Raw genomic sequence first — 57671 nt, forward strand, 5'->3', positions numbered from 1 at the left:
AAGGTAATTAATAAAAAAAGAAGATACTAAACATGACGAAAAAATAGAGGAGAAGGATTATGATTAAAAAAAGAAAATGAAAGAGGACCAAAGTCCAATAATTAAAGTTTTACAAACTTTTTGTGTCCCAAATATTGACCTAGATCCAATTAAATAATCCTCTCTTTACAGGCTGCTTTCTAAGACTAGCTGCTGCACCTTTGGATCCCAACTTAGTCCCATACAGTATGGGTAGAATTTACTATTATACTTTTTTATCCTTTTATTTTATCTTTCTTTGCTCTTTTAATACTCCTAGCTCTTTACAAAGCTTTTTCCACCAACAACTTCTTTTATAACTTGTTATTTAAATTTTTGTTTATACTTGTAAAGTGAACCACTAAAATATAAATATTTTAAATATGAAGAATGCTATTTGTGGATATAAATAACAAAAATGAATAACAGGAAGTAAAAAGCATATAAATATAAATATTTATATTTATAGAGGTGATAAAGAAATGTCAGTTTTAATAACAGGGGGGCTAGGTTATATAGGTAGTCATACGGCTATAGAATTATTACAGTCTGGGAAAGAAATTGTAGTAATAGATAATCTTTGTAATAGTAAAGAAATAGTTAAAGATAAAATTATTTGTATTACAAAAAAGGATTTTAAATTTTATAATATAAATTTATTAAATGGAAATGCTGTAGAAAAAGTTTTTAAAGAAAATAACATAAAATCAGTTATACATTTTGCAGCTTTAAAAGCAGTAGGTGAATCTGTGAAAAATCCTTTAGAATACTATGATAATAATATTATAAGCACTTTAGTTATACTAAAACTTATGAAAAGGTACGGAATTAAAGATATAGTATTTAGTTCATCAGCTGCTGTATACGGTAATGCTGAATCTATGCCAATAAAGGAAAATCAATCTTTATCGGTGAACAATCCTTATGGGAGAACTAAATTAATAATAGAATATATATTAAAAGACTTATATAAATCAGATAATACATGGAATATAGCACTACTTAGATACTTTAATCCAATTGGAGCTCATGAAAGTGGACTTATAGGAGAGGATCCTAATGGTATACCAAACAACCTTTTACCTTATATAAGCAAAGTTGCAATGGGTCAATTAAAGGAAGTTAGTGTATATGGCAATGATTATCCCACTATTGATGGAACCGGAGTAAGAGATTATATTCATGTAGTAGATATAGCGAAGGGGCATATAAAGGCTTTAGAAAAATTAGATAATAAATTAGGCTTAGTTATATACAATTTAGGAACAGGAAAAGGGGTAAGTGTATTACAAATAATAGAGTTATTTAAAAAAGTAACGAACAAAGATATACCTTATAAAATAGTAGGAAGAAGAGAGGGGGATGTAGCTCAGTGTTATGCAGATCCAACTAAGGCACAAAAAGAATTAGGGTGGCAAGCAGAAAAAAATATTAATCAGATGTGTAAGGATGCTTGGAATTGGCAACGTAAAAATCCTAATGGATATAATTAAAAGTACTTTATATTAATTAAGCTATCTAAAATAGAAAATCTCTACTTAAGATAGCTTATTTTATTTCCTTAATAAGTTGTTTAATTTTGGTTTAATATCTCTACCAGCCTTCTCACTAATCATAGTTTTAACGGTACTTCCATTATTAGTAGTTAAAGATAATATAGATTTGGTAGCATTCTTTCCAGGCAGTATTTCAAACCTTTTTATATCTTTATACATTATTAATGTATTTTTAAAAAGGACACTGTCATTAAAGAAGTATACATAGAAATTAAGTAAATAGTTTATAGGCATTGCAAGACATACAAAGATAAATAACATTATATTCAGGTAAGTTACATATTCTTGTAGAATTATAATTATAAGAAATAGAATACAAAGCAATCCTAAAATTATACTATAAGGAGACAAACATTTTAGCCTGAACTTTAATTGGTTTTTTTTCTTATGTATGCTTCTATAATATTTTCTATATAATGAGAAACAAAGGCCCGCAAATAGTAGTGTTTCAATTAGTAAAACTACTAAATTTGTATTTAAGTCCATAATAAATCCCCCTCTTGAAATATTTATTAACATTGTAGCATATTACTATAAAAATAGTCTGTTTTTGTATAGAAGATAAGATGTAGAAAAATAAAATTTGTTAAAAATAAAAGTATGAAAATACAGAAGAAGATATCTTCTTCTATTTTTTTGATCTATCCTGCTAAAATTTTTGTTGAAACACTATGTAAAATTATTGACTGTGTAATTTAAAAATGATAGAATAAACAAAACTGCCCTAGGCACATGTGTTAGCAATGGAGCTACTTAATTTCTGCTTAAACGAGGGATTAATAGCTTTTTTTTTATGAAATGGCGTAAATAGAGGAGGTGTTAGGTTGATAAAGCTTGAAAAGGTAAATAAGTTTTTCGGAAAAAATCAAGTATTAAAAAACATCAATTTAACTGTTAAAGAAGGCGAAAAGGTTGTTGTTATTGGGCCTAGTGGTTCTGGTAAAAGCACATTAATAAGATGTATGAACTTATTAGAAAAACCTACTGATGGAAGTGTAATAGTAAATGATGTAGAAATCACTAAAAAAGGAGCACCAATAAGTAAGGTTAGAGAAGAAATAGCAATGGTATTTCAATCATTTAATCTCTACCCACACATGACGGTGTTAGAAAATCTTACCCTGGCACCAATAAAAATTCAAAAAGTTCCTAAAAAACAAGCCATAGAGTCAGCAATGAAATATTTAAAAACTGTTGGTTTGGAAGATAAGGTGTCAGCTTATCCGGCTCAATTATCTGGAGGTCAGCAGCAAAGAGTTGCTATTGCTAGAGCACTAAATATGCATCCGAAAATAATGTTATTTGATGAGCCAACATCTGCACTAGATCCAGAGATGATACAAGAAGTTCTGGATGTTATTATAGGATTATCTAAAGAAAATATAACAATGGTTGTTGTAACACATGAAATGGGTTTCGCAAGACAAGCAGCAGATAGAGTGATTTTCATGGCAGATGGAGAAATTATTGAAGAAGGTAACCCGGAACATTTCTTTGTTAACCCAACTAATGAAAGAACAAAAAGTTTTTTAAGTAAAATTGTAAGATAAAATTATTAGGAGGTTATTATTATGAAAATTAAAAAATTGACAGCAGCTTTAACTGCAGCACTAGTATTAGGAACAACCTTAATATTTGTGGGATGTTCTAGTAATAAGGATGCTACAACTACTGGAATTCAACAAATAAAAGATGCCGGTGTTTTTAAGGTAGGAGTTAAGGTTGATGTTCCTAAATATGGTTTAAAAAACACAGAAACTGGAGAAGTTGAAGGCTTAGAAGTGGATATAGCTAAGGCTGTTGCTAAGGAAATATTCGGAGACGAGAGTAAGATAGAAACTGCAGCAGTTACTGCAAAAACTAGAGGACCATTGCTTGATAATGGTGAGATAGATGCAGTTATAGCTACATTTACAATTACTGAGGAAAGAAAGGAAAGTTATAATTTCTCAGACCCATATTTTACAGATGGTGTAGGATTACTTGTTAAGAAGAGCTTGGGTATTAAAGAATTCAAGGAACTTGATGGTAAGACTATAGGTGTATCTCAAAGTTCAACTACTAAGAGTGCTTTAGAGGAAGTAGCAAAAGAAGAAGGTATAACTCTTAAGTTTAGTGAATTTGGAAGTTATCCAGAGTTAAGTGCAGCATTAGATTCAGGTAGAATTGACTGTTTCTCAGTAGATGCATCAATATTAAACGGGTATTTAGATGATTCAAAAGAAATTTTAGATTTTAGAACTAATCCTCAAGAATATGGAATTGTAACAAAGAAATCCAACGAAGACCTTGCAGAATTAGTGAATAAAGTAGTAGCAGATATGAAATCTTCTGGAGAATTAGATGAATTAATTGCTAAGTGGGAGATCAAATAATGTCAAGCCCCTTTAGTTTATTCAAATGGGAGGCCGTATTTACAGATTGGAAAATCTTTGGAGGAGGCCTTCTTGTAACAGTTAAAGTTGGAATTCTTGCACTTATAGTAGCGATAATAATAGGAATTGTTGTTGGAGTTCTTTCAACATCAAAACTTAAATTCTTTAAGGCTATTGGAAGAGTCTATGTAGAATTAATTCAAAATACACCATTGGTTATTCAAGTATTTATCTTATTTAATGCATTGCCTTATTTAGGTATAGTATTAAACGTGGTTTCAATAGGTGTATTAGCACTTGGAGTATATCATGGGGCTTATGTTGCTGAAGTTATTAGGGCGGGCATAGGATCTGTTTCTAAAGGTCAAATGGAAGCAGGATTATCTCAAGGATTTACTTTTACTGAGTGTATGAGATATATAATATTACCTCAAGCTTTCAAAATAGTATTACCACCTTTAGCAAATCAAGGAGTTGCTCTTTTAAAGAATACTTCTGTACTTGCAATGATAGCAGGCGGAGATTTGATGTATAGTTCAGATTCTTGGTCAAGTTCTAATATGTACTATGGACCAGCATATCTAACAACAGGTTTGCTATACTTTATGTTATGTTTCCCATTAGCAACCTTAGCTAAAAAACTCGAAGAAAAGAAATCTTTTGGTAATAAAGGCAAGGAAAGTGAATCAGAAGAGAAAATCTTAGGGGAAAAGGCAGAGGGGGTTATTTAAATTATGGGATCAATAATTAATAGTGTTAATATTAAATTTTTGTTAGATGGGCTAAAGGTAACAATGACAATAGCTATAGCTACAATAATACTTAGTATTGTTATTGGGACAATTCTAGGTGTACTTAGACGAAATAAAGGTATTTTTGGTGCAGTAGCAGCCGTATATATTGAAATATTCAGGAATACACCATTAATTCTTTGGATTCTATTTTGTAGATTCTTGATACCTATAGAACCTATGTATTCAGGAATTCTATCGATGACTTTATTTACTACAGCTGTAATGGCAGAAATAATTAGAGGTGGATTAAATTCAGTACCTGCTGGTCAATTTGAGGCAGGTAAATCACAAGGGTTTTCTACAATTCAAATCCTTATACACATTATATTGCCTCAAGCATTTAGAAATATGGTGCCAGCAATTCTTTCTCAGGTTGTAACTACTATAAAAGATACTTCATTCTTATGGATAGTTGGAATTGAAGATCTTACTGGAAAAGGTATGATTCTTATGGGAAGTTTTGTATCATCAGATCAAATATTTGCAATGTATGGATTACTAGCAATAATTTATTTTACTATAAATTTTGCATTATCATTTATTGTAAGATCACAACATGGGAAATTAGCTTTAATGTATTAGAAATGAAAAAGGCTGTTAGAAAATAGAAAGTGATTTCTATTTTACAACAGCCTCTTTTTTCGTTCTAAGTTTTCATTTTAAATTCATTAGAACATTTTTTACAAGTAACTATAATAGACTTCTGACCTCTAGGTAATCTTAGCTTTTGTTTACATTTAGGGCATTTAACAATTTTATATTGTTTTTTATATTTTCTTTTTTGATCCCATTTAGACTTCATTTGTCTAAATAATATTGGATAAGATTCTAAACTTGCCTTGGGTAATGGATAAGGAAGCCTTTTCCCAAATCTTCCTAGTATTTTATTTATTATGGAAGTAAATTTAGTTAATTCAGTATTTCGTTTATAGGTATTTTTTGATAGTGCTCTAAAAATAACAATAATCATAAGTAAATAACTAATATATCTACTATACTCACCAAAGTTAAAAAACATACCTAGCACTAAAAGGAAAATTGATAAAATATCAAAGCCATAAGTTCCGGATAGAAAATTCATTTAATCACCTCATATCTATAGAATATCTTACCATACAATTGTATCAAAATGATGGCAATAAAAAAAATTAAGTAGAAAGTTTTGTGAAATTCATTTTATTGACTTATACTAACTTTATAGATAACATTAAGGAGAAATAATAAATCTTGGAGGTAATAATGGGTAGAAACCAAAGTAATGGGAAATTCAACTATAATAATATACAAAAAAAAGATAAGAATTTTATGTATGATAATTTTAAGAACAGCAATGGTTATAATTGTGATTTTGAAGAGTGCAATTTTGATTTTGTAAGTTTTAGAGGAGCACATTTTAAAAAATGTAGTTTCTATAATAGTTCATTTATAGGAGCAGAATTTGTTGGAGCAAACTTAAAAGGAAGTAAGTTTAAAAAATGTAAGTTTGAAAATACTGTATTTAATTCTGTGAATCTTGATGGAGTCGATTTTAGAGAGGCTGAATTCAATAATGTAATCTTTTTAGAAAGTGATATATCAGCGGCTATAAATATTGAAGCTGATGACATTGGCATTAGAGTTTTTAATGAAGTTCCAGAAATCATAATTAGTGATGAATTAAGGAATACAGTTGAAGGTTTGAAAGAAAATAAATATATTAAAGATGCTAGAATTTTTGATACTAAAAATGGAAGTATAAATATATTGACCGTAATGATTTTGTTAGAGAATTTTAATGAGGAAAGACTTATTAGAGGACTAAATACTTTAAAAGTAGAAATAACAAGAGAATTTCATACACTAAGTTACATAATAAGGCTATTAGAAAAAATGTTTTAAAAATAGCTGGAATTTTAATAAAGCAGATTATAAATAAGAAGTTATTCTATAGTATAAAAAAATATTATAGAATACTTCTTATTTTTTTTATTAATTAAATTAATAATTCTTTACAATGATAACGATTATTGATACAATAGCTAAAGATTCACTAGTGATAATCAATATCAAGTATAATTAAAAAACAGGAGGAATATCTGTGAAAAAAATAAAAAATTTAATAGCAATAACGATAGTTGCTGCATCGGTATTAGCATTGGTAGCATGCACAGGACAAGATGGAGAAAAGTCGAATGATATAAAAGTAAGAATGGTTTCAACAGTAAAGGGAGATGTAGAGATACCTGCAAATCCTAAAAGAATAGTTGATATTTCAGGTTCTAGCGAAGAATTAGTAATTCTAGGATTAGTACCAGTAGCTACTGCAAATGTAGATTCGTATCAAACAGATAGAGTTGCAAGTTATATAGAAGACAAGCTTAAAGATTCAGTGGTTGTTGGGCATTCAATGATGGATACTATGGATATAGAAGGAATTTTAGCTGCTAATCCGGATTTAATTATAATGAGCGAAAGACAATCAAAGATATATGAGCAATTAAAAGACATAGCTCCAGTAGTTATGATGAAAGATTACGCAAATGATTGGAGAGCCAAATTAACAGATGTTTCCACATTACTTGAAAAAGAAGAAATAGCAGCTGATTGGTTAAAAAATTATGATGAAAAAGCTAAAAATCTTGGGCAAGAAATCTTAGATAAGACAGGTCAACAAACTTATCTTACAGTACTTGCATATTCCGGAAGTTTCATGATATTTAGTAACGCTGGTATAGGAACAATAGTAAATGATGATATGGGATTAGCTAGGCCAGAAAATTTACCACCACAAGATGGAATTACATTGCCAACTGTTTCTATGGAAGGGTTATCTACAATTGATGCAGATCACATAATTGTTATTGGAACAGGTACTGATAAGGCAGACTTAGAAAAAAGCTCAGTTTGGGCGAATCTAAGAGCTGTTAAAGAAGGAAACAGTACTTTCTTAAATTCTAGTCCTTACTTTAGTCAATCCTATAATCCTATAGGAAAAGAATTGTTATTAGAATCTATTAGAGATAATTTTATAAAATAGTTAATTATAATAGATTAGAGAGATTCTCTAATCTATTAGTTTATAATTTAGAAGGAGTAAAAATGGGCGATAAAAGAGGCAATGGAAGAGCGTATTTATTAATCTTGATAGGGATTGCAGCACTAGTTATAGGAGTGGGATTATCTATTTCATATGGTGCAAAGAATATAAATATTTTAACAATAATACAGAGTGTATTTTATAAATTAGAAGATGTAGACTCTTTAATTATTAGAGACATTAGAATTCCAAGGGCTATTGCAGGAGTATTAGTCGGTGGATTTTTAGCTGTTTCAGGAGCAATAATGCAGGGGATAACAAGAAATCCTATAGCCGAGCCTTCTGTAATGGGAATTACTCAAGGTTCAACATTTGCAATAGCAGTAGCATTTGTAATTCAAGAAGTTAGTCCGAATCTTGAAATAGGAAGTTTTGGTAGAATGGTATTTGCATTTTTAGGGGCAAGTATCAGTGGAATTTTAGTATATATTATTAGTTCAAGGTCTGGAAAAAAAGTTGATCCAATAAAACTTGTCTTAGCGGGGACAGCTCTAGGTACGCTATTAATTTCATTAGCACTAGGAATTTCTATGTATTTTAATCTGTCTCAACAATTAAGTTTCTGGATATTTGGAGGTTTAGTATCCGCATCATGGGAAGGAGTTTTTCTTCTTATAGTGGTGGGACTAATTGGGGTGACTGCAGCTATGATAATGGCACCTAAAATCACTATTTTAAGTCTTGGAGAAGATGTAGCAATAGGACTAGGTGAAAATACTAATAGAGTACGAGCGATATCAATATTAATAGTAATAATTTTAACTGGTGCTTCTGTAGCTGTGGCAGGAAACATTATATTCTTAGGGCTTATAATACCACAAATAGTAAAAGCTATAGTTGGAGTAGACTATAAAGTAATAATACCAAGTTCTTTTGTTTTAGGAGCTGTTTTACTAATATATAGTGATATAGTGGCAAGAACTATTAATCTTCCTTATGAGACACCCATCGGATCATTGACTGCATTACTGGGTGTTCCTATGTTTATATATCTTGTAAGAAGGGAAGTGCGATAGAGGTGAAAAATAACAATAATAATAGGTTTCTGTGGGTTTTAAGCATTTCAATTTTATTGATTTTTTTAGTATTACTTATTAGTTTAAATCTTGGATCATTTAAAATAGCACCTTTGGATGTTATAAAGACTTTAACTGGTCAAGGAACGAGTAATTTTAGAATGGTGATAATTAATTTAAGACTTCCTAGAATATTGATTGCTATTCTTATAGGAACTGCATTGGCTACTGCTGGAGTAATACTTCAAGGAGTAACAAGGAATGATTTAGCTGACTCAGGTATACTGGGTATAAATTCAGGAGCAGCTCTTTTTGTAGTAGTATACATATATTTAATTAATGGCAATGTTTATGAGGGCATTAGCAATATAACAATTTTCACCATGCCAATAGTTGCCTTGTGTGGAGCGGCCTTTGGAGCATTTCTTATTTATGCTTTATCTTGGAATAAGGGGATAAACTCCTCTAGATTGATTTTAATAGGTATAGGAATAAATATTGCATTTACTTCCTTACTTACAGTTTTTCAATTGAAATTTTCTACTCAAGAATTTAATAGAGTTATGGCATGGACCCAAGGTAGCATTTGGGGGGTTGGATGGAAGTATGTATATGCTATAGCACCTTTCATAATTTTGATTATCATACTTGTAGTGCGTAAATCAAAGTATTTAGATGTATTAACTTTGGGAGATGAGATCTCTAAAGGACTTGGGATAGAGGTAGAAAAAGAAAGAAGAAAATTAATCATATTTGCTGTTATTTTAGCTGGAGTATCAACATCCGTTGCTGGAAGTATTTCTTTTTTGGGATTAGTATCGCCACATATAGCTAGAAAGTTAGTAGGACCAACTCATGTGAAACTTATACCTATATCAGCGGTGATTGGAGTTTTGATTTTATTAATTGGTGATACAATTGCTAGAAATATATTAGCGCCAATGGAAATTCCTGTAGGAATAGTTATTTCTATAATAGGAGTACCATATTTTATTTATTTAATGTTAAAGGAGAATTAAGATGAATTGTATAGTTACTGAGGAATTAAATATAGGATATGGAAACATTGAAATAGTTAAAAACTTAAATTTAAATATCCCAAAGGGAAAAATTACATCATTAATAGGTGCAAATGGATGTGGAAAATCTACTATACTTAAAACCATTGCTAGAATATTGAAGCCTACTAGTGGGACTATCTATATAAATGGCAAGGCAATTGAAAAACAACACTCAAAAGACTTAGCAAAGATAATGGCTGTCCTTCCTCAAAATCCAGAAGCTCCAAAAGGATTAAAGGTAGAAGAACTTATTGCATATGGAAGATTTCCACATCAAAAAGGATTTGGTGGATTAAAGCAAGAGGATAAAGATATAATAAACTGGGCTTTAGAAAAAACAGGAATTTTAGAATTTAGGAATAGATATGTTGAAACTTTATCTGGAGGTCAAAGGCAGAGAGCTTGGATAGCTATGGCATTAGCTCAAGAAACAGATATTCTTTTGCTAGATGAACCTACTACATATTTAGATTTGGCGTACCAATTAGAAATATTACAATTACTACAAGAAATCAATCAATCTCATAAAATAACTATATTGATGATTATACATGAGATAAATAATGCGGCTAGATTTTCAGATTATATGATTGGAGTAAAAAAAGGAGAGATTATATGTGCTGGGACTGCAAAGGAAGTAATGACAAATACAAATCTTAAAGAAATATTTAATATAGATGCAGAAATTATGGAGAATCCAAGAGATGGTAAGCCTGTTTGCCTAACTTATGATATTATTTCTAATTGATATTAAAATAAGAAATAAAAAAAGGAGTGTATCAAAAAAATTCAATACACTCTTTAAATAATTCTAATATAGCTGTTTAAGATTAAATAGCAAATTGATCAACTTTATATTCTATTTCTGTCATTGCAATAGGATTAAGTATTGATTCAAGTTTATCTTCAGTAAATATACCATCCTTTAAAACAATATTTCTAATAGTTTCACCAGTTGATAATGCTTTTTTGGCAATTTCAGCTGCTTTTTTATAGCCTATATAAGGACAAAGAGCAGTAGCGGTTCCAACACTTTGATCTAAAAGTTCCTTACATCTTTCAGAATTTGCAGTAATACCTATTATGCAGTTATCTACAAAGGTTTTAGTTACACATTCTAAGGTTTCAATAGATTCAAAGAGATTATAAAACAATACTGGTTCAAAGGCATTTAGCTCTAATTGACCGGCTTCAGCAGCCATAGTTATAGTAAAATCATTTCCGATTATGTTAAAAGCAACTTGGGAAACCACTTCAGGAATGACTGGGTTTATTTTGCCAGGCATCATAGATGAACCGTTTTGCATACTAGGTAAGTTTATTTCCCCTAAACCTGTCTTTGGCCCACTAGATAATAAACGTAAATCATTTGCTATTTTAGATAAATTAACTGCACAACTCTTAAGTGCACCTGAAACAGTAACAAACCCATCAGTGTTTTGAGTGGCATCTATAAGATCTTCAGCTTGAGATACCTTTGTACCAATCACATCTTGAAGATTTTTAGTAATGTTATATAGATATTGAGGACTTACATTTATAGAAGTTCCTATAGCGGTAGCTCCTAAGTTTAAAGTTCTCATTTCCTTCTCGGAAACATTTAAGCGATTAATATCGCGTTTAATTACTGAGGCATAAGCATGGAAGGATTGACCAAGTCTTATTGGAACTGCATCTTGTAGTTGAGTTCGTCCCATTTTAATTACACCGTCAAATTCCTCCGATTTAATTATAAGTGCATTATATAATCTATTTAATTGAAAAATTGCTTTAGGCAATAATTTTATTACTGCAAGTTTCCCCGCTGTTGGAAATACATCATTAGTAGATTGGGCCATATTGACATGATCATTTGGATTAACTATATTGTAATCACCTTTAACTCCACCAAGAATTTCTATGGCACGATTAGCAATCACTTCATTAGCATTCATATTAGCAGAAGTTCCTGCTCCTCCTTGAATGGGATCAACAATAAATTCATCGTGCAACTTCCCTGAAATAATTTCGTCACATGCTACTATTATTGAATCGGCTATTTCATTATCTAAAAGTCTAGCATTTCTATTAGTAATAGCAGCAGCCTTCTTAATTTCTGCAAGACTTATTATTAATTTGGAATTCATTTTTTTACTTGTTATATGGAAATTGTTATTTGCACGCAAGGACTGAACTCCATAATAAGCTCCAGATGGCACCTTCATACTTCCTATTGAATCAAATTCTATTCTTGTATTCATATCCAAATCCCCCAATTAATTATTATTGTTATTTAATATAACTGAGAATAGCATTTATAAAAAACAAAGTAAATGATTTGTAAATAACAACGAATAAAGAAATTAAAACACCGGAGAAGACTTAATAAAAAAAACTATAAAGAGGGATGTCTTTATTTTATAAACTTTAGTAAATTAATTAAAAGCTGGATATACTAGAATGAAAATTAACATGATTGCTAATATTATAAATAAAGTGAAGCGAAATACTAAGAATATTAAGTTTGTTAAAATAATTATTGTTGAGTAATTAACAATATAGATATTATATTTGGCTAAATAACTTGAATTATATTGAATATGACAGTAAAATATAAAGTATAGTGCAATGGTGCATATAAAAAGGTCAAACTTTTTTATATGTGCCTTTTTATTTTGTAAAAATGAGGAGTATATTATGGATAAAATTGATTTAAATCTTATAAAATTATTAGAAGAAAATGCTCGATACCCGTTAAAAAAACTTGCAGAAGAAGTATTCTTATCATCACCTGCAGTCTCAGCTCGGATAGAAAAATTGGAGAGAACAGGAGTGATTATAGGATATAGTGCTAAAGTTAATCAGTTGGAACTTGGTTATAATATTACTGCATTTATTAATTTAGCTATGTCACCAAAACAAAAAACTGAGTTTTATCCATTTATTGCTGATTGTCCTAATGTCCTTGAGTGTAATTGTGTAACAGGTAATTATTCAATGCTTATAAAAGTAGCATATCGAACTACCGTGGAGCTTGATACTTTTATTGGTCATTTGCAAAAGTTTGGCAACACTGAAACGCAGATTGTTTTTTCTACACCCGTGGATCCTAGGGGTATTCAAATTCAGATTAATGAATAAGTCTATAGAAATTAAAAAATCAGCCTATTTCGGCTGATTTTCAAGGCATAATTAAAATCCTTTATGTTTAGCTTCTAGGCCACTTTCGTTAATTCCCGGCTTTTCACGAGTAGTATTAAAACTATTTTTTGTGTATTGTCCTTGAGATTTGGTGCCATTCTTTAAATAATTTTTTTTATCATATTCTCTGTGGTTTTGACTATCCATAAACAGCATCTCCTTTCTTTTTGGTACATACATAGTATGCCAACAATTTATATAATAATTCAAATAAAAAATGGTATGAAACCTAAAATTTTCATACCATTTTTAAAAACTCTATTTACTAAATAGAATCTTGAATAGCCATTAAGCCTTCGCCGAATCGTTGAAAGTGAACGACTTCTCTTTCTCTTAAAAATTTCAAAATTTCTTTTATGTCATAATCATCTGTTAAATTTATTAAATGTTCATAGGTTGCTCTAGCTTTTTGTTCTGCAGCCATATCTTCGGTAATATCAGCTACTGGATCGCCTTTTGCTTGTATATAAGTTGCTGTCCATGGATTTCCAGATGCATCATTATAAAACAATGCTTTTCCATGATCTACATAACTGGCACCAAGTCCTACAGCCACAAGTTCTTCTAAGGACGCATTTTCAACAATTTGATGAACCATTGTTCCAATCATCTCAACGTGCGCAAGTTCCTCAGTTCCAATATCGGTCAACAATGCTTTTGATTTGCCTGTAGGCATTGTAAAACGTTGATTTAAATATCTAAGGGCTGCTCCTAATTCTCCGTCTGGGCCACCATATTGCGATATAAGAAATTTAGCCATCTTTAAATCTTTTGATTTTAGATTGATTGGATATTGCAGAGTTTTTACGTAAGTCCACATACTTAATTCTTCCTCCTGATTTTTCTTTGCCAAGGCCATGGATCGTGTGTCCAAGACTCAGGATTACTATTATCGGATGAACCGAAATTTGTAAGTTGTCCATATTTTTCTTCATATATACACATTGATTCGGACAGTTTCATAGATATTTCTTTATAGTCACGTTTGGCATTTTCACATTCTGGAAAATTATCTAGGTATAGATTAAGGTCCAGAGCGTAAAATTGATATTTCATTATACTTTCCATTAAGTCTTTTTTATCCATTTATATATCACCTCTTAGCATTTAGATTTTGTTTTTTCATAATAGGGCATAGATAGATCTTTGAATATTGTACCTTTTTCAAAGGCATCGTTAATTGTATATAAGTTTTCATAAACTTGAAGTAGTACATATGCTCTAGCATAGTCCATTTCTTTACCTAAATATTCAATATCTTTACGCATTTTGTTTATCCTTTCATTATTCTTTTGCTCATTGCTATATTATGAGAAATATCTAAGAAATGTGAAGAATTAAGAAGAAAATTACTCTTATGAAGGAAAGTGAAGGAAAGTGAATTAAAAGCGTTGACATGTGAATTAATTTGAAGTATATTGATTGTAAGGGAGTGATGTAAATGTTAACAGAGGAAAGACAGAGGCTAATATTAAATAAATTAGAAAAAGAATCTGTGCTGTATGTTAACGATTTAGTTACATATTTAGATACATCAGAATCAACAATAAGAAGAGATTTAAATACACTAAATAAAAATGGGTCCCTTAATAAGGTTCATGGTGGCGCTACGTCAATAAAAGAAAAACTTATAAATACTATTGAAGAGAAAGTTCAAAATAGACAAGCTCTAAATATTGAAGAAAAAATTATTATAGCAAAATATGCAGCTAGGTTAATCAAACCAAATGATATGGTTTATTTGGATGCTGGAACAACAACAGAATTGATGATTGACTTTATAACAGAAAAAAAAGCAATTTTTGTAACTAATGGAATAGTCCATGCTAAGAAGCTGATAGAAAAAGGGTTCAAAACATACATCTTAGGTGGGGAACTTAAAATTATTACTGAAGCGATAGTTGGAGTAGAAGCTATAAATAGTCTTAGAAAATATAATTTTGCAAAAGGTTTTTTTGGTGCTAATGGAATCCATAAAGAAAGAGGTTATACAACACCTGATATTAGTGAAGCAATGGTAAAGGAAGAGGCTTTAAACAGAAGTAAGGAAGCATATATCATTTGCGATAAATCTAAGTTTGATGAAATAAGTTCTATAACTTTTGGGGATATTAATAGTGCTACAATAATTACTACATTATTAGAAGATAAATCCTATAGAGAATTTACTAAAATAAAGGAAGTGATCAAATAATGATTTATACAATTACCTTTAACCCAGCACTAGATTACGTAGTAAAAGTTGAAAATTTTAATTTAGGTCATGTTAATAGAAGTGTTGGAGAAAAAGTATATCCTGGAGGCAAGGGAATTAATGTTTCTATTGTACTAAATAATTTGGACGTAGAAAATAAAGCTCTTGGTTATATAGCGGGATTTACAGGAGTTGAAATAGAAAGAAGTGTTAGGGCACTAGGATGTTTAACTGATTTTATCCATCTTGAAAATGGTATGTCTAGAATAAATGTAAAAATAAAGACAGATAAAGAGTCAGAAATTAATGGTGGTGGACCGGATATAACTGAAACAGATTTAAAGGGTCTTTACAATAAACTAGATGCATTATGTGAGGACGATATATTGGTTTTGGCAGGAAGTATACCAAAATCATTACCAGAGGATATTTATGAAAGCATAATGAAAAGACTTGATGGTCGAGGCATTAGATTTATTGTAGATACAACAGGGAAATTACTATTAAATGTACTAAAATATAAACCGTTTTTAATAAAGCCAAATCACCACGAGCTTGGGGAAGTATTCAATGTCGAAATTAAAACCCAAGAAGAAATTATTTTATATTCTAAAAAGCTTATTGAAATGGGTGCTGAAAATGTTATTATTTCCATGGCTGGAGATGGTGCTATACTTGTAGAATCTAATGGGGGTGTAACAATAAGCGGTGTTCCAAAGGGAATTGTTAAAAATTCTGTTGGAGCAGGAGATTCTATGGTAGCGGGATTTATAGCTGGGTATTTAAATAATAAGGATATTAGAGAAGGATTTAAAATGGGGGTTGCAACAGGAAGTGCCAGTGCATTTTCTGATGGGTTAGCAACAAAAGAAAAAGTTTATTCTTTATTAAAAGAAATAAAATAATGGGAGGTAGATTATAATGAAAATTACTGATTTATTAAAAATTAGTGGGATTGATCTCAACACAAAAGTTAGTACAAAGGATGAAGCTATAACTAAACTTGTAGATTTAATGGATAGCTTAGGAAATTTAAATGATAAAGAAGCATATAAAAAAGCTGTTTTAGAAAGAGAGAGCTTAAGTACTACAGGTATTGGAGATCAAATAGCAATACCTCATGCAAAAACAAAAGCAGTTAAAGCAGCAGGACTTTCAGCTATGGTAATTAGAGATGGAATTGATTTTGATTCTTTAGATGGAGAATCTGTTAAGTTATTTTTTATGATAGCAGCTCCAGATGGAGAAAACAACCTACACCTAGAAGTATTGGCTAGATTAGCAACTATGCTAATGGATGCTAATTTCAAGAATCAGTTAATTAATGCAAAAAGTAAAGAAGAATTTTTAGCACTTATTGATAAAAATGAAAATATTAAGGTTAATAAGGAGAATGATAAAATGAAAGCAGGAAGTTATAGAATCTTAGCCGTAACAGCTTGTCCAACAGGAATTGCTCATACTTATATGGCAGCTGAAAGTCTTGAAAATAAAGCAAATGAAATGGGAGTATCTATAAAAGTTGAGACTAATGGAGCAGGTGGAGCCAAAAATGTTTTAACTAAGCAAGAAATAAAAGATGCTGAATGTATAATTATAGCAGCAGATAAAAATGTATCTATGGAAAGATTTAATGGTAAAAAGGTTATTCAAACTAAGGTTTCAAATGGTATACACAAATCTGAAGAACTTATAAATAAAGCTATTAGTGGAAATGTACCTGTCTATAACCATGGATCTAAAAGTTCAGATTCAGATGATAGCTTAGACGAAAAAGAAGGTATAGGAAGACAAATATATAAACATTTAATGAATGGTGTTTCTCATATGTTACCATTTGTTATTGGTGGAGGTATATTAATTGCAATAGCATTCTTACTTGATGATTACAGCATTGACCCATCAAAATTTGGTAGTAATTTACCAATAGCAGCATTCTTCAAAACTATAGGAGGAACTGCATTTGACTTTATGTTACCTATATTAGCAGGATATATCGCTATGAGTATAGCTGATAGACCAGGCTTAGCACTTGGTTTTGTTGGTGGAGCACTTGCAAAGGCCGGTACAACGTATGCAAGCGCATTTGACTCTTCTATATCAGTAGTAAGTGGAGGCTTCTTAGGGGCATTATTTGCAGGGTTTCTTGCTGGTTATATAGTTTTAGGCTTAAAGAAAGTATTTAGTGGGTTACCAAAAGCCTTTGAAGGAATAAAACCAATATTGTTATATCCAGTATTTGAACTATTATTAGTATGTCTTGTAATGGTATTTATAAATCCATTCTTTGGATCAATAACTACAGCAATTACAGCTGGTCTTAATTCAATGGGAGGAACTAGTAGAATTCTTCTTGGAATAGTTGTTGCAGGTATGATGGCAATAGATATGGGTGGTCCATTTAATAAGGCAGCTTATTTATTCGGAACAGCATCTTTAGCTAGTGGAAATTATGGCAGCAGTAATGGCTGGTGGTATGGTACCACCACTTGCAATAGCAATTTGTACAACATTCTTTAAGAAGAAGTTTACTAAAAGTGAAAGAGAAGCAGGAATAACAAACTATATTATGGGGTTATCCTTTATAACAGAAGGAGCAATACCATTTGCCGCAGCAGATCCACTAAGAGTTATACCAGCATGTATAGCAGGATCTGCAAGAGCAGGAGCAATATCAATGGCATTTGAATCTACATTAAGAGCACCTCACGGTGGAATATTCGTACTACCGGTTATAGGAAGTCCACTTGGATTCTTCATAGCACTAGTTGCAGGTTCTCTTGTTGGAATGGCAGTTCTAGCACTGTTAAAGAAAAACAAAGCATAAAATATATTTAAAGAAAAATAAATCATAAAAGCTGTCTCAAAATATTAATATATTTTGAGACAGCTTAAATTTTTTTTCAGAGGAGGTAAGAAGTGAATCTAGAGTAAATTTCACTATAGATAGGAATAGCACTAGATAAAAAAAAGAAAAACGGTTATAATTTATATATATAAAATTCAAACTGGAAAAGGTGGAATTGTAATGAAGTGTCCCTTCTGTTCCTTTGAAGAGAGTAAGGTAGTTGATTCAAGATCAACTGATGATAATAATACTATTAGACGACGAAGAGAATGTTTAGCCTGTGGAAAGAGATATACTACATATGAAAAGATAGAAGATATACCTATTCTTGTTATTAAAAAGGACTCAACTAGAGAACATTTTAATAAGGATAAGATAGTAAATGGTTTGATTATTGCATGTCAAAAAAGGCCTGTATCCAGACAGCAAATTGAAGATATAGCAGAATATATCGAGAAAATTATTTCTAATAAAATGTTAACTGAAGTTAAAAGTGATTATATTGGTGAAATGATAATGGATAAATTAAAGGGTGTTGATGAAGTTTCCTATGTTAGGTTTGCATCTGTTTATAGACAATTTAAAGACATAAATACTTTCTTAGAGGAAATTAAAGGCTTAATGACAAGTAAAAGATAAACTTTAGAGCAACTGATATATTCAGGGGCTTTTTTTGCTTTAAATTCAGGTTAAAGTTAAGTTAATTATAATGTATTAAAATAGATAATTAGATTATATAATGTTAAACTAATCCTAGTATGGTAAGGAGGAATAATGATAAAATTAAAGGCTAATTCCTTAAATAGATATAAAGATTATTTAGTAATGGACAATAATGAAATAAAGGTTGTGTTCTCAACAGCAGAGGAAGAGAAGAATTTTAATAGGAATACAGACGAGGGATGCAAAGAGTTGAATAATTTGAAAAGAGAATTTAACGTAGATAATGTAGTATATTTAAAACAAATTCACTCTGATAAAGTTGTGGTTTTTAATGGGGAAAAAGAAAATGAAGTTATTGAAACAGAGGGAGATGCATTAATTACAAATGTTGGGAATTCGATAATTGGAGTGTTTACAGCTGATTGTGTTCCAATAATTTTAGTGGATAGAAATAAAGGCGTAATTGCAGCAATTCATTCTGGATGGAAAGGAACATATAAATCAATTACAAAAAAGACTATAGATAAACTTATAAAAGAGTACAAAGTAGATCATAAGGATATAAAGGCTTATATTGGGCCTCATATTAGAAAGTGTTGTTATGAAGTATCAGAAGAATTAAAAAATAATTTTATTAAAGAAAAGAACATAAGTGAAGATAAATTGTTTCTAGGTAGAAACTTAAATATGGAAGAATGTATTTTGAATGATCTTAGAGAACATGGAGTTATTGAGGAGAATATTAATTCAGTTCAATTGTGCACTCATTGTTCAAAAGAAATCAAATTGCATTCCTATAGATCTTCAAAGGGAGCGTATGGAAGGTTATTTTCATTTGCAATATTGAAATAGGGGGAATAAAAATGGCTGAGGAAAAAGTGTTAATAGTTGATGATGAAGAACATATTGTAGAGTTACTAAAATTTAATTTAACTAATGCTGGATATAAGGTTATTACAGCAAATAATGGGTTGGATGCATTGAAGCTTGCAAAGGAAAATAAACCGGATTTGTTGCTTCTTGATTTGATGTTACCTGGAATGGATGGTCTTGATGTTTGTAAGGAAATAAAAAGAAATAAGGAAAGTTCAAATACATCCATAATTATGCTCACAGCAAAGGGTGAAGAGTTCGATAAAATATTAGGATTAGAGTTAGGTGCGGATGATTACATTACAAAGCCTTTTTCTATAAGAGAATTACTTGCCAGGGTAAAGGCTGTTCTAAGAAGAGCTGGAAGCAGAGAAGAGGGGCTTGATGAAGTTTTCGAAAGTGGAAGACTTAAGATTAATTTTGAGAGACATGAGGTTTTTATTGAGGATGTTAAAGTAGATTTAACATTAAAAGAGTTTGAACTTCTTCAAATTTTAATTAAGAATAAGGGGAAAATACTTCAAAGGGAAACCTTATTAGATAAGATATGGGGATATGAATATATTGGTGAAACAAGGACAGTTGATGTCCATATAAGATATATAAGAAAGAAAATAGAAGAGGATGATAAAAATCCTAGATTTATTGAAACAATTAGAGGCGTGGGGTATAGGTTTAACCCATTGCAAAGCAATGAGAAGTAAGATACTAACTTCGGTTATAATAACAGTATTATTTGCTTTAATTAGTGCCACATGTCTATTTGTTGTAATATCAAATATTCAAGAGATTAATAGAACAAAAGATTCTTTAAAAAACCTGAATAATTATGCAATAAAACTAAATATAAAAGATGAAAAACTAATAGAAGATTATCAAATTAATAATGTTAAAGTAAGGTGTACTCTAATTGATAGTAATGGAACTGTATTATATGATAGTACAGGAAAAAACTTGGAGAATCATTTAAATAGAATAGAAGTACAAGATGCTATAAATAATGGTGAAGGTTCTTCAGTTAGATTAAGCGATACTACAAGAGAAAAACTGATATATTATGCTACTAAGCTGGATAATGGGCAAATTTTAAGAACATCAATACCTTTTAAAACAATAGTTTTTTTCAAGGGGGATAATATAATTTATTGGTTTATTATAATATTAATAGTTTTTAGCTTTTCAATTTTTTTAGCAATGAAATTAGTAAGAGCTATTATAGAACCTTTAAAGGATTTAGAAAATGTTACAGCTAGAATTGCAAATGGGGATATGCATATTAGAGTAAAGGAAAAGTCTAAAGGAGAAATTGGATCCTTAGGAAGAACTTTTAATAATATGGCAGATCAGCTTCAAAATCAAATCAATCAAGTTATAGATAAGCAAAATAGATTAGAGTCGATATTAAGTTCTATGGAAAGTGGAGTTATAGCTGTAGATAGAAGAAATAGGGTAATTATTATTAATCCCTATGCAAAAAGAATATTTGGAATAAGAAAAGACATAACAGGAGAACTGATTTCTGATTATATAAAAGATTACGATGTAAACAAATTTTTAAATAATGAAGATGATATAGAAGGAGAAATCAAGCTTTTACATCCAATTGAAAGAGAATTAAAAGTGAAAAAGGCCTCTATTATATATGATTTAGAGAAGATAGGAAAAGTAATTGCAGTACAAGATATTTCAGAGATTAAAAGGCTTGAAAATATGAGAAGTCAGTTTGTAACAAATGTATCCCATGAACTTAAAACGCCTCTTACATCAATAAAGGGTTTTGCAGAAACTTTAAAATATGTTGAAGATGAGGAAACTAGACAAAAGTTCTTGGATATTATTAATAAAGAATCGGAAAGATTAAGTAGACTAATAAATGATATATTGGTTCTCTCGAAAATAGAAAGTGATGCTTTTGGAGAGGAAGAAGAGTTTCTGCCTAATGTTATAATTGAAGATGTGTTAAATATGGTTAAAGCTTTGGCAGAAACAAAGGATATTTCTTTGGAGGTCGATCAAGATAATCAGCAATTATTATATGGTGACCGAGATAAATTTCTACAACTTGTCTTAAACTTAGTTGAAAATGGAATTAAATATTCTAATTCAGGATCAAAGGTCAAGGTAAGCAGTTATTCGGAGAAGGGGATTTATATATTACAGGTTAATGATACCGGAATAGGAATTCCTAAAGCTGATTTGCCTAGAATATTTGAAAGATTTTATAGAGTGGATAAAGCACGAAAAAGTGGCGGAACAGGATTAGGTTTGGCAATAGTTAAACATATAGTTAAAACATTTAATGGAGAAATGATTATAGATAGTACGGTGGGGGTTGGGAGTACCTTTACTGTCAAGTTAGAGCATTTATAAAAAGTGATAAATAACTCTTTTTAAATAGGCCAATGTTAATTTTTTTTAACATTAATCTAATGTTAGTTAACATTAAAGTAATACTGAGTTAACTTTTAGGTTATATTATAAAAGTGTAAGATAAATACATGAAAAAAATGAAAAAAATAAATTTTTGGAGGCAAACTATGAAAAAAAGAAATTTAAAACTTATTGTTGGAATGCTAGTCGTTACTATGGTTGGAGGGGCTTTTGTAGGATGTGGATCAAAGGAAAGTACTGGTGAGGAACAATTAATTAATATAAGTGGTTCATCAGCAATATTTCCACTAATGGAAAAATCAATTGAAGGATTTAATGCAAAAAATCCAGATTATACAATAAATGCTCAAGCAGGTGGATCAGGCACAGGATTAACTCAAGTCCTTGAAGGTACAGTAAATATTGGTAACTCAGATATATTCGCTGAAGAGAAACTAGATGAAGCGAAAGCAAAGGAATTAGTAGATCATCAAGTTGTTGCTCAAGGATTTGCAGTAGCAGTTAGTAAAAATCTAGGAGTTACAAATTTAACAAAGGATCAAATAGGAAAGATTTTTTCAGGACAAGTAAAGAATTGGAATGAAGTTGGTGGACCTGATAAAGAAATTCTTGTAATCCATAGACCTGCATCTTCAGGTACAAGAGCAACTTTCGTTAAAACTGTTTTAGGTGGAGATAAGGCTTTAGAAAATGATGCAATTGGGGCAACTCAAGATGCAAATGGATCAGTAAAAACAGCAATGGAACAAAATGATGGAGCAATTAGTTATTTAGGACTTGCATATCTTCAAGGGGATGCAAAAGATACTCTTACGGGCGTTGCAATAGATGGTGTAACTCCAGAAAAAGCAAACATTACTACTGGTAAGTATGTATTCTGGTCTTGGGGACATATGTACACTAAGGGAGAAGCTACAGGATTATCTAAAACCTTTATTGATTATGTATTAAGCTCGGATAATGTTGAAGCTGTTGAAGAATTAGGATTTATTTCAGGAAGTGAAATGAAAGTAAAATAATTTGATGTTAAGGAATGATATTATATGGAGAAGAGAAGTTTTAAAGAGCGATTACTAAATGACTATTTAGGAAAAATATTTGCAACTGCATGTGGCCTATTAATAATAGTTATTACAGGATCAATCATAATATTTATAGCTCAAAAAGGTACGCAGACCTTTATAAAAGGAAACTTCGATATAATGGAATTTCTATTCTCAAACAACTGGAAACCAAGTGAAAGCCAGCCCTCTTTTGGGGCTCTGGCTTTTATTGTAGGTTCAACAGTAATATCAATGGGGGCGGTAATTATTAGTGCCCCTGTTGCTATTGCTTTGGGAATATTTGTTAATGTTATATCTAAGAAGTTAGGACAAAAAATAATAAAACCTGCCCTTGAAATTTTAGTTGGTATTCCTTCAGTTGTTTATGGCTGGGTTGGGGTATCGGTTTTAGTCCCTTTAATAAAGGAAAATGTAGGGGGAATAGGCTACTCCGTTTTAGCAGGAATTTTAGTGTTATCTTTGATGATACTACCAACAATAGCTACATTGTCAATAGATGCTATAAAGACTATTCCTATTGAACATATAGAAGCATCCTACGGATTAGGTGCCACTAGATGGCAAACTATTAAAAATGTAATTATCCCAGGAGCAAAAAATGGAATTTTAACAGGCGTAGTGCTAGGAATAGCAAGAGCTTTTGGAGAAGCACTAGCAGTTCAAATGGTAATTGGAAATACTGTTAAATTAGTTGATAGTATATTAGCTCCTACGGCAACTATAACCAGTATTATAACTATGGATATGGCAAATACTATTGGAGGAACACCTTGGAATGATGCTCTTTGGACATTAGCATTAATACTTTTAATAATTTCCTTCCTATTTATAGTGATAATTAGAAAGATAGAAAAAAGGAGTGAAATTTAATGAGCCCAAAAAAAGCGGATAAATTGGCAACAATAACTATATACATAATGAGCTTCTTTGTGGTTATTATTTTAGGAGCGTTTCTTATATATGTTATTGCCAAAGGGATGAATATGATAAAACCAAGTTTTATATTTGGAACTCCTAAATCAACTTCAGCAGGAGGTGGAATTGGGCCTCAATTATTTAACTCCTTTTATATGCTATTAGTTTCTCTAATTATTACAGTTCCAATAGGAATAGGAGCTGGAATATATCTAGCTGAGTATGCAAAAGAAGGATTTGTAGTAAGATATATAAGAATTTCTCTAGAAACAATGGCTTCTCTTCCTTCAATAGTAATAGGAATGTTTGGAATGTTAGTCTTTGTTAATATGGCAGGCTGGGGATACTCAATTATATCAGGAGCCTTATCTGTAAGTATTTTAAACATCCCTTCAATGACAAGAATCTCAGAGAATGCAATAAAAATAGCTAGCTTAAGGGTTAAGGAAGCCTCTTTAGGGCTTGGGGCTAGTAAATGGCAAACAATAGCTCGACTTACTTTGCCAACTGCTATGAGTGAGATATTAACAGGTATAATTCTTGCCTCAGGTAGGATATTTGGAGAAGCAGCAGCGTTTTTATATACAGCGGGACTTAGTTCTGGTAATTTAAACTTTGATACTATAAGTTTAACAGGTAAGGTATCTGCCTTTTCTCTATTTAAACCAGCTGAAACCTTAGCTGTTCATATATGGAAAGTAAACTCTGAAGGTGTAGTTCCAGATGCAGCAGCAATTGCAAATGGTACTGCAGCAGTTTTAATCATTGCAGTATTAATGTTTAATCTAATAGCAAGGTTAATTGGAAATAGGGTGTTAAAGTCGTATAGTGGGAATTAGGAGGTAGAGTAATGTCTATTATAGAAACAAAAAATTTGAACCTTTATTATGGAACAAATCAAGCGCTTAAAAATATAAATTTAGAAATAAATGAACATGAAGTTACAGCTCTAATAGGTCCATCGGGCTGTGGTAAGTCAACCTTTTTAAGAACTTTAAATAGACTTAATGACTTAATTGAGAGTGTAAGGGTCGAGGGAGAAGTGTTATTTGAAGGGCAGAATATATATGATAACTATGATGATATAGCGTTAAGAAAAAGAGTAGGTATGGTATTTCAAAAGCCTAATCCGTTTCCAATGTCAATTTATGACAATATTTGTTATGGTCCTAAAATTCATGGGATTAAGGATAAAAGAGTTTTAGACCAAATAGTGGAGACTAGTTTAAAGGGAGCGGCACTATGGGAAGAAACTAAAGATAGATTGAAAAAAAGTGCCCTTGGACTTTCTGGAGGACAGCAACAAAGATTGTGTATTGCAAGAACTTTAGCAACATCACCAGAAATAATTTTAATGGATGAACCAACTTCGGCTTTAGATCCTATTTCTACTAGTAAAGTTGAAGAATTAATGCATGAATTAAAAAAGAAGTATACAGTTATAATAGTTACACATAATATGCAACAAGCAGGTAGAATTGCAGATAAAACTGCTTTCTTCTTAAATGGAGAAGTAATTGAATTTGGCGATACTGAAAATATATTTTTTAAGCCTAGGGATAAAAGAACAGAAGACTATATTACAGGCAGATTTGGATAAGGAGGTATTTAAATGACTAGAATTTCTCAAAAAGAAAGAATAAAAGAAATTAATAAGAATCTGATATTAATGGCGAATTTAGTTGAAAAGCAGATATATGGATGTATGGTCGTTTTAAAGAAACATGATGTGAAAATGGCAGAAGATATAATTAATGGTGATGATGAGGTTGATGAACTTCAACAAACTATTGAAGAAGAATGCATTAAGTTTATAGCAACGGAACAGCCTTTAGCTAAGGATCTTCGAAACGTATTTACTGCTATTAAAATAGTAACTGATTTCGAGAGGATGGCTGACTATGCAGTTGATATTTGTAAAATAGTTAAAAAAAATAAGTCTCCAGATTCTTCAATATTAGATGAAGCCTTACCTCTATGGGACATGGAAGAGATGGTTAGAAAGATGATAAATCTTTCAATTAATGCTTTTATAGAAAGAGATGTAGAAAAGGCATATGAAATATGTAAGATGGATGACAAAGTAGATGAGTTATATAAAAGAATTTTCAAGGCTATTATAAAAAATATTGTAAACAATGAAGGTAATAGCGAGGAAACAGCACAATTATTATTTGTAGCTAAGTATCTAGAGAGAATTGGAGATAGAGTTACTAATATATGTGAAGGTACAATCTTTGTTAAAACAGGAACTTATGTTGATTTAAATGAATAGCTTTAAAAGGGAGTTTTGGTTATTCCAAGGCTCTTTTTTTATTGCTAAGCATTGGATAACCTGCATTAGCAATTGACTAAAATATATTATTAATGTAATATAGCATAAGGTAGATGACTTTTGAAAAAAAGGGAGATAGTTTGAAAAATCAATCTTTTTTAGAATATACTATTCGATATAGTATATTTGAGGACTTTATATATCAATCAATTTTAATTATTAAGGAGGATGTCTAATGGCAAAACCGATAGTTGCAATGGTTGGAAGACCTAATGTAGGAAAATCAACATTGTTTAATAAAATAGCTGGGAAAAGAATATCAATAGTTCAAGATACTCCAGGAGTTACAAGAGATAGAATTTATGCTGACGCGGATTGGCTTAGTTATAACTTTACTATGATAGATACAGGTGGTATTGAACCTGATAGTGATGATTTGATAGTTAAGCAAATGAGAAGACAGGCACAAATAGCTATAGAAACTGCAGATGTTATTGTTTTTATTGTTGATGGAAAAGAAGGTATAACTCCTGCTGATGCAGAAGTTGCTAATATGCTTAGAAAAAGCAAAAAGCCAATTGTTTTAGTTGTAAATAAGGTAGATTCTTTAAAGGATGAAAATAATGCCTGGGAATTCTACAAATTGGGGATGGGAGATCCAATAACAATATCAGCAACACAAGCCTTAGGACTTGGAGATATGCTTGATAAAGTAGTTGGAATGTTCGATAAAGCACTTTTTGAACAAGATGATGATGAATATATTAGGATAGCTGTAGTTGGAAAACCTAATGTTGGAAAGTCTTCTTTAATAAATAAGCTTTTAGGAGAAGAGAGAGTAATAGTATCTAACATACCTGGTACTACTAGAGATGCAATAGATAGTAACTTAAATAATGAATTAGGAAAATTTATACTTGTAGATACTGCTGGAATTAGAAGGAAAAGTAAGGTTAAGGCAGAAATTGAAAGATATAGTGTAATAAGAACATTAACAGCTATAGAAAGAGCTGATGTTTCTATTTTAATGATAGATGCAACAGAAGGAATCACAGATCAAGATGAGAAAATAATTGGATATGCCCATGAAATGAAGAAAGCAATTATGATTGTTGTAAATAAATGGGATCTTGTTGAAAAAGATGATAATACTATGGCAAAATTCAAGATTGATTTCCAACAAAGTCTTAAATTCTTATCATATGCCGAATACTTATTTATATCAGCATTAACTGGACAAAGAACTCATAAGGTTCTAGAACTTGCTAAAAAATGTTATGATAATTATAGTAAGAGAATTTCTACAGGTATATTAAATGAAGTATTAGATAAGGCTGTTCTAATGAAAGAGCCACCAATAGTTGGATTAAGAAGAATGAAGATTTATTATGCAACTCAAGTAGCAAATAGACCACCTAAATTTATTTTCTTTATAAATGATAATAATACAAGACATTTCTCTTATGAAAGATATTTAGAAAACCAGATAAGAGATAGTTTTGATTTTAAAGGTACTGGTATACAAATTGAGTACAGAGAGAGGAAGGATAAGTAATGAGCAAAGTAGCCTTTATTGGAGGAGGAAGCTTTGGAACCGCACTTGCTATTCTTTTAGCAAAAAAAGGTGATGAAGTTTCAGTATACGATAGAGATGAAAGTGTCGTTAATGACATTAATGATAATAGAACAAATAATAAGTATATAAAGGGCTTGATTATTCCAAATGGAGTTCAGGCATATTCTGATTTAGATGAGGCTATTATTTCTGCTGATTATATAGTATTTGCTATACCTTCACATGTAATAAGGACTATGGCAAAGTCTCTTAGTGGACGTATAAAACCTGATGTGCCAATAATATCCATTGCAAAGGGGATAGACCCTGAAACTGATGAGAGATTATCTGTTGTAATTCAAAGAGAGTTACCTAATCCAGTTGTTATTCTTTCTGGGCCAAGTCATGCAGAGGAAGTAGCTGCAAATATTCCAACTACATTAGTAGTTACCTCTAGAAATATGGAATGTGCAAAAGAGGTCCAAGATTTATTTATGACTACTGATTTTAGAGTTTATACAAACGAGGACATAATTGGAGTTGAAATAGGTGGAGCTGTTAAGAATATAATTGCTCTAGCAGCTGGAATTGTTGATGGCATGGGTTATGGAGATAATACAAAAGCTGCTCTTATGACAAGGGGAATGAAAGAAATTTCAAGGATTGGAATAGCTCTTGGCGGGAAAGCTGAAACATTTTATGGATTAACAGGCATGGGGGATCTAATAGTTACATGTACCTCTATGCATTCTAGAAATAGAAGAGCTGGGATACTTATAGGTGAAGGCAAAAGCTTGGAGGAAACTCTGAAGGAAGTCGGAATGGTTGTAGAAGGCGTCAAGGCCTGTAAAGCCTTTTATGAGTTGAAGGAGAAAATAGGAGTTTCTATGCCTATAACAGACGTATTATATAAGGCACTATTTTTAGATAAAAATCCTAAAGAATGCGTTAGAGAATTAATGGAAAGAAATAAAAAGAGTGAAACATAATAAATTAAAAGTAAGTTAAAGTGTAGAAGAAATTCTATGCTTTTTTTTATTTATAGAAAGCATTTTTATACACACTGCAAGCATAGTATATAAAAGATGATATATATATTTTCTCATAATTTATTTTTAAATTTAGTATATATTATTAGGCATTAGAATATATATATATTGTAAAAAATATTTAGGAGGTAATAACTTGGATAACTTCAACATATACAAGGACATAGCTGAAAGAACACAAGGGGACATATATGTAGGTGTGGTTGGACCTGTAAGGACGGGAAAATCTACCTTTATTAAGAGATTTATGGACTTGATGGTTATACCGAAAATTGAGAATAATTTTAAAAAAGAAAGAGCTAAAGATGAGCTACCTCAAAGTGGGTCTGGCAAAAACATTCATACTACTGAGCCAAAATTTGTGCCAAATGAAGCTGTTGAGATAAGTCTTGATGAAGAAATTAGATTTAAAGTCCGTATGGTAGATTGCGTTGGATATATTGTTAAAGCCGCATTAGGATATCTCGATGGTGAAGAAGCAAAAATGGTCCATACTCCATGGTTTGATTACGAAATTCCATTTGAAGATGCTGCAGAGATAGGAACAAGAAAGGTAATTCAAGATCATTCGACTATTGGTTTAGTTGTAACTACAGATGGAAGTATTACTGGGATTGAGAGAGAGGAATATTTAGATGCTGAGGATAGAGTAATATCTGAACTTAAATCTATTAACAAACCTTTTATAGTTGTTTTGAATAGCTCTAAACCAAATGCACCTGAGACTAAGGTTTTACAAATGGAAATGGAGGAAAAGTATAAGGTTACAGTTCAAGTTCTTGATGTATTTAACATGAATGAGGACGACATTGAAGAGATATTCAAGCAGGTACTTAAAGAATTTCCAGTTAAAGAGATTAATATTGATATGCCAGAGTGGCTTGAAAAACTTGAACCAACTCACTGGCTAAAGAAGGATTTCTTCAACATAATTAAGGATATGAGTAAAGACATATCAAAGGTTAAAGATATAAAGGCATCCCTAAATTGTATGAAGAGTGATGAGTACTTAGGAACTTCTCTATTAATAGAAATGGATCTTGGAATTGGAACGGGTAGAATACTATTAAAACCACAGGATGGTATTTTCTATAAAGTTTTAAGTGAAATTTGTGATTTAGATGTAGTATCGGAAAGTGATTTATTATCCTTAATTAAAGAATTAAACTATGCTAAGAAAGAATATGATAAGGTGAAAGATGCCTTAGAGGAAGTTAAGAAGTCTGGTTATGGGTTGGTAGCACCTGAGCTAAGCGAAATGATATTTGAAGAACCAGAAATTGTTAAACAAGGCAATAAATTTGGAGTTAAGCTTAAAGCAAGTGCACCATCTTTACATTTTATAAAAGCTGACATTAAGACCGAAATAAGTCCTATAATGGGATCTGAAAAAGAATCAGAAGAACTTGTTAAGGCTCTTTTAGACCAATTTGACACTGATCCTGCTAGCCTTTGGCAAAGCAATATGTTTGGAAAATCTTTAGAGGTTCTAGTTAAGGAAGGATTACAGAATAAGTTATATAGAATGCCTGAAGATGTACAAGTGAAAATACAGAAAACTCTCCAGAAAATAATTAATGAGGGTAATGGCGGATTAATCTGTATAATATTATAAAAACAAACCCCTATAAGATTTATGAATCTTATAGGGGCTTTTTTAGTTTACTTTATAAATCCAACCTTCTGGTCCTTCAATATCTCCAAATTGAATACCAACTAAAGTTTCGTAAAGCTTTTTAGTTATTGGACCAACTTCAGTCTCACTATGGAATACGTGAAGTTTATCTTTGTATTCAATTCCTCCAATTGGAGTAATTACAGCTGCAGTACCACATGCACCAGCTTCTTTGAATCTATCAAGATCATCCAATAATACATCTTCTTCAACAGTTTCAAGATGTAAATAATCCTTTGCTAATTCTAGTAAAGAATATTTAGTTATGCTTGGTAGTATTGATGAAGAAATTGGTGTAACAAATTTATTGTCTTTTGTTATTCCAAAAAAGTTAGCAGCACCTGCTTCATCAATTTTTGTATGAGTTGATGGATCTAAGAATATACAATCTGCAAAACCTCTATCTGAAGCAATTTTATGAGCCTGAAGTGAAGCTGCATAATTGCCCCCTGCCTTTTGTTGACCAGTTCCATATGGAGCTGCTCTGTCATAGTCTGAAATCATAAAGTTAACAGGAGTTAAGCCTCCTTTAAAATATGGACCCACAGGAAGACAGAATACACTAAAGATATATTCAGGAGCTGGTTTAACACCAATATTATCGCCAACACCAATAATGAATGGTCTGATATACAATGTTCCTCCTGTGCCATAAGGAGGAACAAATCTTTCGTTTGCTTTTACTACCTGCATACAAGCATCTATAAACTTGTCGTTAGGAATTTCTGGCATTAAAAGTTTATCGCAAGAATCATTCATTCTTGAAGCATTTCTATTTGGCCTAAATAATTGAATAGTTCCATCCTTAGTTCTATAGGCCTTTAAACCTTCGAAACATTGTTGACCATAATGTAGAGCTGTAGAAGATTCACTTATAGTTATCATATTGTCTTTTGTTAGAGTGCCTTCATTCCAATTGCCATCTTTCCAAGTTGATATGTAACGATAGTCAGTTTTGATATAATCAAAGCCAAGTTCATCCCAGTTAATTTTTTCGTTTTTATTCATGGGTATATCTCCTCTCTAATAAGAATTTATATAACTTATATTTTACCACTTTATCTCTATAGGTAAATAGGTTAAGTTGAAAAATGTATATGTATACGTTGTTATTTGATATAAAGGTAAATTTTATCAATAAGTTGGAATATAATATAGTGAAAGAATTATATATATATATACACTTCTATTCAAGATAATGTTACTTCTTAAATGAGATGCAAAAAAATATAAGGCATGGTGATGTGATTGTGGGAAGTTATTACAAAGCTTACAAGAAAATAGGTCAGATAAATACTTCTTTAGCAGAAAAGTTGGGCTTTTCATTTGATGGGAACGTGTACGCTTCACCTGGGGTAATAAGTCATATAAGAAAGCGCCATGGAAAACAACTTACCAAACGGGTTAAGTGCAATATGCTAGAAACTATGGAAAAAATAATTCAAGATCCTGATTATATTGGTATAAATAAAAGAAGGGGACAGGGGGGAGCTTTAGAATTTATTAAGAAAGTTGATAGTACTTTGTTATTAGGTTTAGAGGTGGATTTGGAGAAGAAATATATTTATGTTGCCACTATGTATCCTATAACAAAGGGCAAAATAGATAATAGAATTTTTAGTGGAAGATTAGTAAGTTTCGAAGACTTATGGAAAATTGAATAAAAGCTTGAATTTTCTAGAGAATAGAACTATAATAAAGAAAACAATATGTTTTTGAGGTGAGAAAAGGTTCCTCATGCGCTGCTTTGCAGTAAATAGAGATGCAGGATACGCCGACCTGCCAAAAACAAAGATTTCAAGATAACTTTTGGGAGAAATCCAAAGGTTATTTTTAGTTTCGTAATGAAAACATTATAATATACTCTAAAATATAGTTATTGTAAAGATTTTATTAACAAAGCGTTGACTCTATAATATAAATCAACTATTATAACTAAGGAGATGAAGGGAGGTAAGACATGGTTAAAAGTATGACTAGCTTTGGAAGAGCTCAAAGTGAAGACGGAAATTCGCATTTATTTTCTATAGAGATGAAAAGTGTGAACAATAGATATTTAGATATAAATGTAAGATTACCTAAGTTTATGATTGCCTTAGAAGAGGAAATTAGAAAGATAATTAATAAAAGATTAAATAGAGGAAAAGTAGATGTATTTATAAATTATAAAAATTATGGTGAAAATAGTGCAATGCCTATTCTTAATATGGCTCTTGCAAAGAAATATTATAACTGTCTTAAAGAACTGTCAAATACTCTTGGTATTACAGATGATATTACGGTTTCAAAAATAGCTGAATTCCCAGAAGTGATAACTCTTGAAGTTCAGGAAGAAAATTTGAAAGAAGTTTTAGGAGAATTGGGACCTTTATTAGATTTAGCTCTTGACTCTATGTTGGATATGAGAGTCCATGAGGGAGAAAAACTTAAAGAGGATATACTTTTTAAGTTGAGAGACATTGAAGAAAAAGTGAACAAGATAGAAGCTCTTGCAGATGAAATTCCAAAGCAATATAAGGCACGACTTGAAGAAAGATTAAAAGAACTTAAAAAGGGAATAATATTAGATGAAGAACGATTAGCTATGGAAGTCGCGATTTTAGCAGATAAGGCAGCTGTGGATGAGGAAATTACTAGGTTACATAGTCATTTAGATCAAATGAGAAAAACATTAAATATTAATGAGCCTATTGGTAGAAAACTCGACTTTATAGTTCAAGAAATGAATAGAGAAACAAATACTATCGGTTCAAAATCAAATGATATGGATATGACGAATGCAGTCATTAACATAAAGAACTTAATTGAAAAAATAAGAGAGCAAGTTCAAAATATTGAGTAAATGGAGGAAGAAACAATGAGTATTAAGCTAATTAATATTGGGTTTGGTAATATAATTTCCGCTAACAGATTAATTGCTATTGTAAGTCCAGAATCAGCGCCTATAAAAAGAATAATTCAAGAAGCAAGAGATAGAGGCATGCTAATTGATGCTACCTATGGCCGAAGAACAAGAGCAGTTATTGTAACAGACTCTGATCATGTTATTTTATCAGCAGTTCAGCCGGAGACAGTAGCACATAGATTGTCTAATAAGGAAGAAGCTTCGGATGAAGTAGATGACTAAAAGTAATAAAAAAGGCGTATTAATAGTTATATCTGGTCCCTCAGGAGCTGGAAAAGGAACTATATGCAAAGAACTTCTAGATAAACGTGATGATTTATACCTTTCGGTTTCAGCAACTACAAGAGCACCTAGAAAGGAAGAAATTCATGGAGTTAATTATTATTTTTTAACAAAGGAAGAATTTGAATGTAAGGTTTCGGAGAATGACTTTCTCGAGTGGGCTGAAGTCTATGGCAATTATTATGGAACACCAAAATCAAATGTAGATAAAATGCTTAATACAGGGAAGAATGTAATATTAGAAATTGATATTCAAGGTGCACTCAAGATTAAAGAAAATTCAGAAGATGGTGTCTTCATATTTATACTTCCACCATCGATGGAAGAATTAAAGAAAAGAATTACAAATCGACAAAGTGAGACTCAAGAATCATTGATGAGAAGATTTTCTTCGGCTTATCAAGAAATAAATTATATTTCAAAGTATAATTACGGTATAATAAATGATACGGTAGAAAATGCAGTGCAAAAAATAGAAAACATTATATGTGCTGAAAGATGTAGAGTAGATAGAATTAAAGACGATATATTAGAATCTAAGGAGGGCTTCATTCATGAATAATACTATGATTAATCCATCGATAATGGACTTGTTGGAAAAGGTTGAGGATAGATATTCTCTTGTTATGGTTACATCAAAAAGAGCTAGACAAATTATAAATGGTTCAGAACCACTTGTTAAGGTTGATTCAAAAAAGGCATTAACAATCGCCATTCACGAGGTTAATGAAGATGCTGTTACCTATGAAAGTGGAAAAGAAGATGCAAAATAATTATGAAAAAAAATAAATGTGTTGTAGTAGGAGTTACTGGTGGAATTGCAGTTTACAAAGCACTTGATGTTGTAAGTTTATTAAGAAAAAACAATGTTGATGTTAGAGTAATAATGACTAAATCTGCTACAGAGTTTATAGCACCAGTAACATTTCAAGCAATAAGCCAAAATCTTGTTGCAACAGATATGTTTAGTGAACCTAAGGCTTGGGAGATTCAGCATATCAGCTTGGCAAAGATAGCAGATGTTTTTTTAGTTGCACCTGCTACAGCTAATATAATTGGAAAAGTAGCAAATGGCATAGCTGATGATCTACTATCTACAACAATTATGGCAACTAAGGCTAAAGTAATTTTTGCTCCTGCTATGAATACGAATATGTACAATAATCCTATTGTTCAAGAAAATATATCAAAGCTTAAAAGTTTAGGCTATGAATTTATGGATCCGGACAGTGGAAGACTTGCTTGTGGGGATGAAGGCTCGGGTAAATTACCACAGCCTAATGATATTTTACAAAAGGTAATGTGTGAGCTTTACGATAAGAAGGATTTAATGGGTAAGAAAGTTATAGTTACTGCAGGACCTACAAGAACAGATGTTGATCCTGTTAGATTTATTTCTAATAGATCCACTGGTAAAATGGGTTATGCAATAGCTACAGAAGCAAGAGACAGAGGTGCTAAAGTTTTATTAATATCAGGTCCTACGAATGAAGAAAAGCCTTATGGAGTTGAGGTTATTGACGTGATAACTAATCAGGAAATGTTAGACGTAATCCTCAAAGAATATGATGATGCAGATATAGTTATTAAAGCAGCAGCAGTTGCTGATTATAAAGCTAAGGAGTATAGTTGTCAAAAGATAAAAAAGGGTGATAAGGACTTGGAGATCGAGTTAATTCGGGACAATGATATCCTTATGACATTAGGACAAAAGAAAAAAAATCAAATTCTAGTTGGTTTCGCTGCTGAAAGTCAAAATGTAATTGAAAATGCTAACGGAAAGCTCAAGAAAAAAAATCTTGATTATATTTTAGCTAATGATATTACATTAAAAGATACTGGATTTGCTTCAACAGACAATAAAGTAACTATTATTACAAGAAGAGGACAAGAAATATCTTTACATAAAATGAGCAAAAGAGAAGTTGCTAGAAATTTATTTGAGGTTATTTTAGAAAAGCGCTGATTGCGCTTTTTCTTATTATTGATGTCTTTTAGAGGAGAGAGGTTTATGATAGATTTATATGCTGAAATAATCATTAATAGTGATGCAATAGAAATAGATAGACCTTTCACCTATAAGGTTAAACAAGATCAGGAAGAAATTATTCAAATTGGACATAGAGTTAAAGTGCCATTTGGTAGGGGAAATAGACTCGTTGAAGGATTTGTATTAGGGCTTAAATGTGAGGGCATAGAGAACATAAAAGGCATTAAAAGCATAATGGATATACAAGATCAAGATCCTATTTTAACTAGAGATGATTTAAAGCTTATAGATTTTTTAAGGGATACTTATTTATGTAAATATATAGATGCAATAAGAACTATAATACCTGTCGGCCTAATGAGTGGTCTTACTAATAAAAAAAAGATAGTTCTACATTTTAATAAAGAGTTAGATTGCGGGTATGATAAGAAAGAGAACTATGTAAAACTAATATCATATATAAAAGAGAATGATGGTGAACTAACAAAAAGCGATCTTACTAAAAGCAATTTATTTACAGTATATACTATAAACAAAGCTATTAAAGAAGGCTTTTTAAAAGCATGTGAAAAGATAGTGTATAGATATAATACTAGAATTTATGATGAAGATGTTAAAAACAATTTAAATGAAGAACAACTTGGAGCATTTAATCAAATATTAAATTCCCAAAGTAAGGGGTTTGTACTAAAAGGAGTAACAGGTTCGGGTAAGACCGAGGTGTATATGAATTTGGTTTCAAAGGTGCTGATGGAAGGAAAATCAGCAATTATGTTGGTTCCGGAAATTGCACTTACACCTCAGATGATTGAAAGATTTAAAGGGAGATTTGGAAAGAATGTAGCATTGTTTCACAGTAAGTTGTCTCCTGGAGAAAGATATGATGAATGGTTTAGAATAAAAAAAGGAGAAGCCTCCTTAGTAGTAGGTGCACGTAGTGCGATTTTTTTACCTCTTAATAATTTAGGTCTTATAATTGTAGATGAAGAGCATGAAAACACCTATAAATCTGAACATAATCCTAAATATAGTACTAAAGAAGTGGCTAAATTCTTAAGCAACTTAAAGGGCTGTAAATATATTTTAGGGTCAGCTACACCTTCGATAGAAACATATTTTGAAGCGCAAAATGGAGAATTAGAATTAATAGAAATAAAAAATAGGGTTAGGAATAGACCTTTGCCTGTAATGGAAATAGTAGATATGAGGGAAGAACTTAAATGTGGTAATCTGTCTATATTAAGTAGGAAACTTTATCATTCTATTGATGAGACCTTAAAAAAAAGAGAGCAAATTATAATCTTTTTAAATAGAAGGGGTTTTTCAACATTTGTGTCCTGCAGAAGCTGCGGATACGTATTCAAATGTCCAGAATGTGATATCTCTATGACTTATCATAAAAATGGATATTTAGTATGCCATTTTTGTGGGAGGTCACAGAAAGAGGAAAAGATATGTCCGAAATGTGGAAGTAAATACGTTAAATTTTTTGGAGCTGGTACAGAAAAAGCACAGGTAGAGATTAAAAAGTATTTCCCCAGCGCTAGGATTTTAAGGATGGATGTGGATACAACTAGAGCAAAGGATTCACATGAAAAGATTTATAATTCATTTAAAAATGGAGAAGCAGATATACTTATAGGAACACAAATGGTATCTAAAGGCTTAGATTTTAAAAATGTCACATTAGTAGGGATTTTAGCAGCAGATATTTCATTAAATATCCCTGATTATAGGTCCAGAGAGAGAACATACCAAATAATTACTCAAGTAGCTGGAAGAGCAGGACGAGGAGACAAGAATGGAAAGGTAGTAGTTCAAACCTATACTCCTAATAATGTAAGTTTAAAGTATGCTATGGAAAATAATTATGATGATCTTTATAAAGAAGAAATTAAAATTAGAAGTATTATGAAATATCCTCCTTTTAGCACAATTTTTTTAATAGGAGCTCAAAGTAAAAATGAAGATACTTTAAAAGAATTTATGAGGACACTTTCAGGACAATTGAGTAAACTACTAGTAGATGAGAAAGAATTGGAATTGCTTGGTCCAAACCCTTGTATCATTACAAAAATAAAAGATAATTATAGATGGCAAATTATAATAAAGGGATTTTTGGAATTGGAACTTAAAAAAAATATTAAAGATATACTTTATCAATTAACTAAAAATGTTTATAATGAAATAAGAGTTAGTATGGATATAAATCCAAATAATATGTCATAGGGGGATTAATAAGTGGCAATTAGAAATATTAGAGTCGATGGAGACGAAATTTTAAGGAAGAAATCAAAGAAAATCGAAAAAATAGATAGAAGACTTTTAATCTTAATTGATGATATGGCTGAGACAATGTATGCGTCAGATGGTGTAGGTCTTGCTGCATGCCAAGTTGGAATCTTAAAAAGATTGTTTATAATAGATATATACGATGGTAATGGATTAAGAGTATTTATAAATGCTGAGATTCTAGAAACTAGAGGTACTCAATTTGGAGAAGAAGGCTGCTTAAGTGTTCCAGGAGTAAATGAGGATGTAGAAAGACCTAATTATGTGAAGGTCAAGGCTCTTAATGAAAAGGGGCATGAATTTATTTTTGAGGGAGAAGAACTTTTAGCTAGAGCTATTTGTCATGAAAACGACCATTTAAATGGAGTATTATTTACAGATTACCTATAAAAGAATTAGGAGGGATATTTATGGATATAGTTTTTATGGGAACTCCTGATTTTGCAGTTCCATCATTAAAAGAACTTATTGAAAAATATAATGTAAAAGCTGTTTTTACACAACCAGATAGACCTAAGGGTAGGGGCAAAAAACTTGCCCTATCCCCAGTTAAAGAGGTTGCGTTAGAATATAACATAGAAGTCTTTCAACCTATTAAACTTAGGGATGAAAGAGATATGATAGAAGCTTTGAAACAAATGAAACCTGATTTTATTATAGTTGTTGCCTTTGGTCAAATTTTAACAAAAGAGGTATTAGATATTCCAAGGTATGGTTGTATAAACCTTCATGGGTCAATTTTGCCTATGTATAGAGGGGCTGCACCTATTAACTGGGCTGTTATTAAAGGAGAAAAAACTTCTGGAAATACTACTATGTTAATGGATGAAGGCTTAGATACAGGAGATATTCTTCTTAGGGATAAGGTTGAAGTTTCTAAGGAAATTACTGCTGGAGAACTTTACGATATATTAAAAGAAAGAGGAACTGACCTTTTAATGAAGACAATAGATTTAATGGCTAAAGGTGAGATTACTCCGGAAAAGCAGGGAGAGGAAACTTTTTATGCTAAAATGCTAGATAAAAAGATAGCAATAATAGATTGGAAAGAAACAGCAGATAATATTCATAATTTAATAAGAGGATTAAATCCCTGGCCTGTTGCTTATACTGAATATAAGGGACAACAAATGAAAATATATGAAACCAAAGTCCTGGATGAAGATTCTAACAAAGAATCAGGTACAATTATTGATGTAACTAAAGAAGGAATGAAGGTTGCCTGCAAGACAGGAGTACTTCTTATTAAGAAAATACAGTTTCCTAATGGTAAACCCCTTACAATAGAACAATATATTAATGGACATAAGGTAGATAAAAATGACATACTAGGATAGGATGGAAGAGATGATTAATGTATAATGGATATTTTTCGTATTACTTTGATCCAACATTTTTAATACTTATTCCTGCAATTATAGTTGGAATTTGGGCCCAATCTAAGGTTAAGAAGACTTATGAAAAATACAGTAAGGTTAATACAAGAAATGGATATACTGGAGAAGAGATAGCTAGGATGATGTTAAATGAAGCTGGTTTATTTGATGTGCCTATTGAGGTAGTTAATACAAAGCTTGGAGATCATTATGATCCTACAAGAAGGATCCTTAGATTATCAGGAGATGTATATTCAGGAAAAACAATTGCAGCGGCTGGAATTGCAGCTCACGAGGTGGGTCACGCAATTCAACATAAGGAAAGTTATAGTCCGTTAGCCTTTAGAAATTCAATTTTCCCAGTTGTTAATATTAGTTCCTCATTATCCTGGGTGATATTATTCGCTGGATTAATATTTTCAATACAGCCTTTAGTATATTTTGGTATAGCACTATTTTCAATAGTTGTTATATTTCAACTTGTTACCCTTCCAGTAGAGTTTAACGCTTCAACAAGAGCGCTGAATATATTAAAGGGTAGAAATATATTATATGAAGATGAAACAAATGACGCAGCTAAGGTACTAGATGCAGCAGCAATGACATATGTTGCAGCAACATTAATGGCAATTTCTCAGCTTGTTAGATTAATTGCTATATCAAAACGAAATGATTGAAGAGGTATTTATTATGAATGGTAGAAGTATTGCAGTAAAAGTTTTAGATAGAATAACAAACGAAGGGGCTTATTCAAATATAATTCTTTCAAAGGAATTAAACAATTCTGATTTATCAGATAAAGATAAGGCACTATGCACCGAAATAGTTTATGGAACATTACGACGATTAAAATCTTTAGATATGATTATAGGTTCATTTGTAAGAGATATGAAGATAATGGATAAAACAATTCTTAATATCTTAAGAATTGCAATTTATCAAATGCAGTATCTTGATAAGGTTCCGTCATATGCTGCGTGTAATGAAGCAGTGGAAATAGCAAAAACAGTATCTGATAAAGATTCTAAGTTAGTTAATGGAATATTGAGAAATTATGTTAAAAAGGATGGCAAATTAGAAATACAATTTAGAAATAAAATAGATGAAGTAGCTTATCAACTATCATTTGAGCCATGGATGATTAAACTACTAATTAACCAATATAAGGAGAAAGAAGCTATAAAAATCCTTCATGGACTAAATGAAACTCCGACTGTTACAGTTAGAGTTAATAACCTTAAGGCTGACTATGAAGATGTTTATAACAGACTAGAAGAAAAAGATTATTGCGTAGAAGAAGGGTTTATATGTCCGGAAGCTATATCAATAAAAGGTGGTCATGGTATAGATAGTAACCAAGAATTCATAGATGGAAATATAACAGTTCAAGATGAGAGCGCAATGCTTGTTGCACCATTACTTGAAATAGAAAAAGGGCAAATAGTCTTTGATTTATGTTCAGCACCAGGTGGAAAGGCTACGCATATAGCTGAGTTGTTAGAAAATACAGGCGAAGTATTAGCTTTTGATATACATCCTCAAAAGCTTGATTTAATAAAAGAAAATTGTGATAGATTAGGATTAACTAATATAAAGCTTGAAGAGATGGATGCAACTAAGTTAAATCCTAAGTTAGCTTTAATGGCTGATAGGGTACTAATTGATGTTCCTTGTTCTGGTTTAGGAATAATAAGAAAAAAACCTGAAATAAAGTGGACTAAAAAAAGGATCGAACTCAAAGAAATAGTTCCTGTACAAAGAGATATTATGAATAATGCCTGGGAATATCTTAAACAAGATGGGATTATGGTTTATGCGACTTGTACCTTAAATAAGGAAGAAAATGAAGAAAATGTTGATTGGTTTTTAAGTAAGCACAAGGATGCTCAGATTGAAAAGGTATTTATAGGCAAAGGAGATAATTTAAAGTATACACAAACAGGGACTTTAACTATATTACCAAATGAGCATATGGATGGATTCTTTGTAGCTAAGTTTAGGAAAAAGTAGGTGCATACATGAATAATATTTTAGATTACACTTTAGAAGAACTTCAAGAATTTATGAAGGAAAATAAAGAAGGTGCTTTTAGGGCTAAGCAAGTATTTTCATGGATTTATAAGGATGTATGGGAATTTGATGGTATGAAAAATATATCAACTGCTTTAAAAGAAAAATTGAAGAATAACTTTTATATTGGAATTCCTAAAATTGAAGAAAAATATGAATCTAAATTAGATGGTACAAAAAAATTATTGTTAGCGTTTAAGGATGGAAATCTTATCGAAAGTGTAATTATGAAGTATAAACATGGAATTTCAATATGTATTTCTACTCAAATTGGATGTAGAATGGGTTGTAAATTTTGTGCATCAACTATGGATGGAATAGTCAGAAACTTAACATCTGGAGAAATACTTTCACAAATTTTAGTCTCACAAAATTTAATTGGAGAAAGAATATCTAATGTTGTACTAATGGGAAGTGGCGAACCTTTAGATAATTATGATAATGTATTAAAATTTTTAGAAACTGTAAATGCTGACTATGGTTTAAACATAGGACAAAGACATATTACTCTATCAACTTGTGGGATAGTTCCCAATATCTATGATCTAGCTGATAGAGAATTGAGTATAACTCTTGCTATATCTCTTCATGCATTTAGTGATGAAAAGAGAAGAGATATAATGCCTATTGCTAATAAATATTCAATAAAAGAGGTTCTAGAGGCTTGTAGTTATTATATAGATAAAACAAAAAGAAGAATTACTTTTGAATATGCTTTAGTTAAAGATTTTAATGATGGCTCTGAGGATGCAAAATCTTTGGGAAAATTATTAAAAGGGTTATTATGTTATGTTAACTTAATTCCTATCAATGAAGTGAAGGAAAATTCTTTTAAAAGATCCTCAGACAAAACAATTGAAAATTTTAAGGGTGTTTTAAAAGATTTAGGAATAGAAGTAACCGTAAGACGAGAAATGGGAAGCGATATAGATGCTGCATGTGGACAACTTAGACGTAGTTATATAAAGTTATCAGATACAAAATAAAGAAGAACCTAATTTAAGGGGGAGAACAATGGTAGGTTATTTAACTGATATAGGAATGGTTAGAACTCTTAATGAAGATTATGTTTACTATCATGAAGAAAAGGATTATAAGATATATGTTGTAGCAGATGGGATGGGTGGTCATAATGCTGGCGAAGTAGCTAGCAAAATGGCTGCAGAGGGTATCGTTGAGTACATTACTCTAAATTATAGTTCTAAAAATAATGAGGAAATACTAAAAGAAGCTATAACAAAAGTAAACAAGGATATTTATCATTATTCAGCTCAGGAAAGTGATTTAAATGGAATGGGGACCACAATTACAGCTTGTTTTGTTACACAGGAGAAAGTTATTGTAGCAAATGTAGGAGATAGTTCTTGCTTTGGAGTTAAAGAAAATGTTCTTGTTAAAATAACCAAAGATCATTCTTTGGTACAAGAACTTTTGGATTTGGGCACTATTACTGAAGAACAAGCTTATAATCATCCTAAGAAAAATATAATTACTAGGGCAGTAGGTACTAATGAAATTTTAGATGTGGATATTTTTGTAATAGATAAGAATTTATATAACATATATTTATTATGTTCGGATGGTTTAACAAATGAGGTTACTAAAGATGAAATGATGTCAGTTGTTAATGAAAATAAGAAGCTTATAGATGTTTGTCCAAAACTTGTAGATCTTGCAAAGTACAAGGGTGGTAGAGATAATATTACAGTTTTGTTGTTTGGAGGAGAGGTAATATGATAGGTGAGATATTAGGAAATAGATATGAGATAGTTGAGCAAATTGGTGAAGGTGGAATGTCCATAGTTTATAAAGCAAGATGTAATAAACTTGATAGATTTGTAGCTGTGAAAATTCTTAAAAACAAATTATGCGATAATGCTGATATAGTAACTAAGTTTAAAAGAGAAGCTACTGCAATAGCAACACTATCTGATAACAATATTGTTAATGTTTTAGATGTTGGTACTCAAGATAATATAAATTATATAGTTATGGAATATGTTAAAGGTAAAACTTTGAAGGAAGTAATAAGGGAATTTGGTAAATTGAATTATGAGACCACAATAAAGATTAGTACACAAATAGCTAAAGCTTTAGATTGTGCTCATAAAAATAAAATTATTCATAGAGATATTAAACCACAGAATATTCTTGTTACTGAGGAAGGCCTAATAAAAGTTACTGATTTTGGAATTGCTAAATTAGCTACTTCAGAAACCTTAACAAATACTACAACTATTATGGGATCAGCACAATACTTTTCTCCAGAGCAGGCTAAGGGTTCTATTATTGATGTAAGAACTGATATCTATTCTTTAGGGGTAGTTATATATGAAATGGCTACAGGAAAGTTGCCATTTGAAGCTGATTCTCCAGTGTCTATTGCATTAAAACATATTCAAGAGGAGCCTGTTCCGCCAAAACAAATTAATTCCAGAATTCCAGATAGTCTTAATAAATTAATATTAAAGGCTATGGAGAAAGATGCAAATAAGAGATATCAAACAGCGAAAGAGATAATAAATGATCTTCAAAAGATTAAAGAGGATCCTAATGCAATTATAATTGGCAAATCAGAACAGCCGGATGATGGTCATACTATGGTAATGGCAGCTGTAAATCTTCCTAGCGATAATATTCCAATTAATAAGGATTTAGATGAGGATTATGATGACGAGGATGATGACTACTATGATGATGAAGATGATGACGAAGAAAAAAGAAGAAAACCTAAAAAGAAGAAGAAAAAGTCTAATAAAAATCTTATTATTGGGATAATAATAGCAATAGTTCTATTAATTGCAGGAGTAGGAGCCTATTCAGCCCTCGGAGGAGGGGCTCTGACTGAAAAAGATGCGATAATACCAGACTTAAATGGGATGACTCTTGCAGAAGCTAAGAGCGCTCTTGAAGGGGTTGGACTAGTATTAGAAGATGGCGGAACTGAAGAAAGTGATCAGCCTGAAGGAGCAGTTTTACAGTTTTCCCCTGAAGCTGGTTCTACCGTTAAAAGTGGCTCTAAGGTTAGAGTTATTATAAGTGGTGGCGTAACAAAGATTAAAATGCAAGATTTAAGAGAAACCTCTTTGGCGGATGCAAAAAAGGTATTAGATAAGGATGGGTTAACAAACTATACATCGATAGAGAAAAATGATGACGTTATAAAAACTGGATATGTAATTAGTACAGATCCAGAAGCAGGAAGCGAAATAACTGTAGATAGTAAAATTACAATTTATGTTAGTAAGGGACCTGCAACAAAATATGTAAGTGTTCCAGGCTTAATGGGATTGACTAGAGATGAAGCTATTGCTACACTTACTAGTGGTAAGTTAAAATACAATACTCCGGTAGAAGGAGTAACAACAGAAGAAAGTAAAAATGGTACAGTTATAAATGTATCCCATCAGCAAGGGATACAGGTTGCAGAAAATACTCCTATTACTATTACAATAGGTAAATATACTGCTCCTGTTGAAAAGACTGTAGATGTTGATGACTTAGATTTAGAGAAAGGAATGACAAAAGAGGAAGCAATTTCTGCATTCAAAGACAGTGGATTAGTATATAGTGAAAATGGTGAAAAGGGTGTATTGGAAAGCTGGACTCCTAATAAAGGAGAGTTGAAAGAAGGAAGCAGTATAGCTTTAAAATTTAAAGTTGTAACTACTCCTACTACTCCTACTAAAGATAAAGACGATAAATAATATTTTAAAGGAGCTGTCTCATAATATAAATGAGGCAGCTCCTTTTATAGGTAAATAATTAACTTTTTATTTGCAATTATATAATGTATATGGGTATTATATATATTAGTAAATAAAATATTGGAGGTATTCATGGAAGGGAAAATAATTAAAGGTATCGGTGGCTTTTATTATATTAAAACAGTTGATGGAATTATAGAATGTAAAGCTAGAGGTAAATTTCGTCATCAAGATATTAAACCTATGGTAGGAGATAACGTAACTATAGAAGTAGAAAATGGTAAGGGTGTTATTGAAGAAATACATGAAAGAAGCACAGAACTTATAAGACCTACTGTTGCAAATGTAACTTTAGCCTTTGTTGTTTTTGCAATAAAAAATCCAGAATTAAATTTTGATTTGTTAAATAGATTTTTAGTCCTATGTGAAAGTAATAGCATAGAGACAATTGTCTGTTTAAATAAAGTGGATTTAGTTAATGAAGAAGAAAAGTTACAAGTTAAAAGTAAAATTAATGACATAGGTTATGAAGTTTTATTTATAAATGCAAAAGAGGGATTAGGAATTGAAACGCTAAAGGAGAGAATGAAGGATAATGTTACAGTGCTATGCGGCCCTTCAGGAGCTGGAAAGTCTACTCTTATTAATACTTTAACTGGACGTGAACAGATGGAAACAGGAACAGTAAGTGATAAGGTAGGAAGAGGGAAACATACCACACGGCATAGTGAACTTATAGATATTTCCAATGGATATATTGTAGATACACCGGGTTTCTCAAACTTAGATATTTCATTTATGGAAAAAGATAATTTAAGGTATTGTTTTCCAGAGTTTGAGGAATTAAATAATAGCTGTAAATATAGAGGTTGTGTTCATCATAAGGAACCGAATTGTGCAGTTAAAAAAGCGGTTGAAGAAGGTAAAATAAATAAATATAGATATGAATTTTATATAAGAATTCTAGAAGAGATAATAGAAGGGGGAAAATACAAATGGTAATGATAGCACCGTCAATATTATCAGCTGACTTTTCAAAACTTGGGGAAGATGTTGAAAGATTAGATAAGGCAGGAGCAGATTGGATACATATAGATGTTATGGATGGTAATTTTGTTCCTAATATAACTATTGGTGCACCTATAGTTAGGGCATTGAGGAGTAAGACAAATAAAACTTTTGATGTTCACTTAATGGTGGCGAATCCAAGTAGATTTATTGATGATTTTGTAGATGCAGGCGCAGATATTATTACGATTCATCTTGAGGCAGAAACTCATATAGACAGAGCCATTCAATTAATTAAGTCGAAGGGCGTTAAGGTAGGATTAGCATTGAATCCAGGAACTTCCGTTTCTTTAATAAAGGATTTAATACCTCAACTTGATATGGTGTTAATTATGACAGTTAACCCAGGTTTTGGAGGACAAAAATTTATTCCATATTCTTTTGATAAGATAAGAGAGGTTAAAGCGCTAAAAGATAAGTATAATAGCAATTTATTAATACAAGTTGATGGTGGAGCAGATAAAAACAATATAAAAGAGCTTGCAGAAGCTGGAGCTACAGTTATAGTTGCAGGATCAGCAATATTTAAGGGCAATAAAATAGAAGAAAACATTAAATTATTGAAGGAAAATTCATAATGAGAGCAGTCATAGTATCAGGTGGAGAGCCTCCATCCAAGAGTTTATTGTTATCTTATCTTACGAAAGATGACTTTTTAATTGGAGTAGATAAAGGGTGTAACTGCTTATATGATTATAATTTAAAACCTAATTTGATTTTGGGAGATTTTGACTCGGCTAATGAAGAAGTTATTAAGGCTTTTACTGAAGACGGAATAGAAATGTTGAAATTTAACCCGGAAAAAGATTATACAGATTCAGATTTAGGATACATAAAAGCTAAGGAACATGGGGCAAATGAAATTTTATTTTTCGGAGCGACAGGAAGTAGAGTAGATCATTCTTTAGGAAATATAGGTATTTTGCTTAAATCCCTTAGTGAAGGAATTAAATTGGAAATTATAGATGATCATAATAGAATATTTCTAATTAATGAAGAAACTACTATAAAGGGAACCTATGGAGAAATTATAAGCTTTCATGCTCTGTCAGATGTAGTAAAAAATATATGTATTAAAGGTGCTAAATATGAATTAAGTGGATATGATATGAAGTTGCTAGAACCAAGAGCAATTTGTAATGAATTCATCGATTCAGATATTAGGATTGCTTTTGATTCAGGAATTATTATGGTTATTTTTCCAGAAGATTAAAAATTATTCACTAAATTATGAATTTCTATCATACAATAGAATGAAGAGATAGATAGATAGTTTATATTAATAGTTTTAGGGGGATAATATGAAGATTATGGCAATAAAATTACCTGGATTCATATCAAGGTTTATTAGGTTCTTTATGAGAAAAAAATAATTACATAGAAATTCAGATCATTTATTGATCTGAATTTTTTATTGGTATAAAATAAAAAAATGCATTGAAACAATGCATTTTTCTATTTTGTACTATACAGCTCTTTGAACCTTACCGGATCTTAAACATCTTGTACAAGCATGAACAGTTTTTGGTGTTCCATTAACTAAAGCCTTTACTCTCTTTATGTTAGGAGCCCAAGTTCTCTTTGATTGACGATGTGAATGACTATATTGAACTCCGGCTATAACGCCTTTATCGCATATATCGCATCTTCTTGACATTTGAAAACACCTCCTTATTTGTGAAGATAATTCTCTTCAATAGGACAATAAGAATTTTACCACATAGGAGTTAAAATATGCAAGTAAAATATATAATAATTTCTAATATTAAATTTCTTTATATTATATAAATCTTGAATATTATATGTTTCTAAGATAAAATAGGGTTAAGGAAAGAATAGGAGGAATTGTAATGATTGGATTTTCTAAAGAAAATGGATATATACATTACTCTGATGAGGTTTTAGCTAAAATAGTTGGATTATCAACTATGGAGTGCTATGGGGTAGTAGGAATGGTATCTAAAAATGCTAGCGATGGCTTTTGGGAACTTATAAGAGTAGAAAATTTAAGCAAGGGAGTAAAGATTACTCTAACTGAAGATGATAGATTAAATATCGAATTGTTTGTAATGGTTGAATATGGAACCAAAATATCTGTTATAGCAAACAACATAATACAAAAGGTTCGCTATAGTGTAGAAAATTTCACAGGATTAAAGGTTTCATCGATAACTGTAAATGTTCAAGCGGTAAGAGTCTAGGAGGTAGCAATGGAATATATAGCAATAAATGGCCGTGATTTTTATAATATGGTAGTAAACGCGAGCAATAGATTAGCAGAAGAAAGCGAATTTGTTAATAGTTTAAATGTTTTTCCTGTTCCAGATGGAGATACAGGTACAAATATGTCAATGACATTTAAAGCGGCTGTTAAAGAAATCGAAAATATGGATAGTACATCTATTGGAGATGTTTCAAGAAAACTTGCTAAGGGTGCTTTAATGGGAGCAAGAGGTAATTCAGGAGTTATACTTTCTCAGATACTTAGAGGCATCTCTAAGGGGCTGGAAGGATTAGAAGAAGCAAATGTAGCTCAAATGGCTATAGCTTTAAACGAGGGCTCAACAGCAGCATATAAAGCTGTAATGAGACCTACAGAAGGTACAATTCTTTCTGTAATTAGAGCGACTAAGGATTCAGCACTTATTTCACAAGAAAAGGATGTTGCAGAATTTTTACACGAAGTAACAAAAGCAGCAAAGGTAATGCTTGATCATACACCAGAGTTATTACCTGCTTTGAAAAAAGCTAAGGTTGTAGATTCAGGTGGAATGGGACTGTATATAATACTTCAAGGTATGACATCTGCACTTAAAGAAGATATTGAAGCAGAAATTAAGGATATCAAAATTTCTGAAGGTGGACTAGTAGGTGCAATATCTACTGAAGATGTGGATATTAAATTTGGATACTGTACAGAATTTATTATTCTAGGAGATGCTAGTAAAGCTGCTAAATTCCAGGACGAAATAGAACCTCTTGGAGATTCAATGATAGTAGTTGGATATGATGATGTCATTAAAGTTCATATTCATACTAATGATCCAGGAAATGTATTATCAAAGGCAGTTCAAGTAGGTCAGCTTTCAAAAATAAAAATTGATAATATGAGAGAAGAGCATAGGGAATTATTATTAAGTCAAGAAGAAATAGCAAAACATACAGTAGCAAAAGAAGAAGTCGAAACTAAAAAGTATGCGTTTATAACAGTTGCTATGGGAGATGGAATAAGTAATATATTCAAGGATTTAGGCGCTGATTATGTGATTGAAGGCGGTCAAACAATGAACCCATCAACACAAGATATGCTTGAATGTATAGAAAAAATTAATGCAGAACACATTTTTATACTTCCTAATAATAAAAATATTATTATGGCAGCATCACAAGCTGCTGAAATTACAAATAAGGACGTTAGAGTTATACCAACTACATCAATTCCACAAGGAATTACCTGTGTAACAATGTTTAATGGAGAAGCTAACGTGTCTGAAAATGAAAAAGAGCTAAATGAAATTATGAAATCTGTTAAAACAGGTTCAATAACTTATGCTGTTAGAGATACTGAAATTGATGGAATTGAAATTAAAGAAGGAAATATTCTTGGCTTGATTGAAGGAAAAATTAAAGAAGTGGGCCTTGATAAGTTTGAAGTTTCAGAAAAGGTACTTGAGAATATGGTTGACGGTGATAGTGAACTTATTACATTGTTTTATGGTAAAGATATTGAAGAAGATGAAGTTGGTATTTTTGTTTCAAAATTAGAAGAAAAATATCAGGACTTGGATATTCAATGTTATAAAGGAGATCAACCTTTATACTATTTCTTAATAGCAGTAGAATAAATTTATTTAACTATAGCAAAAAGCACCTTGGGTGCTTTTTGTGTTTTTTGGAGGACAAATATAAGTTATGGATATATATAGTTCAGTTTCTACATTAAAGGGTGTAGGCCCTAAGGTTTTAGAAAAACTAAATAAGGCATCAATATTTAACATTCTGGATTTGCTTTTATATTTCCCAAGAGATTATGAATTTATAGGCGGAAACCCGACTTTTGAAGATATTGATGGTGAAATAAAACAAATTTTAACATGTGCAGTAACTTCTATAAAGAGGGATATTAGAACTAGAACGGGAAAATATTTATCAACTATTGAATTTGATTATGATGGGCACAAGATTGATGGGAAATGGTTTAATCAACCTTATGTAAAAAATAGCTATAAGTTAGATAATACATATAATCTAATGGGAAAATTCAAGAAAGTAGGAAATGGTTTTCAAGTAATAAACCCTGTAATTGCATGCAGGTCGGGTTTAAGTAGTGAAATAAAACCTATATATACGCTTAAGGGAGAGCTTACAGATAAGCTTTTATCTAAATTAGTTAGTACGGTAATGGATATTATAACTATAAGTGAAAATCTGCCTAAGGAAATTCTAGATAAGTATAAACTAATCGGATTAGATGAGTCTATAAGAGAAATACATTTTCCGAAGGACAACAATTTGCTTAAAGCTGCAATCGCTAGGTTGAAGTTTCAAGAGTTATTTACTTATTCAATGAAGTTATTGCTGTTAAAAAACAAGATAAAGGGAAGTAGTAATGGTATTAGTATTCCTTGGAATGATAAATTAGGTGAGTTAAAGAAAACACTACCATTTCAACTAACTAATGCACAAACAAGAGTTGTTCGAGAAATATTAATGGACCAGAAAAGTCATCATCCTATGAATAGATTAGTTCAAGGAGATGTTGGTAGTGGAAAAACTGTGGTTGCTTTTATAGCTATATATAATGCTTATACAAATGGGTATAAAGCCGCATTTATGGTACCTACAGAAATATTAGCTAATCAACATTATGAAGAGGCTAAGAAACTACTAGGCCCATTTGGAGTTGAGATAGAACTTTTAACTGGAAGTACATCAGCAAAGGAAAAAAAGAGGATAAAAGATAGAATAAAAGAGAAGGAGCCCTTAGTGGTCATAGGAACTCATGCTCTTATACAGGAAGATGTAGATTTTCAGGATTTAGGACTTGTAGTTACTGATGAGCAACATAGATTTGGAGTAGAGCAAAGAAGTAAGCTTATTAATAAGGGGAAGAGAGCAGATGTTATTGTAATGACAGCTACTCCAATTCCTAGAACTTTAGCACTTTATCTTTATTCTGATTTAGATGTTTCTGCAATAGACGAATTACCACCAGGAAGAAAGAAAATTGATACAAGTGTCTATAGAGAAAGCTCAAGAAATAAAGCGTATGAACTAGCAATGAATGAAGTTAAAAAGGGTAGGCAAGTTTATGTTGTATGTCCCCTTATAGATGAGGATGAGACAAAGCAATTAAATTCTGTTGAAAGTATATATAAAAGGCTTAAGGAAGGCATTTTTAGTGATGTTGAGGTTGAAGTTCTACATGGCAAAATGAAATCTTCTGAAAAGGAAGATATTATTAATAGATTTAAAGATAATGAAACAAAAGTATTAATTTCAACAACTGTTATTGAAGTTGGTATAAATGTTCCTAATGCTTCAGTTATGATAGTAGAAAGTGCCCAGAGGTTTGGGTTAGCTCAGCTTCACCAACTTCGTGGAAGAGTTGGACGTGGAGAATACCCTTCCTTTTGCATTTTAATCGCAAATATAAAAAGCGATACCACAAAAAAGAGAATGATGATAATGGCTGAATCAACAGATGGATTCTATATAGCAGAGCAGGATTTAAAACTTAGGGGCTCTGGAGAAATGTTTGGAATGAAACAAAGTGGAGAAGAGGGGCTGCTTCTAGCTGATATATATGAGGATATGGATATATTAAAGTATGCTAGGGAAGAGGCTAAATTAATACTTGAAAATAAAGAGGACGAGAATAAGAGATTAGTATATGAAATTTCTCAGGGCCTAGAAAAGAGTAGTAAATATATTTGTTTTAATTAGAATGAAGCTATTATGATATACAATTTTAAAATTGTATATACATGACGAATGTGATAAAATATTAGTAGTGTTACACCAAGGAGGACTGAAAATTGAGAATTATAGCAGGAAAAGCAAGAGGTCGCAAATTAATCTCTCCAGAAACTATGGAAACTAGACCTACTTTAGATAGAGTTAAAGAAGCTATGTTTAGCATGGCTCAAGGATATATTTTAGACGCTGTAGTTGTAGATGTCTTTGCAGGGACTGGAAGTTTAGGATTAGAATCAGCAAGTAGAGGAGCTAAGGAAGTGTATTTGGTTGACAAAAGCCCTGTTACATATCCTTTGTTAAAACAAAATGTTGAAAATTTAAAATTTCAAGATTTTTGTACCCCTCTTAACATGGATGCCTATGAGGCTTTAAGAATGTTAGCTAAAAAAGATAAAAAGTTTGATCTAATATTTATTGACCCTCCATATTGTAAGGAAATGATACCGGAAGCTATAAAGATAGTTAAGGAAAATCAATTATTGCAACCAGATGGCCTAATAGTTACAAAAATAGATACTGTGGAAGAAATATATGAAGGATATGAAGATATAAAACTTACACGAAGTAAAAGATATGGTAATACAACTGTTTGTTTTTATCAGTACTAGGGAGGCAAATAATGAGAACAGCAGTTTATCCAGGTAGTTTTGATCCCATAACTTTAGGGCATTTAGATGTTATTTCAAGAGGTGTTAAGGTTTTTGATAAAATTATTGTTGGTGTTTTAGTTAATGTAGATAAAACTAGTCTCTTCAATATTGATGAAAGAGTGGAATTAATAAAAAGAGTTACTAGAATGATACCTAATGTTGAGGTAGTTAGTTTCGAGGGATTATTAATTGATTTTATGAAAGAATACGATGCTAATGTTATATTAAAAGGTTTAAGAGCTTTTTCGGATTTTGAATATGAATTTCAGATGGCACTCATGAATAATAAATTACAACCAGAGATAGAAACGTTGTTTATGATGACCTCAGCTCAATATTCATATTTAAGTTCAACAGCAGTTAAGCAAGTCGCAAAATTTCGTGGTGAATTAAAGGGTTTGGTGCCGGATATGGTTATTCCGGATATAATTAATAAAATAAATCAAAAATAGAATTTATTAGATGGGGTGGTATTATGGGAAAATCAATGGATGTAAATATTGTAGAACTTTTAGAGTATCTTCAAGATTTAATTGAGAAATCACCGAAGGTGCCTATTAGTGGAAGAACTATGGTGGATAGGAAAGAGATACTAGAGGTTATTGATCAGATAATTAACTATTTGCCGGATCAATTTAAAAAGGCTCAATGGGTAATGAATGAGAGAGAAAGAATACTTGGAGAAGCTAAAAAAGAATATGATTCTGTCAAAAAAGAAACAGCAGATATGATGAGGCAAAATATTGAGAATCACGATATTGTTAAGGAAGCTAGAATAAGAGCACAAGAAATAGAAGCTGCAGCGAAAAGAGATGCTAAGGCTATTAGATTAGGCTCAAGAGATTATTCAAATGAAATATTAACAGAATTAGAGCGGGAAATTACAAATAAGAAGGAAGAGCTTATTAAAGCCCTTCAAGCAAGCTTTGAAGGAGTAGCAAATGATATAGATAAGAATCTAACGAATGCTAGTTCTACAATTAAAGAAAATATCAAAGAATTACGAGATATGAATAAATAGTTTTTTTAATATCTTAAAAAAAACAGTTAAGGTAAGTATTGCAATGAGTGGAACAAGATACATGAAAATATTTATAGTTGTTCCATTAGAGGAAATAATTGTCCCAGTTTCAACTGTTCCAAGATAGAAATAAGATACAATAAAAGTTATTATGAAGCTTATTATTCCTTGAATAAATTTTAATAAGCTGTATCTTATCATAGATATTTTATCTTTACTAATAAAAGAGCTTACTTGAGCAATTATGCAAAGTCCTGAAAATGAGCATAAGAAACTTATTATACTTAATTTTATAGAGAAATTAAAGGCGGATGTAGCTATTAGGTTGCATCCATTTGTTATTTCTATGCTTCCAAGAAGAAATCCGAATAATGAATCCTTTGGTAAGTTTATAAATTCTTCTAGGTTGCTTATAAAAAAGTGTATACTTACATTGCTTTTTATTATTCCTATAATTATGGAAAAAATAACAATAAATCCTCCAATTGATATTGTAGTATTTATTGCTTTTTCAAGGGCTTCTTTAAGTAACTCTCCGAAATTTTTAGTATTCACATAAGTTCCCATTACTTCAGGTGAAGTGTGTGGTCCTTTTTTTTTGATAATAAAGCCTACTATAAGTGGAGAAAGGTAATTAGCAATAAGCAATAAGTACCCAAGGTTAACATTTCCTAACAAGGAAGTGGCAACGGGGCCTAATATAAATAGGGGGCTGCAATTGGTTGCAATATTTAATAAAGAAGCATATTCATCTTTTTTTATATATTTTAAATTATATAAATCCGAACAGTACTTGGCTCCAAGTGGATAACCGCAAAGGAAGCTAGTAGTTAAAGGTAACGAGCAATTCTTTGAAAGACCTAGAGGTTTACATATTAATGGACCTAAGAACTTTGAATATAAACTAATACCATCGTAAGATATTAATAGATTGCAGATTAATGAGAAAGGAAGTACTGTAGGCAAAATTGCTAGAAACCATATTTTACATCCTTCTATAGCAGAGCTTGTAGCAGTTTCTAAATTCATAAAAAAAATTAAAATTAGCAAACTAATAAAAAAACATATTATGTAATTTTTATTTATATCTATTAGTTTAAATAACATTTGTATTAAAAGTATAATAATAATCCATAAGAAAACAATACTAATCAAGCTAATCACTCCTGTCTATAGTATTTATATTTCTTATTGCTAAATTATAGTATACTTTATTTTAAATATATTGGACTTTTATAATAATCTTCTAGAGGAGAAATATTTGGATTTAAAATTGAATATGCCTTGGTACCAAGTAAATCTAATTTGAGTTTATCATCTGAAATTTTCTTGGGAACTTTTGTTAATATATTTATTTGATCTTTATCCTTTATTTCTTTTAGAATCTTAATACCGGTATCGTTGAAGGCTAAAGGTCTTATATAATTTGTTCTTTCATTCATTATTTCTTTAGCGTTATAATTTTCAAGACCAATAAAAAAGCAGGTTAAAATTCTGCTGATTCTAGTGTAGGTATAACGTTTGCTTTTTACCTTTAAAATTAATTCGCTTAAAGAGTGTGATGCAATTATTTCTTTTAAAATTTTATTATCTAATCCTTCTTTAACATCTAAAATATCTTTTATCTTTTCACCCTCTGTTAAGAGTTTGTATTTTAAATAGGGAAAAATATCATCTCCATATACAAAGTTATAGTTGTTATTAGCTAAATCAGTGAAAATCTTATAGGTATTTGTAGGAATTGAATTTTTTAACTGGCTTAAATCATTAGAATCTTTTAATTTAGCTCTAATTGATGTAGCAGAGGGATAAATTGTAGATAGTTCAGAAGTATTATAATCTGCTCCAACTCGTTTTAATGTTAATGGAACTATTGAACTATCTGATTTTTTTATTGCTTTAATATACTCAATTGCTAATATGTTATTAGAATTTGATAGTATCTCTGTGCAAGGAATTTTAGGTAAATATTCTTTCAAAGCAACACTTCGTGCTGTGTGATAAGGGAATCCTTTTTTTAATTCTGATTTAAGTATACTTCTATAGGCATCTGGTTCATATAATAGGGTAGATGCAATTATATCTAGGTCTGATGTTTCACCGTGTTCACTACCGAAGAATATATTGCTGACAACTCCAGTGCTATTTAATATATTCACTGCACCTTCAGAAAAACCTTCTGCTGACGAAATGGAATATACAAGGGGTAATTCAATAACTAAATCAACACCATTTTCTACAGCCATCCTTGCACGGGTCCATTTATCTATTAATGCAGGCGTTCCTCTTTGAACAAAGTTTCCACTCATTATGCATATAATTCCTTCGGATTTTGTATCTATCTTAGCTTTTTGCAGATGATATAGATGCCCTAAATGAAAAGGGTTGTATTCAGTTATAATACCTGTGATTTTCATAATAAGCCTCCTGTGAAAATTTATATTAATTATATCATAAACTATAGAGGTAAACTAAAATAATAATGAGGATAGATTGTCTGATAATTGAGACAATTGGCAATTATAAGACTTTAATAAAAGGAGATTTTAAGGTTGAAATGTGTAGAGGCATAGGAGTATAGTATATGGTAAGAGGAATATATAATGAAAGGAGAATATATATGGAGCTTATGAATAAAATTCTGGAAGTTGCAAGACGTGATAAAAAAAGAATAGTACTTCCAGAAGGCAATGAAGAGAGAACAATAATGGCGGCAAAAAATATTCATGAGGAAGGTATTGCATTTCCTATATTAATAGGAGATAGAGAAGCAATTTTAAATAAGGCAGTACAGATTGATATAGATTTGACTGGTATTGAAATAGTAGATCCTGAAAAATCAAATAGATTAGATAAATATATACAAAGCTTTTATGAACTAAGAAAGGCTAAAGGAATGACTGTAATAAAGGCTGAAAAAATAGTTAAAGATCCTTTATATTTTGCAACAATGATGGTAAAAATGGACGATGCAGATGGAATGGTGTCGGGAGCTGTACACACGACTGGAGATCTTCTAAGACCAGGATTACAAATCATAAAGACAGCACCTGGGGTATCAGTTGTATCAAGTTTCTTTATTATGGTGGTTCCAGGTTCTCAATATGGAGAAGAAGGAATGCTTTTATTTTCAGATTGTGCTGTTAATCCAAATCCAAATGAAGATCAATTGGCAGCAATTGCAATTGCTACAGCTGAAACTGCAAAGGAAATATGTAAAATCGAACCAAAAGTTGCTATGCTTTCCTTTTCAACTATGGGAAGCGCCGATAATGACTTAGTAACAAAGGTTAGAAACGCTACAGAAAAAGTTAAAGAACTTAGACCAGATTTATTAGTAGATGGAGAATTGCAATTAGATGCAGCTATAGTACAAAAAGTGGCAGGTCAAAAGGCCCCAAATAGCAAGGTGGCAGGAAGAGCAAATGTATTAATATTCCCTGATTTACAATCGGGAAATATTGGCTATAAATTAGTTCAAAGATTTGCAAATGCTGAAGCAATAGGTCCAATTTGTCAAGGGTTTGCTAAACCTATCAATGATTTATCAAGAGGTTGTAGCTTCGAAGACATAGTAAAGGTTGTTGCAATTACTGCAGTTCAAGCACAACAAGGACTAAAAAAGCAAAAAGAAAATTAAAGGAGGCGTAGTACTCATGAAAATATTAGTAATAAATTGTGGAAGTTCTTCTGTGAAATATCAATTAATTGATATGAGCAATGAAGATTTACTGGCACAAGGGTTAGTTGAAA

61 protein-coding genes and 1 pseudogene (1 of these 62 only partly in view) are annotated in these 57671 nt (G+C 31.1%); 51 read left to right on the forward strand and 11 right to left on the reverse strand.

Features of this window, described 5'->3' with window-relative positions; translation table 11 throughout:
• Positions 1–500: 500 nt before the first annotated feature.
• Entirely contained in the window at positions 501–1511 is a 1011-nt protein-coding gene (gene galE / locus CLVI_RS01990) for a UDP-glucose 4-epimerase GalE (RefSeq protein ID WP_106058436.1), read from the forward strand.
• Between the two features lie 60 nt (positions 1512–1571).
• Here galE and CLVI_RS01995 read toward each other — a convergent pair whose 3' ends face one another.
• Positions 1572–2060 (reverse strand): hypothetical protein, encoded by a 489-nt coding sequence (locus CLVI_RS01995; RefSeq protein ID WP_106058437.1) that lies wholly within the window; start codon positions 2058–2060, stop codon positions 1572–1574.
• 338 nt (positions 2061–2398) lie between these two features.
• Here CLVI_RS01995 and CLVI_RS02000 point away from each other — a divergent pair, with 338 nt between their 5' ends.
• Genes CLVI_RS02000 through CLVI_RS02015 form a run of 4 tightly spaced genes read left to right on the forward strand, consistent with a single transcriptional unit; the run spans position 2399 to position 5325 of the window.
• Complete coding sequence (locus CLVI_RS02000; RefSeq protein WP_106058438.1) at positions 2399–3124, forward strand: amino acid ABC transporter ATP-binding protein; 726 nt, start codon at positions 2399–2401, stop codon at positions 3122–3124.
• Positions 3125–3145: 21 nt separating this feature from the next.
• Positions 3146–3949: a transporter substrate-binding domain-containing protein gene (locus tag CLVI_RS02005; protein WP_106058439.1), complete on the forward strand. Its 804-nt coding sequence runs from the start codon at positions 3146–3148 to the stop codon at positions 3947–3949.
• Entirely contained in the window at positions 3949–4680 is a 732-nt protein-coding gene (locus CLVI_RS02010; RefSeq protein WP_106058440.1) for an amino acid ABC transporter permease, read from the forward strand. The genes CLVI_RS02005 and CLVI_RS02010 overlap by 1 nt, the downstream gene beginning before the upstream one ends.
• A gap of 3 nt (positions 4681–4683) precedes the next feature.
• On the forward strand, positions 4684–5325 hold the full coding sequence (locus CLVI_RS02015) for an amino acid ABC transporter permease (RefSeq protein WP_106058441.1): 642 nt from the start codon (positions 4684–4686) through the stop codon (positions 5323–5325).
• Between the two features lie 64 nt (positions 5326–5389).
• Here the strand turns inward: CLVI_RS02015 and CLVI_RS02020 are convergent, their stop codons facing one another.
• On the reverse strand, positions 5390–5824 hold the full coding sequence (locus CLVI_RS02020) for a hypothetical protein (protein WP_106058442.1): 435 nt from the start codon (positions 5822–5824) through the stop codon (positions 5390–5392).
• A gap of 158 nt (positions 5825–5982) precedes the next feature.
• Between CLVI_RS02020 and CLVI_RS02025 the strand changes: the two genes are divergently transcribed.
• The 5 genes from CLVI_RS02025 (at position 5983) to CLVI_RS02045 (ending at position 10644) form a co-directional block, all read left to right on the forward strand.
• A complete protein-coding gene (locus tag CLVI_RS02025; protein ID WP_106058443.1) occupies positions 5983–6621 on the forward strand; it encodes a pentapeptide repeat-containing protein in 639 nt (212 codons plus the stop codon).
• 199 nt (positions 6622–6820) lie between these two features.
• Complete coding sequence (locus tag CLVI_RS02030) at positions 6821–7759, forward strand: ABC transporter substrate-binding protein (protein WP_106058444.1); 939 nt, start codon at positions 6821–6823, stop codon at positions 7757–7759.
• Between the two features lie 62 nt (positions 7760–7821).
• Complete coding sequence (locus CLVI_RS02035; RefSeq protein ID WP_106058445.1) at positions 7822–8835, forward strand: FecCD family ABC transporter permease; 1014 nt, start codon at positions 7822–7824, stop codon at positions 8833–8835.
• A 29-nt stretch (positions 8836–8864) separates the two neighbouring features.
• Positions 8865–9854: a FecCD family ABC transporter permease gene (locus CLVI_RS02040; protein ID WP_423237127.1), complete on the forward strand. Its 990-nt coding sequence runs from the start codon at positions 8865–8867 to the stop codon at positions 9852–9854.
• Position 9855: 1 nt separating this feature from the next.
• The gene (locus CLVI_RS02045) at positions 9856–10644 is read left to right on the forward strand and encodes an ABC transporter ATP-binding protein (protein WP_106058447.1); all 789 of its coding nucleotides are present in this window, start codon (positions 9856–9858) and stop codon (positions 10642–10644) included.
• 82 nt (positions 10645–10726) lie between these two features.
• On the opposite strand, the gene CLVI_RS02050 is transcribed toward CLVI_RS02045, so the two are convergent.
• Positions 10727–12136, reverse strand: a complete 1410-nt coding sequence (locus CLVI_RS02050; RefSeq protein WP_106058448.1) for an aspartate ammonia-lyase — start codon at positions 12134–12136, stop codon at positions 10727–10729.
• A gap of 436 nt (positions 12137–12572) precedes the next feature.
• On the opposite strand from CLVI_RS02050, the gene CLVI_RS02055 reads away from it, so the two are divergent.
• On the forward strand, positions 12573–13016 hold the full coding sequence (locus CLVI_RS02055) for an Lrp/AsnC family transcriptional regulator (RefSeq protein ID WP_106058449.1): 444 nt from the start codon (positions 12573–12575) through the stop codon (positions 13014–13016).
• 51 nt (positions 13017–13067) lie between these two features.
• Here CLVI_RS02055 and CLVI_RS17350 read toward each other — a convergent pair whose 3' ends face one another.
• The 4 genes from CLVI_RS17350 to CLVI_RS02070 all read right to left on the reverse strand — a co-directional run bounded on the left by CLVI_RS17350 (position 13068) and on the right by CLVI_RS02070 (position 14344).
• Positions 13068–13223, reverse strand: coding sequence for a hypothetical protein (locus tag CLVI_RS17350; protein ID WP_170065570.1), 156 nt, complete (start codon positions 13221–13223; stop codon positions 13068–13070).
• A gap of 118 nt (positions 13224–13341) precedes the next feature.
• Positions 13342–13896 (reverse strand): manganese catalase family protein, encoded by a 555-nt coding sequence (locus CLVI_RS02060; RefSeq protein ID WP_106058450.1) that lies wholly within the window; start codon positions 13894–13896, stop codon positions 13342–13344.
• A gap of 2 nt (positions 13897–13898) precedes the next feature.
• On the reverse strand, positions 13899–14162 hold the full coding sequence (locus tag CLVI_RS02065; RefSeq protein WP_106058451.1) for a spore coat protein CotJB: 264 nt from the start codon (positions 14160–14162) through the stop codon (positions 13899–13901).
• Positions 14163–14176: 14 nt separating this feature from the next.
• The gene (locus CLVI_RS02070; RefSeq protein ID WP_106058452.1) at positions 14177–14344 is read right to left on the reverse strand and encodes a spore coat associated protein CotJA; all 168 of its coding nucleotides are present in this window, start codon (positions 14342–14344) and stop codon (positions 14177–14179) included.
• 173 nt (positions 14345–14517) lie between these two features.
• On the opposite strand from CLVI_RS02070, the gene CLVI_RS02075 reads away from it, so the two are divergent.
• The 15 genes and pseudogenes from CLVI_RS02075 (at position 14518) to spoIVA (ending at position 30518) form a co-directional block, all read left to right on the forward strand.
• On the forward strand, positions 14518–15270 hold the full coding sequence (locus CLVI_RS02075; protein ID WP_106058453.1) for a DeoR/GlpR family DNA-binding transcription regulator: 753 nt from the start codon (positions 14518–14520) through the stop codon (positions 15268–15270).
• Positions 15270–16175 (forward strand): 1-phosphofructokinase, encoded by a 906-nt coding sequence (gene pfkB, locus CLVI_RS02080; RefSeq protein WP_106058454.1) that lies wholly within the window; start codon positions 15270–15272, stop codon positions 16173–16175. The genes CLVI_RS02075 and pfkB overlap by 1 nt, the downstream gene beginning before the upstream one ends.
• A gap of 16 nt (positions 16176–16191) precedes the next feature.
• A pseudogene (locus CLVI_RS02085) lies at positions 16192–18097 on the forward strand (PTS fructose transporter subunit IIABC).
• A gap of 201 nt (positions 18098–18298) precedes the next feature.
• Positions 18299–18757 carry a transcriptional regulator NrdR gene (nrdR, locus tag CLVI_RS02090; protein ID WP_106058455.1) on the forward strand — a complete coding sequence of 153 codons (459 nt, stop codon included), beginning with the start codon at positions 18299–18301 and terminating at the stop codon, positions 18755–18757.
• Between the two features lie 135 nt (positions 18758–18892).
• Positions 18893–19633 (forward strand): peptidoglycan editing factor PgeF, encoded by a 741-nt coding sequence (gene pgeF, locus CLVI_RS02095; RefSeq protein WP_106058456.1) that lies wholly within the window; start codon positions 18893–18895, stop codon positions 19631–19633.
• Positions 19634–19644: 11 nt separating this feature from the next.
• Positions 19645–20358 (forward strand): response regulator, encoded by a 714-nt coding sequence (locus tag CLVI_RS02100; protein WP_106058457.1) that lies wholly within the window; start codon positions 19645–19647, stop codon positions 20356–20358.
• Positions 20348–22024, forward strand: coding sequence for a HAMP domain-containing sensor histidine kinase (locus CLVI_RS02105; protein ID WP_106058458.1), 1677 nt, complete (start codon positions 20348–20350; stop codon positions 22022–22024). Before CLVI_RS02100 ends, CLVI_RS02105 begins: the two co-directional genes overlap by 11 nt.
• A gap of 167 nt (positions 22025–22191) precedes the next feature.
• The gene (locus CLVI_RS02110) at positions 22192–23064 is read left to right on the forward strand and encodes a phosphate ABC transporter substrate-binding protein (RefSeq protein WP_106058459.1); all 873 of its coding nucleotides are present in this window, start codon (positions 22192–22194) and stop codon (positions 23062–23064) included.
• Between the two features lie 24 nt (positions 23065–23088).
• The gene (gene pstC / locus CLVI_RS02115; RefSeq protein ID WP_106058460.1) at positions 23089–23979 is read left to right on the forward strand and encodes a phosphate ABC transporter permease subunit PstC; all 891 of its coding nucleotides are present in this window, start codon (positions 23089–23091) and stop codon (positions 23977–23979) included.
• A complete protein-coding gene (gene pstA, locus CLVI_RS02120) occupies positions 23979–24863 on the forward strand; it encodes a phosphate ABC transporter permease PstA (protein ID WP_106058461.1) in 885 nt (294 codons plus the stop codon). The genes pstC and pstA overlap by 1 nt, the downstream gene beginning before the upstream one ends.
• A gap of 11 nt (positions 24864–24874) precedes the next feature.
• Positions 24875–25624 carry a phosphate ABC transporter ATP-binding protein PstB gene (gene pstB, locus CLVI_RS02125; protein ID WP_106058462.1) on the forward strand — a complete coding sequence of 250 codons (750 nt, stop codon included), beginning with the start codon at positions 24875–24877 and terminating at the stop codon, positions 25622–25624.
• 12 nt (positions 25625–25636) lie between these two features.
• Positions 25637–26299, forward strand: a complete 663-nt coding sequence (gene phoU / locus CLVI_RS02130) for a phosphate signaling complex protein PhoU (RefSeq protein ID WP_106058463.1) — start codon at positions 25637–25639, stop codon at positions 26297–26299.
• A 235-nt stretch (positions 26300–26534) separates the two neighbouring features.
• The gene (gene der, locus CLVI_RS02135) at positions 26535–27854 is read left to right on the forward strand and encodes a ribosome biogenesis GTPase Der (RefSeq protein WP_106058464.1); all 1320 of its coding nucleotides are present in this window, start codon (positions 26535–26537) and stop codon (positions 27852–27854) included.
• Positions 27854–28843, forward strand: a complete 990-nt coding sequence (locus CLVI_RS02140) for an NAD(P)H-dependent glycerol-3-phosphate dehydrogenase (protein WP_106058465.1) — start codon at positions 27854–27856, stop codon at positions 28841–28843. The genes der and CLVI_RS02140 overlap by 1 nt, the downstream gene beginning before the upstream one ends.
• Before the next feature lie 196 nt (positions 28844–29039).
• On the forward strand, positions 29040–30518 hold the full coding sequence (spoIVA, locus tag CLVI_RS02145; protein WP_106058466.1) for a stage IV sporulation protein A: 1479 nt from the start codon (positions 29040–29042) through the stop codon (positions 30516–30518).
• Between the two features lie 42 nt (positions 30519–30560).
• Here spoIVA and CLVI_RS02150 read toward each other — a convergent pair whose 3' ends face one another.
• Positions 30561–31586: a branched-chain amino acid aminotransferase gene (locus CLVI_RS02150; protein WP_106058467.1), complete on the reverse strand. Its 1026-nt coding sequence runs from the start codon at positions 31584–31586 to the stop codon at positions 30561–30563.
• 242 nt (positions 31587–31828) lie between these two features.
• Here CLVI_RS02150 and CLVI_RS02155 point away from each other — a divergent pair, with 242 nt between their 5' ends.
• From CLVI_RS02155 to CLVI_RS02235, 17 genes are all read left to right on the forward strand, one after another.
• The gene (locus tag CLVI_RS02155; RefSeq protein ID WP_106058468.1) at positions 31829–32242 is read left to right on the forward strand and encodes a PBECR3 domain-containing polyvalent protein; all 414 of its coding nucleotides are present in this window, start codon (positions 31829–31831) and stop codon (positions 32240–32242) included.
• 296 nt (positions 32243–32538) lie between these two features.
• Entirely contained in the window at positions 32539–33420 is an 882-nt protein-coding gene (locus CLVI_RS02160; RefSeq protein ID WP_106058469.1) for a YicC/YloC family endoribonuclease, read from the forward strand.
• Positions 33421–33435: 15 nt separating this feature from the next.
• Complete coding sequence (remA, locus tag CLVI_RS02165; protein ID WP_106058470.1) at positions 33436–33705, forward strand: extracellular matrix/biofilm regulator RemA; 270 nt, start codon at positions 33436–33438, stop codon at positions 33703–33705.
• Positions 33698–34327 (forward strand): guanylate kinase, encoded by a 630-nt coding sequence (gmk, locus tag CLVI_RS02170; protein WP_106058471.1) that lies wholly within the window; start codon positions 33698–33700, stop codon positions 34325–34327. Before remA ends, gmk begins: the two co-directional genes overlap by 8 nt.
• The gene (gene rpoZ, locus CLVI_RS02175; protein ID WP_106058472.1) at positions 34320–34538 is read left to right on the forward strand and encodes a DNA-directed RNA polymerase subunit omega; all 219 of its coding nucleotides are present in this window, start codon (positions 34320–34322) and stop codon (positions 34536–34538) included. The genes gmk and rpoZ overlap by 8 nt, the downstream gene beginning before the upstream one ends.
• A gap of 2 nt (positions 34539–34540) precedes the next feature.
• Positions 34541–35731, forward strand: a complete 1191-nt coding sequence (coaBC, locus tag CLVI_RS02180) for a bifunctional phosphopantothenoylcysteine decarboxylase/phosphopantothenate--cysteine ligase CoaBC (protein WP_106058473.1) — start codon at positions 34541–34543, stop codon at positions 35729–35731.
• Positions 35732–35776: 45 nt separating this feature from the next.
• A complete protein-coding gene (priA, locus tag CLVI_RS02185) occupies positions 35777–37984 on the forward strand; it encodes a primosomal protein N' (protein WP_106058474.1) in 2208 nt (735 codons plus the stop codon).
• Between the two features lie 12 nt (positions 37985–37996).
• A complete protein-coding gene (gene def, locus CLVI_RS02190; RefSeq protein ID WP_106058475.1) occupies positions 37997–38437 on the forward strand; it encodes a peptide deformylase in 441 nt (146 codons plus the stop codon).
• Positions 38438–38457: 20 nt separating this feature from the next.
• Positions 38458–39384, forward strand: coding sequence for a methionyl-tRNA formyltransferase (gene fmt / locus CLVI_RS02195; RefSeq protein ID WP_106058476.1), 927 nt, complete (start codon positions 38458–38460; stop codon positions 39382–39384).
• Positions 39385–39401: 17 nt separating this feature from the next.
• Positions 39402–40100, forward strand: a complete 699-nt coding sequence (locus CLVI_RS02200) for a zinc metallopeptidase (protein ID WP_106058477.1) — start codon at positions 39402–39404, stop codon at positions 40098–40100.
• Between the two features lie 13 nt (positions 40101–40113).
• Positions 40114–41433, forward strand: a complete 1320-nt coding sequence (gene rsmB, locus CLVI_RS02205; RefSeq protein ID WP_106058478.1) for a 16S rRNA (cytosine(967)-C(5))-methyltransferase RsmB — start codon at positions 40114–40116, stop codon at positions 41431–41433.
• Between the two features lie 8 nt (positions 41434–41441).
• Positions 41442–42479, forward strand: coding sequence for a dual-specificity RNA methyltransferase RlmN (gene rlmN, locus CLVI_RS02210; RefSeq protein WP_106058479.1), 1038 nt, complete (start codon positions 41442–41444; stop codon positions 42477–42479).
• A gap of 28 nt (positions 42480–42507) precedes the next feature.
• Entirely contained in the window at positions 42508–43230 is a 723-nt protein-coding gene (locus CLVI_RS02215) for a Stp1/IreP family PP2C-type Ser/Thr phosphatase (RefSeq protein ID WP_106058480.1), read from the forward strand.
• Positions 43227–45200, forward strand: coding sequence for a Stk1 family PASTA domain-containing Ser/Thr kinase (gene pknB, locus CLVI_RS02220; RefSeq protein WP_106058481.1), 1974 nt, complete (start codon positions 43227–43229; stop codon positions 45198–45200). Before CLVI_RS02215 ends, pknB begins: the two co-directional genes overlap by 4 nt.
• A 132-nt stretch (positions 45201–45332) precedes the next feature.
• The gene (gene rsgA, locus CLVI_RS02225) at positions 45333–46202 is read left to right on the forward strand and encodes a ribosome small subunit-dependent GTPase A (protein WP_106058482.1); all 870 of its coding nucleotides are present in this window, start codon (positions 45333–45335) and stop codon (positions 46200–46202) included.
• Complete coding sequence (rpe, locus tag CLVI_RS02230; protein ID WP_106058483.1) at positions 46196–46846, forward strand: ribulose-phosphate 3-epimerase; 651 nt, start codon at positions 46196–46198, stop codon at positions 46844–46846. Before rsgA ends, rpe begins: the two co-directional genes overlap by 7 nt.
• Complete coding sequence (locus CLVI_RS02235) at positions 46846–47481, forward strand: thiamine diphosphokinase (protein ID WP_106058484.1); 636 nt, start codon at positions 46846–46848, stop codon at positions 47479–47481. Before rpe ends, CLVI_RS02235 begins: the two co-directional genes overlap by 1 nt.
• 252 nt (positions 47482–47733) lie before the next feature.
• On the opposite strand, the gene rpmB is transcribed toward CLVI_RS02235, so the two are convergent.
• Positions 47734–47925, reverse strand: coding sequence for a 50S ribosomal protein L28 (gene rpmB / locus CLVI_RS02240; protein WP_106058485.1), 192 nt, complete (start codon positions 47923–47925; stop codon positions 47734–47736).
• Positions 47926–48118: 193 nt separating this feature from the next.
• Here rpmB and CLVI_RS02245 point away from each other — a divergent pair, with 193 nt between their 5' ends.
• The 6 genes from CLVI_RS02245 to CLVI_RS02270 all read left to right on the forward strand — a co-directional run bounded on the left by CLVI_RS02245 (position 48119) and on the right by CLVI_RS02270 (position 53918).
• Positions 48119–48469 carry an Asp23/Gls24 family envelope stress response protein gene (locus tag CLVI_RS02245; protein WP_106058486.1) on the forward strand — a complete coding sequence of 117 codons (351 nt, stop codon included), beginning with the start codon at positions 48119–48121 and terminating at the stop codon, positions 48467–48469.
• 9 nt (positions 48470–48478) lie between these two features.
• Entirely contained in the window at positions 48479–50113 is a 1635-nt protein-coding gene (locus CLVI_RS02250) for a DAK2 domain-containing protein (RefSeq protein WP_106058487.1), read from the forward strand.
• Positions 50114–50180: 67 nt separating this feature from the next.
• Complete coding sequence (recG, locus tag CLVI_RS02255) at positions 50181–52214, forward strand: ATP-dependent DNA helicase RecG (protein ID WP_106058488.1); 2034 nt, start codon at positions 50181–50183, stop codon at positions 52212–52214.
• 92 nt (positions 52215–52306) lie between these two features.
• Positions 52307–52855 (forward strand): 16S rRNA (guanine(966)-N(2))-methyltransferase RsmD, encoded by a 549-nt coding sequence (gene rsmD, locus CLVI_RS02260; protein ID WP_106058489.1) that lies wholly within the window; start codon positions 52307–52309, stop codon positions 52853–52855.
• An 11-nt stretch (positions 52856–52866) separates the two neighbouring features.
• On the forward strand, positions 52867–53349 hold the full coding sequence (gene coaD, locus CLVI_RS02265) for a pantetheine-phosphate adenylyltransferase (protein WP_106058490.1): 483 nt from the start codon (positions 52867–52869) through the stop codon (positions 53347–53349).
• A gap of 23 nt (positions 53350–53372) precedes the next feature.
• Positions 53373–53918 carry an ATPase gene (locus CLVI_RS02270; protein ID WP_106058491.1) on the forward strand — a complete coding sequence of 182 codons (546 nt, stop codon included), beginning with the start codon at positions 53373–53375 and terminating at the stop codon, positions 53916–53918.
• Here the strand turns inward: CLVI_RS02270 and ylbJ are convergent.
• Both ylbJ and CLVI_RS02280 read right to left on the reverse strand, forming a co-directional pair.
• A complete protein-coding gene (gene ylbJ, locus CLVI_RS02275) occupies positions 53898–55073 on the reverse strand; it encodes a sporulation integral membrane protein YlbJ (RefSeq protein ID WP_106058492.1) in 1176 nt (391 codons plus the stop codon). The two genes, CLVI_RS02270 and ylbJ, sit on opposite strands and share 21 nt — an antisense overlap.
• A gap of 56 nt (positions 55074–55129) precedes the next feature.
• Positions 55130–56335 carry a nucleotidyltransferase gene (locus CLVI_RS02280; protein ID WP_106058493.1) on the reverse strand — a complete coding sequence of 402 codons (1206 nt, stop codon included), beginning with the start codon at positions 56333–56335 and terminating at the stop codon, positions 55130–55132.
• 203 nt (positions 56336–56538) lie between these two features.
• On the opposite strand from CLVI_RS02280, the gene pta reads away from it, so the two are divergent.
• Both pta and CLVI_RS02290 read left to right on the forward strand, forming a co-directional pair.
• A complete protein-coding gene (gene pta / locus CLVI_RS02285; protein ID WP_106058537.1) occupies positions 56539–57558 on the forward strand; it encodes a phosphate acetyltransferase in 1020 nt (339 codons plus the stop codon).
• A gap of 16 nt (positions 57559–57574) precedes the next feature.
• A protein-coding gene (locus CLVI_RS02290) for an acetate/propionate family kinase (RefSeq protein ID WP_106058494.1) crosses the window boundary here: on the forward strand, positions 57575–57671 show its 5' end (the start). It continues 1100 nt past the right edge of the window; the window shows 97 of its 1197 coding nt (coding positions 1–97); it begins with the start codon at positions 57575–57577; its stop codon lies beyond the right edge, outside the window.

Source organism: Clostridium vincentii (assembly GCF_002995745.1).
In the GTDB taxonomy this organism is placed as follows: Bacteria; Bacillota; Clostridia; order Clostridiales; family Clostridiaceae; genus Clostridium; species Clostridium vincentii.

What these genes read in the sequence shown, in the direction of transcription:
- galE (WP_106058436.1), top strand. Translation starts at nt 501, where the DNA reads ATGTCAGTTTTAATAACAGGGGGGCTAGGTTATATAGGTAGTCATACG.
- CLVI_RS01995 (WP_106058437.1), bottom strand. Translation starts at nt 2,060, where the DNA reads ATGGACTTAAATACAAATTTAGTAGTTTTACTAATTGAAACACTACTA.
- CLVI_RS02005 (WP_106058439.1), top strand. Translation starts at nt 3,146, where the DNA reads ATGAAAATTAAAAAATTGACAGCAGCTTTAACTGCAGCACTAGTATTA.
- CLVI_RS02010 (WP_106058440.1), top strand. Translation starts at nt 3,949, where the DNA reads ATGTCAAGCCCCTTTAGTTTATTCAAATGGGAGGCCGTATTTACAGAT.
- CLVI_RS02015 (WP_106058441.1), top strand. Translation starts at nt 4,684, where the DNA reads ATGGGATCAATAATTAATAGTGTTAATATTAAATTTTTGTTAGATGGG.
- CLVI_RS02020 (WP_106058442.1), bottom strand. Translation starts at nt 5,824, where the DNA reads ATGAATTTTCTATCCGGAACTTATGGCTTTGATATTTTATCAATTTTC.
- CLVI_RS02025 (WP_106058443.1), top strand. Translation starts at nt 5,983, where the DNA reads ATGGGTAGAAACCAAAGTAATGGGAAATTCAACTATAATAATATACAA.
- CLVI_RS02035 (WP_106058445.1), top strand. Translation starts at nt 7,822, where the DNA reads ATGGGCGATAAAAGAGGCAATGGAAGAGCGTATTTATTAATCTTGATA.
- CLVI_RS02045 (WP_106058447.1), top strand. Translation starts at nt 9,856, where the DNA reads ATGAATTGTATAGTTACTGAGGAATTAAATATAGGATATGGAAACATT.
- CLVI_RS02050 (WP_106058448.1), bottom strand. Translation starts at nt 12,136, where the DNA reads ATGAATACAAGAATAGAATTTGATTCAATAGGAAGTATGAAGGTGCCA.
- CLVI_RS02055 (WP_106058449.1), top strand. Translation starts at nt 12,573, where the DNA reads ATGGATAAAATTGATTTAAATCTTATAAAATTATTAGAAGAAAATGCT.
- CLVI_RS17350 (WP_170065570.1), bottom strand. Translation starts at nt 13,223, where the DNA reads ATGGATAGTCAAAACCACAGAGAATATGATAAAAAAAATTATTTAAAG.
- CLVI_RS02060 (WP_106058450.1), bottom strand. Translation starts at nt 13,896, where the DNA reads ATGTGGACTTACGTAAAAACTCTGCAATATCCAATCAATCTAAAATCA.
- CLVI_RS02065 (WP_106058451.1), bottom strand. Translation starts at nt 14,162, where the DNA reads ATGGATAAAAAAGACTTAATGGAAAGTATAATGAAATATCAATTTTAC.
- CLVI_RS02070 (WP_106058452.1), bottom strand. Translation starts at nt 14,344, where the DNA reads ATGCGTAAAGATATTGAATATTTAGGTAAAGAAATGGACTATGCTAGA.
- CLVI_RS02075 (WP_106058453.1), top strand. Translation starts at nt 14,518, where the DNA reads ATGTTAACAGAGGAAAGACAGAGGCTAATATTAAATAAATTAGAAAAA.
- pfkB (WP_106058454.1), top strand. Translation starts at nt 15,270, where the DNA reads ATGATTTATACAATTACCTTTAACCCAGCACTAGATTACGTAGTAAAA.
- nrdR (WP_106058455.1), top strand. Translation starts at nt 18,299, where the DNA reads ATGAAGTGTCCCTTCTGTTCCTTTGAAGAGAGTAAGGTAGTTGATTCA.
- pgeF (WP_106058456.1), top strand. Translation starts at nt 18,893, where the DNA reads ATGATAAAATTAAAGGCTAATTCCTTAAATAGATATAAAGATTATTTA.
- CLVI_RS02100 (WP_106058457.1), top strand. Translation starts at nt 19,645, where the DNA reads ATGGCTGAGGAAAAAGTGTTAATAGTTGATGATGAAGAACATATTGTA.
- CLVI_RS02105 (WP_106058458.1), top strand. Translation starts at nt 20,348, where the DNA reads ATGAGAAGTAAGATACTAACTTCGGTTATAATAACAGTATTATTTGCT.
- CLVI_RS02110 (WP_106058459.1), top strand. Translation starts at nt 22,192, where the DNA reads ATGAAAAAAAGAAATTTAAAACTTATTGTTGGAATGCTAGTCGTTACT.
- pstC (WP_106058460.1), top strand. Translation starts at nt 23,089, where the DNA reads ATGGAGAAGAGAAGTTTTAAAGAGCGATTACTAAATGACTATTTAGGA.
- pstA (WP_106058461.1), top strand. Translation starts at nt 23,979, where the DNA reads ATGAGCCCAAAAAAAGCGGATAAATTGGCAACAATAACTATATACATA.
- pstB (WP_106058462.1), top strand. Translation starts at nt 24,875, where the DNA reads ATGTCTATTATAGAAACAAAAAATTTGAACCTTTATTATGGAACAAAT.
- phoU (WP_106058463.1), top strand. Translation starts at nt 25,637, where the DNA reads ATGACTAGAATTTCTCAAAAAGAAAGAATAAAAGAAATTAATAAGAAT.
- der (WP_106058464.1), top strand. Translation starts at nt 26,535, where the DNA reads ATGGCAAAACCGATAGTTGCAATGGTTGGAAGACCTAATGTAGGAAAA.
- CLVI_RS02140 (WP_106058465.1), top strand. Translation starts at nt 27,854, where the DNA reads ATGAGCAAAGTAGCCTTTATTGGAGGAGGAAGCTTTGGAACCGCACTT.
- CLVI_RS02150 (WP_106058467.1), bottom strand. Translation starts at nt 31,586, where the DNA reads ATGAATAAAAACGAAAAAATTAACTGGGATGAACTTGGCTTTGATTAT.
- CLVI_RS02160 (WP_106058469.1), top strand. Translation starts at nt 32,539, where the DNA reads ATGGTTAAAAGTATGACTAGCTTTGGAAGAGCTCAAAGTGAAGACGGA.
- remA (WP_106058470.1), top strand. Translation starts at nt 33,436, where the DNA reads ATGAGTATTAAGCTAATTAATATTGGGTTTGGTAATATAATTTCCGCT.
- gmk (WP_106058471.1), top strand. Translation starts at nt 33,698, where the DNA reads ATGACTAAAAGTAATAAAAAAGGCGTATTAATAGTTATATCTGGTCCC.
- rpoZ (WP_106058472.1), top strand. Translation starts at nt 34,320, where the DNA reads ATGAATAATACTATGATTAATCCATCGATAATGGACTTGTTGGAAAAG.
- coaBC (WP_106058473.1), top strand. Translation starts at nt 34,541, where the DNA reads ATGAAAAAAAATAAATGTGTTGTAGTAGGAGTTACTGGTGGAATTGCA.
- priA (WP_106058474.1), top strand. Translation starts at nt 35,777, where the DNA reads ATGATAGATTTATATGCTGAAATAATCATTAATAGTGATGCAATAGAA.
- fmt (WP_106058476.1), top strand. Translation starts at nt 38,458, where the DNA reads ATGGATATAGTTTTTATGGGAACTCCTGATTTTGCAGTTCCATCATTA.
- CLVI_RS02200 (WP_106058477.1), top strand. Translation starts at nt 39,402, where the DNA reads ATGTATAATGGATATTTTTCGTATTACTTTGATCCAACATTTTTAATA.
- rsmB (WP_106058478.1), top strand. Translation starts at nt 40,114, where the DNA reads ATGAATGGTAGAAGTATTGCAGTAAAAGTTTTAGATAGAATAACAAAC.
- rlmN (WP_106058479.1), top strand. Translation starts at nt 41,442, where the DNA reads ATGAATAATATTTTAGATTACACTTTAGAAGAACTTCAAGAATTTATG.
- CLVI_RS02215 (WP_106058480.1), top strand. Translation starts at nt 42,508, where the DNA reads ATGGTAGGTTATTTAACTGATATAGGAATGGTTAGAACTCTTAATGAA.
- pknB (WP_106058481.1), top strand. Translation starts at nt 43,227, where the DNA reads ATGATAGGTGAGATATTAGGAAATAGATATGAGATAGTTGAGCAAATT.
- rsgA (WP_106058482.1), top strand. Translation starts at nt 45,333, where the DNA reads ATGGAAGGGAAAATAATTAAAGGTATCGGTGGCTTTTATTATATTAAA.
- rpe (WP_106058483.1), top strand. Translation starts at nt 46,196, where the DNA reads ATGGTAATGATAGCACCGTCAATATTATCAGCTGACTTTTCAAAACTT.
- CLVI_RS02235 (WP_106058484.1), top strand. Translation starts at nt 46,846, where the DNA reads ATGAGAGCAGTCATAGTATCAGGTGGAGAGCCTCCATCCAAGAGTTTA.
- rpmB (WP_106058485.1), bottom strand. Translation starts at nt 47,925, where the DNA reads ATGTCAAGAAGATGCGATATATGCGATAAAGGCGTTATAGCCGGAGTT.
- CLVI_RS02245 (WP_106058486.1), top strand. Translation starts at nt 48,119, where the DNA reads ATGATTGGATTTTCTAAAGAAAATGGATATATACATTACTCTGATGAG.
- CLVI_RS02250 (WP_106058487.1), top strand. Translation starts at nt 48,479, where the DNA reads ATGGAATATATAGCAATAAATGGCCGTGATTTTTATAATATGGTAGTA.
- recG (WP_106058488.1), top strand. Translation starts at nt 50,181, where the DNA reads ATGGATATATATAGTTCAGTTTCTACATTAAAGGGTGTAGGCCCTAAG.
- coaD (WP_106058490.1), top strand. Translation starts at nt 52,867, where the DNA reads ATGAGAACAGCAGTTTATCCAGGTAGTTTTGATCCCATAACTTTAGGG.
- CLVI_RS02270 (WP_106058491.1), top strand. Translation starts at nt 53,373, where the DNA reads ATGGGAAAATCAATGGATGTAAATATTGTAGAACTTTTAGAGTATCTT.
- CLVI_RS02280 (WP_106058493.1), bottom strand. Translation starts at nt 56,335, where the DNA reads ATGAAAATCACAGGTATTATAACTGAATACAACCCTTTTCATTTAGGG.
- pta (WP_106058537.1), top strand. Translation starts at nt 56,539, where the DNA reads ATGGAGCTTATGAATAAAATTCTGGAAGTTGCAAGACGTGATAAAAAA.